Below are 57,671 nucleotides of genomic sequence, written 5' to 3'. Positions count from 1 at the left end.
ATTGAACCCTCGCCTTCATTCGAGAGAAGACCGCTTGCCCATGCCTAGTTCATCTCAACGCCGTCCTTTCCTGCGCCTGCTGCTGATCGGCCTGTGCGCCAGCCTGCTGAGCCCGCTGGCCAGCGCCGATCAGGCCAAGCGCCTGCGCATCGGCATCACCCTGCATCCTTATTACAGCTACGTGGCGAACATCGTCGGCGACAGGGCCGAGGTCGTGCCGCTGATTCCCGCCGGCTTCAACCCGCACGCCTACGAGCCGCGCGCCGAAGACATCAAGCGCATCAGCGGGCTGGATGTGATCGTGCTCAACGGGGTTGGCCATGACGACTTCGCCGACCGCATGATCGCCGCCAGCGAAACGCCGAACATCAAGACCATCGAAGCCAACGAAAACGTGCCGTTGCTGGCCGCCACCGGGGTTGCCGCGCGCGGTGCCGGCAAAGTGGTGAACCCGCACACGTTCCTGTCGATCAGCGCCTCGATTGCCCAGGTCAACAACATCGCCCGGGAGCTGGGCAAGCTCGACCCGGACAACGCCAAGACCTACACCCAGAACGCCCGTGCCTACGGCAAACGCCTGCGGCAGATGCGCGCCGACGCCCTGGCCAAGCTGACCCAGGCACCGAACGCCGAACTGCGAGTGGCCACAGTGCACGCCGCTTACGACTACCTGCTGCGCGAGTTCGGTCTGGAAGTCACCGCCGTGGTCGAGCCGGCCCACGGCATCGAGCCGAGCCCGAGCCAGTTGAAGAAAACCATCGATCAACTGCGGGAACTGGACGTGAAAGTGATCTTCTCCGAAATGGACTTCCCGTCCACTTACGTCGAAACCATCCAGCGTGAATCCGGTGTGAAGTTGTACCCGCTGTCGCACATTTCCTACGGCGAATACACCGCCGACAAGTACGAAAAGGAAATGACCGGCAACCTCAACACCGTGGTTCGAGCGATTCAGGAGTCCGGCGCATGACAGCTCAGGAAAACCTGTCGATAGCCAGCAGCGGCCCGACCCTGGATTTCGCTGACGTCAGCCTGACCCTCGGCCGCACGACCATTCTGGACAAGGTCACCTTCCAGGTGCAGCCCGGCAGCGTGCATGCGCTGGTCGGTCCCAACGGCGGCGGCAAGAGTTCGCTGATCAAGACCCTGCTCGGGCAGATGCCCCATCAGGGCCGGCTCAGCCTGCAATGGCCCGGCGAGCCCGGCACCATCGGTTACGTGCCGCAGGCGCTGGAGTTCGATCGCGGCCTGCCGATGACCGTCGACGATTTCATGGCTGCCATGTGCCAGCGCCGCCCGGCCTTTCTCGGCCTGAGCAAACGCTACGCCGGCGCTATCGGTGATGCGCTGGAGCGGGTCGGTATGCAGGACAAGCGCAAGCGCCGGATGGGTGCGCTGTCCGGTGGCGAACGCCAGCGGGTATTGCTCGCCCAGGGCCTGATTCCGGCGCCGCAACTGCTGGTGCTGGATGAACCGATGTCGGCCCTCGACGAAGCCGGAATCCAGGTGTTCGAGCGTTTGCTGGGTGACTGGCGCGCGGCGGGCATCACCGTGCTGTGGATCGAGCACGATCTGGAAGCGGTCGGGCGTCTGGCCAATCGCGTCACCGGCCTCAACCGCCGGGTGCTGTTCGACGCCTCGCCGCAACAGGCCCTGACCCCGGAACGTCTGCTGACCCTGTTCTCGACCCATCCACGGAGCGCTGCCTGATGAGTTACGAAGCCTTTCGTTTGATGGTGCAAGGCTGGGCTTCCTCCGGTTACCTGCCGGAAGCCCTGGCCTACGGGTTTGTGGTCAATGCGCTGCTCGCCGGTATGTTGATCGGCCCGGTGCTCGGCGGCCTCGGCACGCTGGTGGTGGTCAAGCGCTTCGCGTTTTTCTCCGAGGCGGTCGGCCACGCGGCACTGACCGGCGTGGCCATCGGCATTCTGCTCGGCGAGCCCTACACCGGGCCGTACGGCAGCCTGTTCGGCTACTGCCTGCTGTTCGGCATTCTGCTCAACTATCTGCGCAACCGTACCGGCCTGGCCCCGGACACGCTGATCGGCGTGTTCCTGTCGGTGTCCCTTGCGCTGGGTGCCAGCCTGCTGCTGATTCTGGCAGGCAAGATCAACGTGCACATTCTGGAAAACGTACTGTTCGGCTCGGTGCTGACGGTCAACGGGAACGATCTGCTGGTGCTGGCGATTGTCGGCTCACTGGTCATGGCGCTGGCACTGCCGCTGTACAACCGGATCATGCTCGCCAGCTTCAACCCGCAACTGGCGGCGGTACGCGGCGTCGCCGTGAAGACCCTGGATTACCTGTTCGTGATTCTGGTGACGCTGATTACGGTTGCAGCGGTGAAAGTCATCGGTGCGATTCTGGTCGGTGCGCTGCTGGTGATTCCGGCGGCGGCAGCGCGTCTGCTCAGCCAGTCGCTCAAGGGCTTTTTCTGGTGCTCTGTGCTGATCGCCACGGTCAGTACCCTGTGCGGGATTCTTGCGCCGATCGTGTTCGACCTGCCGATTCCGTCCGGCGCCGCGATCATTCTGGTCGCCGGTATCGCCTTCGCCCTCGCCGCGATTGCCCGGGGCGTCGTCCCCAGTCTGAAAGGGAACCTTGGATAAATGGCTTTTTCATTGCGACAACTGACCCTGGCCATCGCCCTCAGCGGCGCGGTTTCGAGCCCCCTGCTGGCTGCCGAGAAACCGTTGCGGGTGCTGGCCTCGCTGCCCATCACTTACGGTCTGGGCGAAGTCCTGCTCAAGGGCACCGGCATCAGCCTCGAGCGCGCGGCGCCGGCGAATCTGCCGGGCAGCCGTCAGACTGCCTACTTCACCGGTCGCGGCGCCCCGGCGCTGAGCAAACTGGCCTCCGGCGCCGATGCGGTGATCGGCGTGCGTTCGCTGTGGGCCGATGATCCGCTGTACCCGATCGCCCGTCGCAGCAACATCCGCATCGTCGAAGTCGACGCCGCCCGCCCAGTGGACGGCGCCCTGCCCGGCATTGCCGTGCAACCGGGGCTCAAGGTCGACGGCCTGAACAGTCAACCGTGGCTGGCGAGCAACAACATGGGGCGCATGGCCGATGTGATGGCGGCGGATCTGGTGCGCCTGGCACCGAAGGACAAACCGAAGATCGAAGCCAATCTGGCGGCGCTGAAGCAGCGCCTGCTGAAACTCAGTGCCGACAGCGAGGCGCGCCTGGCCAGTGCCGACAACCTGAGCGTCATGAGCCTGAGCGATCACTTCGGTTACCTGATCGGCAGCCTGAATCTGGAGTTGATCGGACAGGACGCGCGACCGGATGCCGAATGGACGCCGGAAGATCTGAAAAAACTGACCGCGACCCTGAAAGACAACGACGTAGCAGTGGTGCTGCACCATCGCCAGCCGTCGGATGCGGTGAAATCGGCGATTGCCGAATCGGGCAGTCATCTGCTGGTGTTGAGCACCGATGCGGCGGATCCGGTGGCAGAGCTGGAAGGCAATGTGGATGCGCTGCTCAAGGGCCTGAGCGGCGCGTAAGCCAGTCCTCTGGACATGAAAAAACCCGCTGACTGTTTCCAGTCCAGCGGGTTTCTTTTTGGCTGATGACTTACTGGGCAGCCGCTTGCGCTTCCATCTTCTGGCGCAGGCTCAGCGGGCGCATGTCGGTCCAGACCTCTTCGATGTAGGCCAGGCATTCCTTCTTCAGGCCGCTCTTGCCCACGGTGCGCCAGCCTTCCGGGATGGCCTTGTAGTCCGGCCAGATCGAGTACTGCTCTTCGTGGTTGACCACGACTTGAAAGAGGATATCCTCGCGGTCGAATACTGACGTCATGCTGTGTCTCCATCGCTGTAAGGGTGGGCTGCACGACGGGTGCAGCCGGGTATGTAGAAAGAACGTTCGACGCGGCGAAAAATTTACAGGGCGGCGGTCGCCGCGCTGAGTGCACGGCCGAAGATCTCGGCGACGCGGTCGATTTCCGCAGCGGTGATCACCAGCGGCGGCAGGAACCGCACCACTGCACCATGGCGCCCGCCCAGCTCCAGAATCAGCCCGCGCTTGAGGCATTCACGCTGAACCAGCGGCGCCAGACGCGCAAACGCCGGCGGATGGCCCAGTGCGTCCGGCGTGCCGTTCGGATCGACCAGTTCGACACCTAGCATCAGACCACGACCGCGAATGTCGCCCAGTTGCGGGAAATCGCGCTGCAGAATGCGCAGGTGCTCACTCAGGCGCTCGCCCATGGCGGCAGCGTGTTCGCAGACCTTGTGCTCGACCAGATAACGCATCACCGCGGAACCGGCAGCCATCGCCATCTGGTTGCCACGGAACGTACCGGCGTGGGCGCCCGGCTGCCAGGTGTCGAGCCATTCGCGATACACCACCACCGCCAGCGGCAAGCTGCCGCCGATGGCTTTGGACAGCACGACCACATCCGGAATGATGCCGGCGTGCTCGAAGGCAAACATCTTGCCGGTGCGGGCGAAACCGCTCTGGATTTCGTCGATGATCAGCGCCACGCCGGCCTTTTCGGTGATACGGCGCAGACCGCGCAGCCACTCGATGTCAGCCGGGATCACACCGCCCTCGCCCTGCACCGCTTCGACGATCACCGCTGCCGGCAATTGCACGCCAGCCTCTGGATCATTGAGCAGGTTTTCCAGGTAGCTCAGATTAGCCTTCACACCCGCCGCGCCACCGAGGCCGAACGGGCAACGGTAGTCGTACGGGAACGGCATGAATTGCACGCCACTGCTGAGCAGCGCACCCAGCGGCTTTTTCGGGCCCAGGCTGCCCATCAGGCTCAAGGCGCCCTGGCTCATGCCGTGGTAACCGCCGGAGAACGACAGCACGGTGCTGCGCCCGGTGGCGGTGCGCACCAGTTTCAACGCGGCTTCCACCGCGTCGGTGCCGGTCGGGCCGCAGAACTGGATTTTCGCTTCCTTGGCCAGTGCAGGTGGCAGCAGGCCGAACAGGTCCTGAACGAATTGATCCTTCACCGGCGTGGTCAGGTCCAGAGTGTGCAGCGGCAGTTCATCGGCCAGTACCTGCTGGATCGCCTGGATCACCACCGGATGGTTATGCCCCAGCGCCAGAGTGCCGGCACCGGCAAGGCAATCGATGAAAGTGCGGCCCTCGACGTCTTCGACGTAAAGACCTTTGGCGCGCTTCAACGCCAGCGGAATCCGCCGCGGGTAGCTGCGGGCATTGGATTCCTGCTGGCTCTGACGGGCCAGCAACGGTGACTCATTGAACTGATACAGCGTTTCCGCCGGCGCGGAGGCGATCCGGGCCGACGACTCTTCGATAAGGCTGGTGGCGACTGACATCTCTCGACCCCTCAATACGCTATGGATAGTGACCAAAACTGCATACCGGGCAGGTGCGCGTCCCGGTCGCGGGGCGCACATGCTGGTTTTCCTGTTCTGGAAACGCACCAGCGTGTCGAGGATTTACACCCTTGATCGACTGTCAGGCCGACAATGCCAGCGGCTTGTGCATCGGCAGGCTCAAAACGCCGTGATGCGTGAAGGCAGACGCCGCTTCGCGATACCCCAGACGCCGGCAGAACGCCTCGCCGGTTCGCGTGCTGACGAGCGTGACACAAGGACGGCCACGAATCCTCAGCCAACCCTCGAGATCGCCCATCAGCGCGCGACCCGCACCCCGGCGAAACCACTCCGGCTGCACGTGACAGAACGTGACCTCGCCATTGGCTGCGGCCATACCGACGCCGACCGGTTTATCGTGAAGAAGCGCGATATTCAGATAGAGATGCGGATCAGCGAGCCAGCCGCTGATATGTTCCGCCGATTGTCGGAGGACCCAGCGGTCGACCAGTTGTGGATCGTTGCGATGGTCGAGCGCGCAACCGATGCGGATCGAGCGTTCGAGGATCCGACTGATGATGCCGGCGTCGGCGGAGGTGGCGGGACAGATGTAGATGGGTGCTTCCATGGCGCTGTTTCCCTCAATCCATTGAGTCAAAGGCTGGGGCGACAATAACGTCGCGGCCGGCGGATGACTAATGGAGAGAGGTTACATTTGATGTGCCTGAGTAACTGTCAGACCGATTGCAGCGGCATGGTCAACTCGACCCGCAAACCGTCCGGGCGGCTATCGAAATGCAGGGTGCAGGCGCAACGCTGAACGATCGCCTGGACAATCGCCAACCCCAGTCCGCAGCCGGTGCTCTGGCCGTTGCGCCAGAAGCGCTGGGTCAGATGTTGCAGATCGTCCGGGGCAATGCCAGGCCCGTGATCGCGCACCACGAAACGCACGCGATTGGCGGTGGTTTCCAGGCTCAGCTCCACCGCCCCGTCGGTCGGTGTATGACGCAGGGCGTTGTCCAGCAGGTTGCGCAAGGCTGCGATCGACAGCACCGCCGGCATTTGCAGGGGCGCACCGGACAAGCGTTCTGGCAGGTGCAGCCTGATGCGCTGGCGCTGGTCGCTGGCCGAGTCCTGAATCGCCAGTTTCGCCACCTGCTCGGCACTGCATTGCACACCGTCGTCGAACGACAGACTGCCCTCGACCCGCGCCAGCAACAGCAATTGCTCAAGGGTCCGGTGCAGACGGTCGGCGCCCTCCTCGGCCCGGGCCAGGGACTGATCGCGAGCGCTGCCCTCGGTCATGCGCGCCACTTGCAGGTGGGTCTTGATTGCGGTCAGCGGGCTGCGCAGTTCATGGGCGGCATCGCCGGTCAGGCGACGTTCACGTTCGATGGTCTTGCCGATGCGCTGGAACAGCTGGTTCTGGGTTTCGAGCAGCGGTTTCAGTTCACTGGGGAATGACTGCAACTGCAACGGCTCAAGCGAGTCGGCGTTGCGGCGCATCAAGGCTTCACGCAAGCGATTGAGCGGCGCCAGGCCCTGGCCGATCCCCAGCCACAACAGGCACAGGCAGCCGAGCAACGCCACGCCCACCGGCACCGAGGCCGCCAGCAGGATCGACATGTTCAGGGCTTCGCGCTCGATCACCCGGTCGGCGGTGGTAATTCGCACATCGCCCCGAGCCAGGGTGAAGCTGCGCCAAGGCGCGCCATCGATCATCTGATCGTGGAAACCCATTTTCTGCGCTTCCAGTGCCTGTTCCGGATTATTGTGGCTGCGAGCGAGGATTTCTCCGCGCAGCGAGCTGACCTGACAGGCCATGCCGCCCGGAATGTTCAGTTGCTCGGCGCTGAAATGCGTACCCTCGCCTTTGCTCGGAATGGCCGGCAATTGTTCCAGCAAGCCGGCGACCATCCGCGCCGACGCCACCAGGCGCTGGTCGAGGGAAAACATCATCTGGTTGCGCAGGTCGCTGAGCATCCAGGCGGCCGCCAGGGCCCAGATCAGCGCGAACGCGGCGCCGAGGGTCAGGCTCAGGCGCAGGCGCAGACTCATCACTTGTCAGGTTCCCCGCCATCGGCCGGGCCCAGGCGATAGCCCAGACCCCGCACGGTTTCGACGATGCCTTTACCCAGTTTGCTGCGCAGGTGATGGATGTGCACGTTGAGCGCGTTGCTCTCCAGTTCATCGTTGAAACCGTAGACGCTGTCCTTCAACTGCTCGGTGGACAGCACCCGGCCACGGTTGTGCAGCAAGGCTTGCAGCAGGGATTGCTCGCGACGGGACAGGTCCACCGGGCGGCCCGCCAGCATGGTTTCGCGGCTGCTCGGGTCGTAGGTCAGCGCACCGTGTTCGATCAGGTTGACGCTGCGCCCGGCTACCCGACGCAGCAGGGTTTGCAGACGGGCGAACAACTCACGCAGGTCGAACGGCTTGAGCAGGTAGTCGTCGGCGCCGGATTGCAAGCCGTCGACCCGATCCGTGACCGAATCCCGTGCAGTCAGGATCAGCACCGGAATCTCCAGGCCTTGCTGACGCAGTTGTTGCAGCAACTTGAGACCATCTTCGTCCGGCAGCCCGAGATCGAGCACCATCACGTCAAATTCGGCAACCTTGAGAATCGCCCGCGCCTTGGAGGCCGTGTTGACGTGCTCGACCGTCAGGCCTTGCGCCGTCAGCCCGGCGACGATCCCGCTGGCGATCAACTCATCGTCTTCGCAAACCAGTACGTGCATGGTGAGTCCCGTAGAAAAGTGCTGATTAGGCCGCTGGCCGATTAAGCCGACATTATGCCCCGAACGCCACACCGACAAGGGCGTCGCGGTTAATCATCGGTTAATCGCCGCCCGCCACTGTGCCCCTCAATTGCACAGGGACAAGGCTCCTCCATGCGTCATTTTTTTCTGTTTTTTGCACTGTTGATTTCGAGTCTGGCCCAGGCAGGGAATGATCCCTTTGCGTCAAAACCGGAGTTTCTGCCGGTCGACAAGGCATTCGTGCTGACCTCGGAACGTCTGGATTCCGGTGAGACCCAACTGTTCTGGCAAATCGCCGACGGCTACTACCTGTATCAGAAGCGTCTGAAATTCGACGGGCTGGCGACGCAAAACGTCCCGGCCCTGCCCGAAGGCGAGTCCCACAGCGACGAGTATTTCGGCGAGCAACCGGTCTATCGTCAAGGCCTCGAGCTGAAAATCCCGGCAGCCGCCCAAGGCCAGATCAAGGTCAGTTATCAGGGCTGCGCCGACGCCGGTCTTTGCTATCCCCCGCAGACGCGAGTGATCGACCTCGGCGGCAAAGCCTCAGCAACGACAGATGAAGCACCGGATCAGGCACTGGCCAGCGGTCTGCAACAGCACTCGCTGGGCTGGAGTCTGCTGGTGTTCTTCGGTCTCGGTCTGCTGTTGGCGTTTGCGCCGTGCTCGCTGCCGATGCTGCCGATTCTGGCGGGCATGGTCGTGGGCAGCGGCGCCACGCCGCGTCGCGGTTTCGCGCTGGCCGGCAGCTATGTGGTATGCATGGCGCTGGTGTATGCGGCGATGGGCGTCATCGCCGCGCTGCTGGGGGCGAACCTGCAGGCGTGGTTGCAGAACCCGTGGCTGCTCGGGACGTTCGCGGCCGTGTTTGTGGTTCTGGCGCTGCCGATGTTCGGCTTCTTCGAGCTGCAATTGCCGGTGGCCCTGCGGGATCGACTGGAACACGCCTCGCGCAGTCAGCGCGGTGGCAGCCTGGTCGGCGCCGGCGTATTAGGCGCGCTGTCCGGTCTGCTGGTCGGCCCGTGCATGACCGCACCGCTGGCCGGCGCCCTGCTCTACATCGCGCAAAGCGGCAACGCACTGCACGGCGGCCTGATCCTGTTTGCCCTTGGCATCGGCATCGGCGTGCCGCTGCTGTTGCTGGTGACGGTCGGCAATCGCTTCCTGCCCAAGCCCGGCGCGTGGATGAATCTGCTCAAAGGCGTGTTCGGCTTCCTGTTCCTCGCCACCGCGCTGCTGATGCTGCGACCGGTGCTGGATCCGTCGCTGTGGCTGGGTCTGTGCGGCGCGCTGCTGTTGATCGCCGCTTACAGCGCATGGAAACAGTCCGAGGGCTTTGGTCGCGTAGCGCAATTGTTCGGTGCCGGTTCGCTGTTGCTGGGTCTGTGGGGCAGTCTGCTGGTGGTCGGTGCGGCGGGCGGCAGTGAAGACCCGTATCAGCCGCTGCAGGTATACAGCGCCGGCCGCGTCGGCACGGCGGCCCCGAACGGCCACGAAGGCTTCACGACGATCAAGGATCCCGCTGCCCTGCAACGCGAGCTCGACACCGCCAAAGCGCAGGGCCAGTGGGTGCTGCTCGACTACTACGCCGACTGGTGCGTGTCGTGCAAAGTCATGGAGAAACAGGTGTTCGGCCAGGCGCGGGTGATGCAGGCCCTGAGCGATGTGCGCTTGCTCCGACTCGACGTCACCGCCGACAATGCCGCCAGCCGCGAACTGCTCGGCCGTTATAAAGTGCCGGGGCCACCAAGTTTCGTGTGGATCGGCGCCGACGGCGAAGAGCGCCGCAGCCAGCGCATCACCGGCGAGGTCGATGCCGACACTTTCCTGCAACGCTGGACCACCACCCGAGACGCCCGTTAATGCTGACCTTCACCCTCGGCACCTTTGCCATCGCCCTCAACCATCTGCTGCTGATCAGCGCGCTGGCGCTGGCGACCTTCGTCGGCTGGCGGGTGGCCAAGCGCGGTGGTGACAACCCCGAGTCGGCGCTGTTCAGCCTGTTTCTGCTCGGCATGCTGGCGGCGCGCGTTGCATTTGTCGCTGTGTACTGGGGCCACTATCGCAACGATCTGTGGCAGATCATCGACCTGCGCGACGGCGGTTTTCTCGCCTGGCCGGGGGTGATCGTGCTGTTGCTGGCGGCACTGTATCGCGGCTGGCGCCGGCCGGGTTTGCGTCGACCGCTGGGCTTCGGCGTGGTCAGCGGTGTGGCGTTCTGGGTGCTGGCGACCCTGTCGCTGAACATCTACGAGCAAGGCACGCGCCTGCCGGACATCACCCTGCGCAACGCCGCCGGGGAAACCGTGAAACTCACCGACTATCAGGGCGGGCCGCTGGTGATCAACCTGTGGGCCACCTGGTGCCCGCCGTGCCGACGGGAAATGCCGGTGCTGGAAAACGCCCAGCAACAACGCCCGGACCTGACGTTCCTGTTCGTCAACCAGGCCGAAAGCATGCAAAGCGTTGCGACTTTTCTCGAAACCCAGGGCTTGAGCCTGAACAACGTGTTGTTCGACCGCAGCGGACGCCTCGGTCAGGCCGTGGGTTCCATGGCCCTGCCGACTACCCTGTTCTACAGCCCGGACGGTCGTCTGCTGGGCAGCCATCTGGGCGAGCTGTCGAACGCCAGCCTGGCCCGCGCCCTGGAAAACTTCGACACCCCGGCTTCCAGCCCGAATCCGGCCACCTCTTCTTCAAGGAAACTGCCATGCCCCGCCTCCGCCACCTGCTGACGCTGACCATGAGCGCAGCCCTGCTGCACTTGCCGTCGGTACAGGCCGCCGAAGAATTGCCTGAAGCGATCAAGAAGATTGAAGCCAAAGGCGCAAAAATCGTCGGCCAGTTCGACGCGCCGGACGGCTTGCGTGGTTACGCCGCGCAATACCAGAACCGTGGCATGGCGCTGTACCTGACGCCGGACGGCAAGCATGTGCTGCTGGGCAACCTGTACGACGCCGACGGCAACGACCTGAGCAGCGCGCCGCTGCAAAAACTGGTCTACGCGCCGATGGCCAAGGAAGTCTGGGCCAAGTTCGAGGCCAGCAACTGGATTCAGGACGGCAACAAGGATGCACCACGCACGGTGTACCTGTTCAGCGACCCGAACTGCCCGTACTGCAACATGTTCTGGGAACAGGCCCGTCCCTGGGTCAAGGCCGGCAAGGTGCAGCTGCGACACATCATGGTCGGCATCATCCGCGAAGACAGCCCGGCCAAAGCCGCCGCCCTGCTCGCCGCCAAGGATCCGAGCAAGGCCCTGGAAGATCACGAGAAAGCCGGCAAGGCCAGCACCCTCAAGGCCTTGAAGGACATTCCGGTCGCCGTGCAGACCAAACTCGCAGCGAACATGCAGCTGATGGAAGACCTGGACTTGCAGGCCACCCCGGCGATCTTCTACATGGACGACAAGGGCGAGCTGCAACAACAGCAAGGCGCGCCGACGCCGGACAAACTGGCGAAGATTCTCGGCCCGAAATAAAAAACGCCCACGCAATGCGTGGGCGTTTTCGTTACTTCAGCTCAGTCAGAAACTTCAGCAGCGTGTCGGTCACGAACGACGGATTCTCCAGATTGGAGATATGCCCCGCCTCCGGCACCAGCACACACGGACAGCCAATCAGCTCAGCCATTTCCCGTGCTTCCGACGGCGGGCGTGGCTTGTCCTGATCGCCGCAGACCACCAGCGTGGTGGCCGCATTCAGCTCGCCCAGACGCGGCAACAGGTCATCACGGCCAAAGGTGATGCGCCCCATCGGCACGATGCTGTCGCGCAGGCGTTCGGCGGAATAGCCGGCGAGTTTTGCGCGGAAGTCCTGATACAGCGCCGATGCTCGATCGATGCCCGGACGGAAGAAGATCGGCACCACGATATCCAGCAGTTGCTCGGAGATCCCGCCGCTTTCCTCGATCTGTTTGAACAGCGAGAAATAGTACTGGCGGGTCGGCTCCGGCTCGACGCCGACGTAAGTGTCCATCAGCACCAGACCGTTGAGCCGCTGCGGCGCCGACAACGCCAGACGCACGCCCCACATGCCGCCGACCGACAACCCGACCAGGGTCACCCGGTCGATGTCCAGATGATCGAGCAAGGCCAGTGCCTGACGGGCGATGTCGTCCAGCGAAGCGGTGCCTTCAGGCAAGCGACCGGATTCGCCGTGGCCCCACAGATCCAGTGCAATCACCCGATAGTGCGCCGACAACGCTGCGATTTGCGGGGCCCACATGGCCTGGTCCCACAGGTAACTGCCGGCCAACAGCACCGCCGGGCCCGTGCCTTGATCAATGTAGTGAAGCGCCTGTCCGTCAACCGTGAAAAAAGGCATGGATACCCCCCGTGGCAAAGAAACTGGAGCACGAAGACTGAGCGGGCGCGCCTCGGCCGTCAATGATATGAAAGGATTACAAAGCCCGATTTGCGACAACGGCCACAGCGAAACTCGTTTCGGTAGCCATTGCCGCGGGCTGTGCTTTACAGCCCCTCCAGCTCCGCCATCAGATCATTCAGTCGATCAACCTTCTCCTCGGTAATGTCACTGGCCGCCAGCCCTTCGATGTACCCGGCCAGTTCCTCCACCGTGCTGCACTCGAACATCGCTCGCAGCGGTACATCCCGCTGCAAGGCTTTTTGCACCCGCGAGGCAATCTGCGTGGCGAGCAGCGAATGGCCGCCGAGTTCGAAGAAGTTGTCGCGTACCCCGACTTTCTCGACCTTCAGCACCTCGGCCCAGATATCCGCCAGGGTCTGCTCCAGATCGCTGCGCGGCGTCAGGTAATCCTGGCTCTGCAACTGGCCGATCTCCAGTGCCGGCAAGGCCTTGCGATCAAGCTTGCCGTTGGCGTTGAGCGGCAACCGGTCGAGCCACAACCAGTGCAGCGGCACCATGTATTCCGGCAGTTCGGCGCGCAAGCGCTGCTTGATTCGCTCCAGACGTTCGCTTTGGTTCAGTGCAGAATCTGCGGCGACCAGGTAGCCAACCAGATGCTTGCCGTTGACGCCTTCCTGCACAGCGACCGCACCATCGCGGACTTCCGGTTGTTCGTGCAGACGCGCCTCGATTTCACCCAGCTCGATCCGGTAACCGCGAATCTTCACCTGATGGTCGACCCGGCCGACGTACTCCAGCACCCCGTCACTGCGACGGCGCGCCAGATCACCGGTGCGGTACAGACGCTCGCCCGGCGTACCGAACGGATTCGGCACAAACACCGGCGCGGTGCGCATCGGATCGCTGACATAACCGCGACCGACCCCGGTGCCCGCCACACACAACTCACCCACCGCACCCAGCGGCACCAGATCCAGCGCGCCATCGAGCAGGTACAACAAATTGTTGTCAGTCGGCGTACCGATCGGCAGGTAACTGCCGCGAGTCGAGGCCAGGTCGACGCGGAAGAACGCCACGTCATCCGAGCATTCCGCCGGGCCATAGGCGTTGACCAGACCGATCTGCGGATAACGCAGCAGCCACTGGTGCGCCAGTTCCGGCGGCATGGCTTCACCGGTCGGCAACATCCAGCGCAGGCCGTCGAGGCTCAGGTGATCCGAAGCGAGCATGCCCTGAATCAACGACGGCACGCTTTCCAGCACGGTGATGCCCTGCTGCTGCACATGCACCAGCAAGCCTTGCGGATCGTGGGCGATGGTGTTCGGCACGATGTCCACCCGCGCCCCGAACAGCGGCGCGGCGAGGAACTGCCAGACCGAAATGTCGAAGCTTTGCGAAGCGGTCTGGGCGATCACATCGGCGTCGCTCAGGTTCAGGTACGGCACCTTGCTCAACTGGTTGTTGAGCATGCCGCGCTGCTCGACCATCACGCCTTTCGGCAACCCGGTGGAGCCCGAGGTGTAGATCACGTAGGCCAGGTTGTCCGGCCCGCTGAAGATCCCCGGATTCGCCGACGAAACCGTGCCGGCCTGAACCTCTTCCCACACCAGCAAGCGTGGACGGTTAGCGCAGCTGAATTCATCCAGCAAGGTCGTCGCCTGTTCACGGCAAGCCTCGGTGCACACCAAAACCGGCGTGCGGCTGAGCTCGATGATGCGTTGCAGACGCTGGCTCGGCAGACCCGGATCCAGCGGCAGGTAACCGGCACCGGCCTTGAAGCTGCCGATGATCATGCCCAGCAGATCCAGATTACGCTCGCCCAGCAGCGCCACCGGTTGATCCCTCTGCACCCCGGCCGCGACCAGTGCATGGCCGAGACGGTTGGCGTTCTGGTTCAGTTGCTCGTAGCTCAACTGCTGATCAAGGCAACTGGCCACAATGCGTTGCGAATGTTGCGCGACCTGTGCTTCGAACAGCTCGACGTAGCTCTGCTCCAGCGGATAGTCGTGCTCACTCTGGTTGCAACCGTGGAGCAGGAAGTCCTGTTCCTCATGGCCCAGCAGCGGCAGGTCGGCCATGTTGCCATGGAAGCCATCGACCAGCGCCAGCAACAGACGCTTGAACTCAGCGAGCATGCGCTCGATGGTCGACTCGTCGAAGTAACGCTGGTCGTAGGACAGATGCAGGCCGAGGTCATCACCCGGATAGCAAACGGCGGTCAGCGGGAAGTTGGTGTGGGTACGGCCCGAGTCCGAGGTCGCGTTGAGGCTCTGCGCGCGGTCCAGCACCGAGACTTCTACCGGGGCGTTTTCGAACACGAAAAGGCTGTCGAACAGCGGCTGGCCTTTCGGCAGTTCGCTTTGTTCCTGGATGTTCACCAGTGGCAGGTATTCGTACTCGCGCAGTTGCATGTTGCTGTCGAGCAGAGCGCTCAACCACTGACGCACGCTGGCGCGCTGATCGTCCGCCGGGATCTGCACCCGCAGCGCGATGCTGTTGATGAACAGGCCGACGGTGCGTTGCATCTCCGGCATTTCCACCGGACGCCCGGCCACGGTCACGCCGAACAGCACGTCGCGATCACCGCTCAAGCGTCGCAATACCAGCGCCCACGCCGCCTGGGCGAAGGTGTTGATGGTCAGTTGATGGGCCTGGGCCAGTTCACGCAGACGGGCGCCGTCCTCGACATTCAGTCGGGTGTAGCGGTCGCCGACGATCATGCCGCCACTTTCACCGGCGTGTTCACGCAGAAACGGACGGTCGCTCGGGATCGGCGTGGTGCGCTCGAAACCTTGCAGGTTCCGCTGCCACCACTGACGCGCCTCGGCCAGGCTCTGGCGTTGCAGCCAGCCGATGTAATCGCGGTAGCGCGGCGGCACCGCCAATTGTGCTTCGCGACCTTCGCCCAGCGCGGTGTAGATTTCGAAGAAATCGTTCATCAGCAGCGAACGGCACCAGGCATCGATCAGGATGTGATGGTTGCTCATCATGAACCAGTAACGCGCCGCGCCGACCTTGATCAGGCGCAGGTGGAACGGTGCCTGATTGAGCAGATCGAACCCGGCTTCGCGTTCGGCCTTGAGCAGCGCTTGCAGTTTCGGCTCCTGCTCGGCGTCAGCGATGGCGCTCCAGTCCAGGTACTCGATCGGCGTGCGACCCGGGGTGTGGATCACTTGCAGCATGTCTTCGCCGACGTTCCAGCAAAACGACGCACGCAACGCTTCATGACGGGCGACCACCGCTTGCCACGCCTGGGCGAAACGCTCGGGGTCGAGTTCGCTGTTGATGCGGTAGCGATCCTGCATGTAGTACAGACCGGTGCCCGGCTCGAGCAAGGTGTGCAGCAGCATGCCTTCCTGCATCGGCGTCAGCGGGTACACGTCTTCAATGTGTGCCGCCGGCACCGGCAGTGCGTCGAGCTGGGCTTGGGTCAATTTTGCCAGCGGGAAGTCCGACGGCGTCAGGCCACCGGCCTCGTCCTGCAGGCAATGTTCGATCAGGCTCTGCAACTCGCCGACGTAGGCATCGGCCAGCTCGTTGATGGTCTGCGCGTCGTAGCGTTCGGCGCTGAAGGTCCAGCGCAGTAGCAGTTCCCCGCCGTACACCTGACTGTCGACGCTCAACTCGTTCGGCAGCGATGCGTGCGGATCGTGGGCGGCACCGACCGGCTCGTCGAGCGGACGAAACAGCGCATCGCTGCCGAAACTCTGGTCGAACTGGCCGAGGTAGTTAAACGTGATCGGCGCATTCGGCAACGCCGCCATGCTCTGACGGCTGGCATCATCGGCGAGATAACGCAGCACGCCATAGCCCAGACCTTTGTGCGGCACGGCGCGCAGCTGTTCCTTGATCGCCTTGATCGAAGCGCCCTGCCCGGCAGCCTCTTCGATGTTGTGCGGGGCCAGGCGCAGCGGATAGGCGCTGGTGAACCAGCCGACGGTGCGAGTCAGGTCGATCTCGTCGAACAGGGTTTCGCGGCCGTGGCCTTCCAGCTGAATCAGCGCCGACGGCTGACCGCTCCAGCGGCACAGCACACGGGCCAACGCGGTCAGCAACAGGTCATTGACCTGCGTGCGATAGGCGCTCGGTGCCTGTTGCAGCAGTTGCCTGGTGCGCTCGCCATCCAGACGCACGCTGACGGTTTGCGCATGCCGATTCTCGCGACCGCCCTCAGGGTGTTCGCACGGCAAATCGGCATTCGGACCAGCCAGTTGCGCTTGCCACCAGCTCAGTTCTTCACGCAGGGATTCGCTGCCGGCGTAAGCCTGCAAACGCGCCGCCCAGTCCTTGAAGGCGCTGGTTTTCGCCGGCAGTTTCACCGACTGATCGGCGTCGAGCTGGCGATACACGGCTTGCAGATCGTCGAGCAGAACGCGCCACGACACACCGTCGACCACCAGGTGATGGATCGCGATGAACAGCCGTTGCTGAGAGTCCGGCCCATCGACCAGCACGGCACGCAGCAACGGGCCCTGGGCAAGGTCGAGGCTGCGCTGAGCATCGGCGAACAGCTCGGTGCACTTGTCCATCGACGGCACGCGAACCTGCCACAGCACGGCGGCATCGGTGACCGGTTGATGGGTTGCCTGCCATGCGCCGTTGACCTCGCTGAAGCGCAGGCGCAAGGCGTCATGCTGCTCGATCACGGCCAGCAACGCCTGTTCCAGACGGTGCGGCTCCAGCGCAACAGTCGGCTCCAGCAGCAACGCCTGGTTCCAGTGCTGACGCTCGGGAATCTCGGTGTCGAAGAACCAGTGCTGGATCGGCGTCAGACTCGATTCGCCGGACACCAGACCTTGCTCGGCGGTGACGGTTTCAGTACGACTGGCGACAGCAGCCAGTGTCTGCACGGTCTGGTGCTGGAACAGATCGCGCGGGCTGAAGTGAATGCCTTGCTGGCGCGCACGGCTGACCACTTGAATCGACAGAATCGAGTCGCCGCCCAGTTCGAAGAAGTTGTCGTTGAGACCGACCTGCTCGACGTTGAGCACCTCGCACCAGATCTGCGCCAGGGTCTGCTCAAGCTCGTTGCTTGGCGCCACGTAATCCTGACGATTGAGCTCCGGATCCGGCGCCGGCAACGCGCGGCGATCGAGCTTGCCGTTGGCGGTCAGCGGCATGCTCTCCAGCAGAATCAGATGGGTCGGCACCATGTAGTCCGGCAGTTGCGTCTTCAGGTGCGCTTTCAGCGCGTCGCGCAGTTCGGCCTGCTCGGCTTCGCTTCGCGAAGCGACCTCGGTCACGAGATAGCCGACCAGTTGCTTGCTGCTCGGTGCATCCAGCGCCAGCACCACTGCTTCGCGGATCGAATCGTGATCGAGCAGGCGGGTTTCGATCTCGCCCAGTTCAATCCGGAAACCTCGGATTTTCACCTGATGGTCGATCCGCCCCAGATACTCCACCAAGCCATCGGCGCGCTGGCGCACCAGGTCGCCGGTGCGGTACATGCGCCCGCCATTGGCGGCAAACGGGTCGGCGACGAAACGTTCGGCAGTGATGCCCGCACGCTCGTGATACCCCAGCGCCAGACCGGCGCCACCGACGAACAGTTCACCGGTCGCGCCTTGCGGCACCAGCGCCAGATCGGCGTCGAGAATGTAGGCCACGCGATCACCGATCACGCTGCCGATCGGCACACTGCCGGCGCCCTCTTCCAGCACCTCGGGTGCAAGGCTGGCCAGCGGCATGACCACGGTTTCGGTCGGACCGTAGGCGTTGAAGAACAGGCTCGGTTTGAACGCCGCGCGAATTCGTTGCAGGTGTTCGCCGGTCAGCGCTTCGCCGCCGGTGATGACCATACGCACCGGCAGGATGTCGTATTGCGTCGCGAGGAACTGCGCCAACTGGCTGCCGTAACTCGGGGTGAAACCGAGAATATTGATCCGATGTTCGCGGATCAGGCCGCAGATTTCTTCCGCGTCCCACTGCCCCTGCGCACGCAGCACCACCTGCGCACCACTGAGCAGCGGCACCAGCAGACGTTCGGTGGCGGCGTCGAAGTTGATCGAATAGAAATGCAGTTCGCAGTCGTCCGGACGCATGCCGAAGCGTTCGATCACAGCCTGGCAATGCATGGCGATTTCACCGTGGGACACCACCACGCCTTTCGGCTTGCCAGTGGAACCCGAGGTGTAAATCAGGTACGCCTGATGCTGCGGCAGGCTGATAAAGGGCAGCTCGGTAGCCGGGTAATCGGCCAGCGCGGCGCTGTCATCTTCCAGGCACCAGCGCGCCACGTTCGACGGCAGTTCGCCGAGGGCCTTGAACATCGCCCGGTCGCTGAGCAGCAGGCCGACGCCGCTGTCTTCGATCATGTAATGCAGGCGGTCGAGCGGGTATTCCGGATCCAGCGGCACATAGGCGCCGCCGGCCTTGAGGATCGCCAGCAGGCCGACGACCATTTCCAGCGAACGCTCCAGCGCCAGACCGACCCGCACTTGCGGGCCGACACCGCGCTCACGCAGGGCCCAGGCCAGACGGTTGGCGCGGGCGTCGAGTTCGGCGTAGCTCAGGGTCTGCCCGGCGAAGGTCAGGGCTGGCGCATCTTTGCGCACCAGGGCCTGCTCGGCGAACAAGTGATGAATGCACTGATCGAGACGACGCTCGCCCGGCTCGACACCTAGGCTGTCGAGCAATTGCTGCTGCTCAGGCGCATCAAGCAGCGGCAATTCGCTGAGACGTTGCTGCGGGTTGGCGATCAACGCTTCCAGCAGATTGCGCCAATGTTTGGCCATGCGCGCGATGGTCGGCTCGTCGAACAAATCAGTGCTGTAAGTCAGGCAGCAACCGAGACGGTGGTCGAGGTCGGTGACTTCCAGGTTGAGGTCGAACTTGGTCGCCCGTGCATCGTTGGCCAGGTACTCGACGGTCATGCCGGCGAGCATGCGGCTCTGCTGGAATTCCCAGCGCTGTACGTTGCACATCACCTGGAACAGCGGGTTGTACGCCGCGCTGCGCGGTGGTTGCAGGGCTTCAACCAAATGATCGAACGGCAGATCCTGATGGGACTGCCCTTCGATCACGGTATGGCGCACCTGCTCGAACAATTCGCCGACCGACATCTGGCCGTCGAGCTGGCAACGCAGCACCTGGGTGTTGAGGAACGCCCCGATCAGCCCTTCGCTTTCCGGGCGGATACGGTTGGCCACCGGCGCGCCGATGCGCAGATCGGTCTGGCCGCTGTAGCGGTAAAGCAAGGTCGCGAGGGCGGCGGTCATGGTCATGAACAGGGTCAGACCGTTCTGCGCGTTGAACGCCCGAACCCGCGCGGCGAGATCGTCACTCAAGTCGAAACGGAACAACTCGCCCTGGTGACTTTGCACTGGCGGACGCGGACGGTCGCCCGGCAATTCCAGCAACGGGTGTTCACGGCCCAGTTGCGCAGTCCAGTAGTCGAGCTGGCGCTGACGCTCACCGGATTCCAGCCAGTGGCGCTGCCACACGCTGTAGTCGAGGTACTGCACCGGCAGTGGTTCAAGCGGCGATTCGCGGTCGTCGACGAACGCTTCGTACAGCGCGCTGAGTTCACGGGCGAAGATGTCCATCGCCCAGCCTTCGGTGACGATGTGGTGCAGGGTCAGGACGAAGTAATGCTCCTGCTCGGCGGTCTTGACCAGGCAGGCGCGCAGCAGCGGGCCGGTTTCCAGATCGAACGGCAGGTGCGCTTCGTCGTCGGCCAGTTGCTGGACTTTCTGCTCGCGCACATCGGCGGCGAGTGTCGAGAAATCCTTCCAGTCCATGCGCACGCCGGTCTCGGCATGCACCTGCTGACGGGCCACGCCGTCGACGCTCGGGAACGTGGTGCGCAGGGTTTCGTGACGCAGGATCAACGATTGCAGCGCCGCTTCGAAACGCCCGACATCCAGCACGCCACGCAGGCGCGCCATGCCGCCGACGTTGTACGCCGGGCTGTCCGGTTCCATCTGCCAGAGGAACCACATGCGCTGTTGCGAGTAGGACAGCGGCACCGGTTTGCTGCGATCAACCTTGTCGATCGGCGGCTGTTGGTTGGTGCGACCGCTGGCCTGGATCTGGCGGATCTGCTCGGCGAAATCACCGAGTTCGCTGTGCTCGAACAAGGCGCGCAGCGGCAGCTCGACGTCGCAGGCCTGGCGGGTGCGGGAGATGATTTGCGTGGCCAGCAGCGAGTGACCGCCGAGGGCGAAGAAGTCGTCGCGCAGGCCGATCTGTTTCAGGCCCAGCACTTCGCGCCAGATCGCAGCGATCTGCTGTTCCAGCTCGGTGACCGGCTCGACGTGTTCGCGCACCTGCCATTGCGGCTCGGGCAAGGCGCGGCGGTCGAGTTTGCCGCTCGGGCTCAGGGGCATTGCGTCGAGACGCATCAGTTGCGCCGGGACCATGTATTCCGGCAGCTCGGCGGCCAGTGCGGATTTCAGGCGAGCAGTTTGCGCGTCCTGATCTTCGCTGGCGTCGGTGGCGGTGAAATAGCCGATCAGTTGCGGGCCGGCGACGGTTTCACGCACCAGCACGGCAGCCTGCGCCACGCCGTCCTGAGCCAGCAGATGGGCTTCGATTTCTTCCGGCTCAACGCGGAAGCCGCGCAGTTTGACCTGCTGATCGAGACGGCCGAGGTATTCGATCACGCCATCGTGGGTCCAGCGCGCACGGTCACCGGTGCGGTACAGACGCGCGCCCTGCTCGCCCAGCGGATCGACCACGAAACGCTCGGCGGTCAGCGCAGGCCGACCGAGGTAACCCCGGGCCAGGCCGATGCCGCTGATGCACAGCTCACCCGGCACACCGGCCGGCACTGGATTCAGATCGCTGTCGAGCACGCGACAAACCACGTTACCCAGCGGACGGCCAATCGGCGAACGCTCGCCATCGGCCACGCTGCAATGCCAGTGAGTGACGTTGATCGCGGTTTCGGTCGGGCCATAACGGTTGTGCAGTTGCACCGCCGGCAGTTGCGCCAACACGCGGTTGCGCAGTTCCGCCGGCAGCGCTTCACCGCCGGAGAACACGCGACGCAGGCTGGTGCACTCGGCGCTCAACGGTTCGTCGATGAACAGCGAAAGCAGCGGCGGCACGAAGTGCAGCGTAGTCACGCCGTACTGCTGAACCAATTGCGCAATGCGATGCGGATCCCGGTGTTCACCGGGGCTGGCGATCAGCAGGCGCGCGCCAGTGATCAGCGGCCAGAAGCACTCCCACACCGACACGTCGAAACTGATCGGCGCCTTTTGCATCAGCACGTCGGTGTCGTTCAGGCGATAAGTGTTCTGCATCCATTGCAGACGCTCGGCCAGCGCCGCGTGAGTGTTGCCCACGCCCTTCGGCTGGCCGGTGGAGCCCGAGGTGTAAATCACGTAGGCGAGGTTGTCGCCGTGCAGGTGCAGGCCCGGTGCCTGACTCGGCCAGTTTTCCAGGTGCAGGGTGTCCATGGCGATCACGCTGACGCCTTCGCTTGCCGGCAAGCGGTCGAGCAATGCAGTCTGGGTCAGCAGCAGTTCAACGCCGCTGTCGCTGAGCATGTAGGCCAGGCGTTCAGCCGGGTATTCCGGGTCCAGCGGCACGTAGGCGCCACCGGCCTTGATGATCGCCAGCAGACCGATCAGCAGTTGCGGTGAACGCTCGGCAGCGATGGCCACGCAGACGTCCGGGCCGACGCCCTTGTCGCGCAGGTAATGGGCGAGACGGTTGGCCTGGGCGTGCAATTCTGCGAAGTCCAGGCTGCCGCCGTCCCACAGCAGCGCGGTGCGATCCGGATTTTGCCGGGCTTGTTCGTTGAGCAGTTCCGGCAGCCATTGTTGCGCCGGAGTGCACGGGGCGACGCTCCACGCAGTTTGCTGAGAGTGTTCGGCGGCGGTCAGCAGTTGCAGCTCGCCGATGGATTGTTGCGGACTTTCGCAGACAGCACGCAGCAGGTTGCTGAAATGCTCGGCGAGGCGCTCGATGGTCGCGGCGTCGAACAGCTCATCGGCGTAGTCAAAGGACAGCGTCAGGCGACCGTTGCGGTCTTCTTCACTGTGCAGTTGCAGATCGAACTTGGCCTCGCGGCTGTGCCACGGCAGTTCTTCGGCGAGCAGGCCCGGCAGGCGCTTGAGCGCACTCAGGTCACGTTGCTGGTGGTTGAACATCACCTGGAACAGACCCTGCTCGCGGGCCTGCGGGAAGGCTTCGAGCAGTTGTTCGAACGGCAGGTCCTGATTCGCCTGGGCACCGAGCGCAGCCTGACGGGTTTGCGCCAGCAGTTCGGTGAACGGCAGACGCGAATCGACGTCGGCACGCAGCACCTGGGTGTTGATGAAGAAGCCGATCAGGCCCTGGGTTTCCAGACGCGGACGGTTGGCGTTGGGTACGCCGATGCGGATGTCGCGTTGGCCGCTGTAGCGATGCAACAGGCTTTGGAAAGCCGAGAGCAGCAGCATGAACGGCGTGGATTGATAGGCCTGAGCGGTCTGGCGAATGGCGTCGCTGAGGCTGATCCCCAGGCGAACGCTATGACGCGCGGCGCTGTGCTTTTTCTTGGCCGAGCGCGGATGGTCGGTCGCCAGTTCCAGGGTCGGATGCTCCTCCCCCAACTGTGCTTTCCAGTACGCCAGTTGTCGCTCACCCTCGCCTTGCGCCAGCCATTGGCGCTGCCAGCTGCCGTAGTCGGCGTATTGGGTTGGCAGCGGCGCCAGTTCGGCACGCTGGCCTTGAGAAGCGGCGGCGTACAGACGCGAAAACTCGTCGATCAACACGTTCAGCGACCAGCCGTCGGCGATGATGTGGTGCAGCGTCACCAGCAACTGATGCTCTTCATCGTCGAGGCGAACCAACGTCACCCACAACAGCGGGCCTTTCTCCAGATCGAACCGGGTGCGGGCTTCGTCCTCGCGAATCTGTTGTGCGCGGGCTTCACGTTCGCTGGCCGGCAGGTCGCTTATGTCAATCAGTTGCAGGTTGAACTCGCCCGCCGCTTCGACCTGTTGCAGGGCCACGCCGTCGCGTTCAAAGAAGCGGGTGCGCAGGGATTCGTGGCGCTCGATCAGTTGCTGGAAGCTGGCGCGCAGGGCGTCCTCGTCCAGTTCGCCACGCAGGCGCAGGGCGCCGGGAATGTTGTAGGCGCTGCTGTGCGGATCGAGCTGCCAAGTGATCCACAGACGGTTTTGTGCCAGGGATTGCGGCAAGGCTTCGTTGCGCGACAACGCGGTGATTTCGCCTTGGGCGCTGCCGCCGTCCTGTTGCTGCTGCGCCACGGCGGCGGCGAACGCGGACAGGGTCGGGGCTTCGAACAGCAGGCGCAGATTCAGCTCCAGGCTCAGCTCTTCGCGGACCTTGGCGATCACCTGAGCGGCGGCGATCGAGTTGCCGCCGAGCAGGAAGAAATGATCGTCGCCATTGACCTGTTTGACGTTCAGTTGCTCGGCCCAAATCTTGCCGATCACGGTTTCCAGTTCGGAGGCGGACGCGGTCGACTCGCTGGTTTCAGCGGTGGCCGATGGGAATACCGCGTAGCTGTCGAGGCTGCCGTCGGCCAGGCGATTGCGGCAGGCCGAACGCTGCAACTTGCCGCTGGAAGTTTTCGGCAACGCGCCCGGGTTCAGAAGCACTACCATCCTAGGCGCTTCCTGATAGGCCTCGGCCACGGCCTGGCGGATGGCTTTGATCAGCGCTTCGGGCGGGAGGATTTTCTGCACGCTGCGGCTGATTTCCGCCGCGATGCCGATGCCCTCCTCGCCATTCTGATTGACCGCAAACGCCGCGACACGGCCCTTGCGCACCACCTCCACTTCGTTCTCGACCGTCTTTTCGAGGTCCTGCGGGTAGAGGTTGTGACCGCGCACGATCAGCATGTCTTTCAGGCGACCGGTGATGAACAGTTCACCGTCGCGAATGAAGCCCAGGTCACCGGTGCGCAGCCAGGTCTGGCCGGCGTGCTGGACGAAGGTCTTGGCAGTCGCCTCGGGATTGCGCCAGTAGCCGAGGGCGATGCTCGGGCCGGCAGCCCAGACTTCACCGACAGCGTTGTCGGCCAGTTCTTCAAGGGTGTTCGGCTCGACAATCAGCACCGCATGTTCCGGCTGGCTGATGCCGCAGCTCATTATCGGGCTGCCCTCGCCCGGCTCGGCACGGTTCTGCGCCAGGGCTTGATCGTCGACGCGAAGTGCAGGAATGCCTGTGCCGCGCGGTGTGCCGGCGACGAACAGGGTCGCTTCCGCCAGACCGTAGGACGCCATGAAGCTGTCTTCGCTGAAACCGCACGCGGTGAACTTCTCGGCGAAACGCTCGAGGGTGTCGAGCCGGATCGGCTCGGAGCCGGAATAGGCCACGCGCCAGCGGCTCAGGTCGAGGCGTTCCAGCGCCGATTCGCTGACCCGCTCGCTGCACAGTCGATAAGCAAAGTCAGGCCCGCCGCTGATGGTGCCGCCGTATTGGCTGATCGCTTCGAGCCAGCGCAACGGCCGTCCGAGGAAGTACGCCGGCGACATCAGGATGCACGGCACGCCACTGAAGATCGGTTGCAGCAGACCGCCGATCAGGCCCATGTCGTGGTACAGCGGCAGCCAGCTGACGATCACGTCGTCCGGGTTCACGTCGATGCCGAAACCGTGGCGAATCAGCAGCTCGTTGGCCACCAGATTGCCGTGGCTGACCTGCACGCCCTTGGGCAGCGCGGTGGAACCGGAGGTGTATTGCAGGAAGGCGATGTGGTCTTGCGGTAAGGCCGGTTCGACCCAACACTCGGCCAGCGCATTGTCGAGGGTATCGACGCACAGTAGCGGCGGCGCGCCTTCGATTTGCTGCAGGGCGTCGCGCAGGTCGGCGCTGGTCAGCAGCAAGCGCGGCTCGGCGTCAGCAATGATCGACAGCAGGCGTTCCTGATGGTGACGCTTGGCCGATTCCGGCGGATAAGCCGGCACCGCGATCACGCCCGCGTACAGGCAACCGAAGAACGCCGCGACGTAATCCGGACCGCTCGGAAACAGCAACACCGCGCGATCACCGAATCCGGCCTCGGCCTGCAACGCCGCAGCGATAGTGCGCGCGCGCTGATCGAGTTCGCGATAACTGAGCACCACAGCCTGCTCCTCGGTTTCGGCGAGAAAGCGCAGGGCCAGCCGATCCGGCGTCAGGGCCGCGCGGCGCTGGAGGGCTTGGACCAGGGTGCTGGGGAGTTCGAACGCGTCGGTCATGAGGTTTCCTGCCTGAAATCGGCTTGCTGGTGGAATCGGGTTGGCTGCGGCATGCCTGTGCAAGGCATGCGGGACACGGTCTTCGCCGACCGTGCAAGGCATTGGAATGCGGTAGGTCCGGGGCTGCGTACCCGGATCCATTCACCAATGAGAACGGATGACGTCTTGAAATAATTAGTCGGCAGGCTGGATCGCCAACGGGGCTGGGCGCTTGGGCGAGTGCGGCGGCGTGTGGCAGTTCTCAGTTCGCACTGTTATGGATCATTAGTTCTCTTTCTCAATTGACAATCATTATCATTCAACATAATTTGTCGCTCGATGTGTAGGACGACCCCGCCCCCAGGCGTCCCACTAACCTATTGGCAGCAAGGTGATTTCCATGACGGAACAAGTATCCACAAGCAGGTGCGATTCACCGCTACTTCAGGCATTCGTCGACAATCGACTGATTCTGGTCAAGATTGCAGCCCGCATCACCGGCTGCCGGTCACGCGCCGAAGACGTGGTGCAGGATGCGTTCTTCCGACTGCAATCGGCACCGCCGATCACGTCGTCGATCAAGGCCCAGCTGAGTTATCTGTTCCAGATCGTGCGTAACCTGGCGATCGATCACTACCGCAAACAGGCGCTGGAGCAAAAGTACGCCGGCCCCGAGGAGGAAGGGTTGAACGTGGTCATTCAGGGCGCTTCGCCGGAAACCTCGCACATCAACTTCTCAACTCTGGAACACATCGCCGATGCGCTGACCGAGCTGCCGGTCCGCACTCGCTATGCGTTCGAGATGTACCGCCTGCACGGCGTGCCGCAGAAGGACATCGCCAAGGAACTCGGCGTTTCGCCGACCTTGGTCAACTTCATGATTCGCGACGCGCTGGTGCACTGCCGCAAGGTGTCGAGCAGTCGCGCCGATGCAGTGACCGCAAACCGTCGCTGACAAAAATCGGCCGCAAAAAAAGATCGCAGCCTTCGTCGAAGGGCTGCGATCTTTTTTGTTGTCAGCGAAATGTCACACCAGCGTGCACCGGTCGAAGAACCGCTCGCGCCCAAGGATCATCAGCGCCGCACGCTTGTGCGGGAAGTCGAATTCCTTCTCGCAGTGGAAGCACTGGTTGTGCATGTGGCCGATCATCCTCGCGTTGTCGGCACGGGGTTCGGCGACTACCCGCTGCGTGCGCGGATCATCCAGAAACAGGTAGTGCACCAGCGCCGACAGCCAACTCGCCACCTTGTGCGGGCCGCGATGATTTTCTTCCCCGACCAGCATGTGAATGCCGCGATCGTAATTGTCGGCATCGTAGAACGGTGCGATGCGATCTTCCTTGGCCCAGTAGGCTTCGAAATAGGCAAACGGCTGATCATCGAAACAACCGATCAGGGTCAGCGTGTGCGGATCGGCGTCGAGCTTGCTCAGGTACTCGCGATGCTGTTCGAGGCTGCCCTCTTCCTGCCAGAAACTGGCGACTCGCGGGCTGTTCTGCCAGCGATTGAAACGCGCCAGATCCTGCTCGATCTCCACCGTTCGCAGGGAAATCCAGGCACCGAGGCGCGCATCGAAGCGCCGATAAACCTCACCACGCGGTTTCACCGGTCGTAGCGGATGACGCTTGCCGTTGCTGATGACCATCTGCTGCGGATAGCTGCCGGTCAGCGAGGTGCCGAGCCACGGTTGCGGCAGTTGCCAGAACAGCGTGCGCTCGCAGCGATATTCGCCCGCCACTTCAGTGCTCACCAGCAAGCCGCTGAGCAAGGCTTCGGTCGGCGCCTGGTCCAGTTGCCAGATTAATTGCTGACGCGCCGGCTCCCGGGCAAACAGCCAATAACAGGCTGCCCACAGCGCCTGGCCTGGCGGCAGCGCGTAGCGTTCATCGATCTGGATCGGCCCCTGACCTTCACGATCGAGGCGCAGGCGAATCAGCGGTTGCCCGTCCAGGCTCAGGCTCAGACGGCTTTCGGTGGCATCGGCTACCAGTTGGCTGCCCGAAGGCAGGGCCAGGGCAGTCAGGTCATTCAGATTGGACATGGGTCGGGCTCACGATAATCGTCGACAGTTCAACGATGGGACGTGAGCCGGGGCGGGAAATTTAGGCCGTTCGGCCAAAACCGCCGGTCATTGATGCGCTACCGGCACCACCGCAATCTTGTACGGATCGAAGATCTTCAGCATCTGCCCGTTGTCGCGCAGCCCTTGCAGCAGCTTGCCGAACGCTTCGCCGGTGATCGGCGCCTTCGGACTGAGAATCGCGTAGTGGTGGTAGATCTGGTCGATGCGCTGGGACACCAGTAACTCGTCGCGCACCTTTTCGTTGCGCAGCAAGTAATCGAACAGATACGAGCGAGTCACCAACGCAATGTCCGCGCGCCCGCGCAAGACCATCAGCAGATTGCTGTCGTGGGAATAGGTCAGCGTGGCGCTGTAGGTTTCGGCGAGGTATTTGGGATCGGCGTTGAAATTGGCGAATTCGTAGTGATAACCGCTGTACAGCGCCAGCCGTTTGCCCTTGAGATCGGCGAAGTAATTCTGCTGGCGTCCGGGTTTGTTCTGCGCGACGAAAATCTCGGCGTCCTCAAGACCCATGTCGACGGTGGTGTGGGGGATGTCTTTCCAGCCCCACTCCGGGTTTTCGAAGATCGCCATGTCCGTACGGCCATCCTTGAAATCACCGAACCGGCGAGGAATCGAGGTGGGTACCAATTCAAAACGATAGTCGCTCTGGGCGCTGTTCAAAGCCGCGACCAGTTCCGGCAGCAGGCCGGTGTCGGCGCCGTTTTCCGGGCGAATGGTGTAGGGCGGAAAATGCGCCGCGCCCACCCGAACCACTTGCGCCGCCGGAGCGGGCAATACCCATAATGCAGCCAGCGCTGCGAGCATCAGCCCGGCGGCCATCCGAATTGGCGAAGACTTCAAAACACCCCACTCCCCGAAAAAGTACCGATCATGCATTCAAGCTAGGCGGTTTCGCCAAGTTAGCCAGTTTCCCGGCCCGATAGAAAGCGCCTAGCGCTCTTCGAGCACCAGAATCAGCGCCTCTTCGGCCAGTTGATCCAGGCTCAGACTGCCGCCGGCACGGAACCAGGTGGTGGTCCAGGACAGCGCGCCCGTGAGAAAACGTCGGGTAATGAACACATCGCCACGGATGAACCCCGCCTCCTTGGCCTCACCCAGCACTTGCAGCCAGAGGTCTTCATAAATGTCTCGCAGCGCCAGCACTTTGGCCTGGCCGTCTTCGGACAGCGAGCGCCATTCATACACCAGCACCGCCATCGCCTCGCCGCTGCCGCCCATGATCGACTGCAATTCGCAGCGGATCAGCGCCAGCACCCGCTCACGCACATCGGCGGCATCGGCAAGGGCTGCGCGCATCAGTGCGGTGTTGTAGCGGATGGTTTCCTCCATCACTGCCCGCAGGATTTCATCCTTGCTCTTGAAGTGATGAAAGATGCTGCCGGACTGAATCCCCACGGCACCGGCCAGATCGCGCACCGTGGTGCGCTCGTAGCCCTTGTTGCGGAACAGGTGGGCCGCCACTTGCAGCAGTTTGCCACGAGCGCTGTCCGGATCGGTCAGCTGGCCGGCATCGACCAGTTCACGCATGACCCTCAGGGCTTTTTGCTCATCCACCCATTGTCTCCTACAGTCGATCATTCAAGTGTGCCGTACGCCGCAGAAACGGCGGGGTTGCGCGGGCAATTTAAGCCGCCACCCGCGACCAAGCAAGCGCTTGGGCAGAAGAAAATTCCAGGTGTTTACAAACCAAGCGCTTGCTTGGTAGCCTCGATGCACTTCTGTCACAGGTTGCTGAGTCGGAGATCAAAATGCCCACCACGGTTCGCATCGGATGCGCCAGCGCATTCTGGGGAGACACCTCGACCGCCGCCGCGCAGCTTGTGGCCGCAGGACAGCTGGATTATCTGGTCTTCGACTACCTGGCCGAAATCACAATGTCGATCATGGCCGGCGCGCGCATGAAGGACCCGCAGGCGGGATTTGCCGGGGATTTCATCGAAGTCCTCACGCCCCTGCTGCCGCAACTGGCCGAACAGAACATTCGCGTCATCAGCAATGCCGGCGGGGTCAACCCAAAGGCCTGCGCCGCCGCGCTGCAAGCGGCCTGCGACAAGGCTGGCGTAGCACTGAAAATTGCAGTGCTGTCGGGCGATGACCTGCAACCCCAGTTCAAACACCTCGCCTCCCAAGGCATTACGGAAATGTTCAGCGGCGCCCCGCTGCCGCCGATGTGCGTGTCGACCAACGCTTACCTCGGCGCGCCGGGCATCGTCGAAGCCCTGCGCCTGGGTGCCGACATCGTGATCACCGGCCGGGTGGTCGACAGCGCGGTGGTCAGCGCCGCGCTGGTGCACGAATTCGGCTGGTCGTGGCATGACTACGACAAACTCGCGCAAGCCGCCCTGGCCGGGCACATCATCGAATGTGGCGCGCAGTGCACCGGCGGCAACTTCACCGACTGGCGCGACGTGCCGGACTACGAACACATCGGTTTCCCGATCGTCGAAGTCAACGCCGACGGCCAGTTCATCGTCAGCAAACCCGAAGGCTCCGGCGGGCTGGTCACGCCGCTGACTGTCGGCGAGCAGATGCTCTACGAAATCGGTGATCCGCAGGCTTATCTGTTGCCCGATGTGGTCTGCGATTTCAGCCAGGTCAAACTTCAGCAACAAGGCAAAAACGCCGTCCGGGTCCACGGCGCCAAAGGCCTGCCGCCCAGCGACCAATACAAGGTCAGCGCCACGTATCCGGATGGTTTCCGCTGCACCGCCAGTTGCCTGATCGCCGGCATCGATGCCGTGGAAAAAGCCCGGCGCGTCAGTCGGGCGATCCTCGACAAGACTTCGGAAATGCTCGAACAAAAAGGCTTGGGACCGTACACCGAAACCGATGTCGAACTGCTCGGCAGCGAAGCCACCTACGGCCCTCACGGCCAGCGCCGGGACAGCCGCGAAGTGGTGATCAAACTCGCCGTGCGCCACCCGAACAAACAGGCGCTGATCTTGTTCTCCCGCGAGATAGCCCAGGCCGCCACCGGCATGGCGCCGGGCCTGACCGGCATCGTCGGCGGGCGGCCGACGGTGTATCCGCTGATCCGGCTGTTCTCGTTCCTGATCGACAAAAGCGCCTGCACCTTGCAGATCGACATCGCCGGCGAATCTCACCCGTTCACCCTGCCCGCCCCCGCCACCCTCGACAGTCAGGATCTGCCCCTGCCCCACGAAACGCCTAAACCCCAGGGCCGCGCCGACGCGAGTGTGCCGCTGGTGAAACTGGCCGTGGCGCGTTCCGGCGACAAGGGCAATCACAGCAACATCGGCGTCCTGCCGCGTCGTCCGGAATACCTACCGTGGATCGTCGAAGCGCTGACCCCGGCGGTGGTCGTCGATTGGATGAACCATGTCCTCGACCCGATTCACGGCCGGGTCGAACGCTGGTATCTGCCCGGCACCCACAGCCTCAACTTCCTGCTGGAAAACGCCCTTGGTGGCGGCGGCGTGGCGAGCCTGCGCATCGACCCGCAAGGCAAGGCTTTCGCCCAGCAATTACTGGAAATCCAGATCCCGGTGCCGCAAAGCATCGCCGAACAGTTCGACTAGAGGATTGGCAGCATGGCGTTCGAATCGATTTTCAGGGCTGATCTGTTCAGCGGTCAGACCGTCATCGTCACCGGGGGCGGCAGTGGCATCGGGCGTTGCACCGCCCATGAACTGGCGGCGCTGGGGGCCAACGTGGTGCTGGTCGGGCGCAAACCGGAAAAGCTGCAAACCGTCGCCGCCGAAATTGCCGAGGACGGCGGTCGGGCGCACTGGCAGGCCTGCGATATCCGTGACGAAGAAGCGGTGAAGGCGCTGGTCAGCGAACTGATCCGTGAACACGGGCCGATCCACGGACTGGTCAACAATGCCGGCGGGCAGTACCCGTCGCCCCTGGCCTCGATCAATCAGAAAGGCTTCGAAACCGTACTGCGCACCAATCTGGTCGGCGGCTTCCTGATGGCCCGGGAAGTGTTCAATCAATCGATGAGCAAACACGGCGGCAACATCGTCAACATGCTCGCCGACATGTGGGGCGGCATGCCCGGCATGGGCCACTCCGGCGCCGCACGGTCGGGCATGGACAACTTCACCAAAACAGCGGCATTCGAATGGGGTTATGCCGGGGTTCGGGTGAATGCGGTGGCGCCGGGCTGGATCGCGTCCAGCGGCATGGACACCTATGAAGGTGCGTTCAAAGCCGTGATCCCGACCCTGCGCGAACACGTGCCGCTCAAGCGTATCGGCACCGAATCAGAGGTCAGCGCGGCGATCGTGTTTCTGCTCAGCCCGGCTGCCGCGTTCATCAGCGGCAGCACCTTGCGCATCGACGGCGCGGCCAGCCTGGGCAACCGCGCATGGCCGTTGCACAAGGCGACCCACAGCGAATCCTTCAACGGTTTTCACCGGGCCTACATGCCAGACGTTTTGAAGGACAAGGAGTAAGCCATGCCGCAGATCCAGTCCCAACTCGACCCGCACAGCGAAGCCTTCGCCCGCAATCGCGCAGCGATGCTCGCCGCCATCGAGCAAGTCCAGCAGCTGGAACAGAACCTGCTGCACAAGGCCGCCGAAGCCAAACCCAAATTCGACAAACGCGGACAATTGTTGCCCCGTGAACGTCTGAATCTGTTGCTCGACCCCGGCGCGCCATTCCTCGAACTGGCGAGCCTGGCCGGCTACAAGCTCCACGACGACAAGGACGGCAGCTCGGCCGGTGGCGGCTTGATCGCCGGCATTGGCTATGTGTCCGGCGTGCGCGCCTTGATCGTGGCGAACAACAGCGCGATCAAGGGCGGGACGATTTCCCCGTCGGGCCTGAAAAAATCCCTGCGCCTGCAACAGATCGCCCAGGAAAACAAACTGCCGGTCATCACTCTCGCCGAAAGCGGTGGCGCCAACCTCAATTACGCGGCGGAGATTTTCGTCGAAGGCGCGCGCAGTTTTGCCAATCAGGCGCGGATGTCAGCCATGGGTTTGCCGCAGATCACCGTAGTGCACGGCTCGGCTACGGCTGGCGGAGCGTATCAGCCGGGGCTGTCGGATTACGTGGTGGTGGTGCGCGGCAAGGCCAAGCTGTTTCTTGCCGGCCCGCCGTTGCTTAAAGCAGCGACCGGTGAAGTCGCCACCGACGAAGAACTGGGCGGTGCCGAGATGCACGCGCAAGTCGCCGGCACCGCGGAATACCTGGCCGAAAACGATGCCGACGGCGTGCGTCAGGTACGGGAAATCGTCAGCCTGCTGAACTGGAACGAGCAACTGCCGTGGCTGCCCGAACCACAATTCAAGGAGCCGCTGTACCCCATCGACGAACTCCTCGGGCTGATCCCGGACGACCCGAAAAAACCCTACGACGTGCGCGAAATCATTGCGCGGATCGCCGATGAATCACGCTTCCTGGAATTCAAAGGCGAGTTCGATCAGCAGACCGTTTGTGGCCACCTGAAAATTCAGGGCCGCGCCTGCGGTTTCATCGGCAACAACGGCCCGATCACGCCCAACGGCGCGAGCAAGGCGGCGCAGTTCATTCAACTGTGCGACCAGAGCCAGACGCCGCTGCTGTTTTTCCACAACACCACCGGGTTCATGGTCGGCACCGAATCGGAACAGCACGGCGTGATCAAGCATGGCTCGAAATTGATCCAGGCCGTGGCCAATGCGCGGGTGCCGAAACTGACGATAGTGGTCGGCGGCTCCTACGGCGCGGGCAACTACGCGATGTGCGGACGCGGGCTTGATCCGCGTTTCATCTTCGCCTGGCCCAACAGCCGCACCGCCGTGATGGGTGGCGCCCAGGCCGGCAAGGTGTTGCGCATCGTCACCGAAGCCAAACAGCTCAAGGACGGCCTGGTGCCCGACCCGAAAATGCTCGACATGCTGGAGCAGGTCACCGCGCAGAAACTCGACAGCCAGTCCACCGCCCTCTACGGCAGCGCCAACCTGTGGGATGACGGGCTGATCGATCCGCGCGACACCCGCACCCTGCTCGGCTACCTGCTGGACATCTGCCACGAAGCCGACGTACGCAGGCTGCAACCCATCAGCTTCGGCGTCAGCCGGTTCTGATCGCCTCGGATCAAAGGAGAACAACAACAATGATCTTCACCCCGGAACACGAAGCTCTGCGCCGCACCGTCCGCCAGTTCGTCGAGCACGAGATCAACCCCCATGTCGATGAATGGGAAAAGGCCGGGCGCTTTCCGATCCACGAGATTTTCCGCAAGGCCGGCGACCTCGGTCTGCTGGGGATTTCCAAGCCGGAAAAATTCGGCGGCATGGGTCTGGATTACAGCTATTCGATCGTCGCGGCCGAAGAGTTCGGCACCATCCACTGCGGCGGCATTCCGATGTCGATCGGCGTGCAGACCGACATGTGCACTCCGGCCCTCGCCCGCTTCGGTTCCGATGAGTTGCGCGAAGAGTTTCTGCGCCCAGCCATCACTGGCGAGCAGGTCGGCTGCATCGGTGTCTCGGAAGTCGGCGCCGGCTCCGATGTCGCCGGGCTCAAGACCACCGCGCGCAAGGATGGCGACGACTATGTGATCAACGGCAGCAAGATGTGGATCACCAACTCGCCGAGCGCCGACTTCATCTGCCTGCTGGCCAACACCTCGGACGACAAGCCGCACATCAACAAATCGCTGATCATGGTGCCGATGAACACGCCGGGTATCAGCCTCAGTTCGCACCTGGACAAGCTCGGCATGCGCAGCTCGGAAACCGCCCAGGTGTTTTTCGACAACGTGCGCGTGCCCCAGCGCAATCGCATCGGCCATGAGGGCGCCGGGTTCATGATGCAGATGCTGCAGTTCCAGGAGGAACGCCTGTTCGGTGCGGCCAACATGATCAAGGGCCTGGAATACTGCGTCGACAGCACCATCGAGTACTGCAAGGAGCGCAAGACCTTCGGCAACGCGCTGATCGACAATCAGGTGATTCACTTCCGCCTCGCCGAGTTGCAGACCGAAATCGAATGCCTGCGGGCGCTGGTCTATCAGGCCACCGAGCAATACGTCAAAGGCCAGGACGTCACCCGACTGGCGTCGATGGCCAAGCTCAAGGCCGGACGTCTCGGTCGGGAAGTCAGCGACAGTTGCCTGCAATACTGGGGCGGCATGGGCTTCATGTGGGACAACCCGGTGGCCCGCGCCTACCGCGACGTGCGGCTGGTATCGATTGGCGGCGGCGCCGATGAAATCATGCTGGGGATCATCTGCAAACTGATGGGCATTCTGCCGGGGAAAAAGAAATGAGCGCCCTGCCCGATTGCCAGACGCTGCTGCTGGAACGGCACAACGGCGTGTTGCACATCACCCTCAATCGCCCGGAAAGCCGCAACGCCATGAGCCTGCAAATGGTCGCCGAGTTGCGCGCCGTGCTGGCCAGCGTGCGCGATGATCGCAGCGTTCGCGCACTGGTGCTCAGCGGTGCCGGCGGGCATTTCTGTGCCGGCGGCGACATCAAGGACATGGCCAACGCCCGCGCCCAGGGCAGCGATGCCTATCGCGAATTGAACCGAGCGTTCGGGTTGTTGCTGGAAGAAGCGCAGCACACGCCGCAAGTGCTGATCACGGTGTTGCAGGGCGCGGTGCTCGGGGGCGGCTTCGGGCTGGCCTGTGTCAGCGATATCGCCATCGCCGATCATCAGGCGCAATTCGGTTTGCCGGAGACCAGTCTCGGCCTGCTACCGGCGCAGATCGCGCCGTTTGTGGTGCAGCGCATCGGCCTGACCGAGACCCGACGCCTGGCCCTGACCGCCGCCCGTTTCGACGGCCATCAGGCCCGGCGTCTGGGGCTGGTGCATTTTGTCGAGCAGGATCCACAGGCGCTCGCCGAGCGACTGGATGAAGTGCTCGACCATGTCCTCTGCTGCGCCCCCGAAGCGAATGCCGTGACGAAAAAACTGCTGCTGGCCAGCGCCGGCCAGCCGTCGAGTGAACTGCTGGACGAAGCCGCGCAGTGGTTCAGCGAAGCGGTGACCGGTGCCGAAGGCATCGAAGGCACGATGGCGTTTGTGCAAAAGCGCAAACCGAGGTGGGCCCCTTAGAAGCATCGCGGGCAAGCCCGCTCCCACAGTTTTTGTGAGCACCACTGAATCCTGTGGGAGCGGGCTTGCCCGCGATGAGGCCCTTCAATCCACCGCCAACATTCAGGAAAAACCACCATGCCCGTCATCCATAAAATCCTGATCGCCAACCGCGGTGAAATCGCCTGCCGCATCCAGCGCACCGCCCAGGCCCTCGGTTATCGCACCGTCGCCGTTTTCAGCGATGCCGACGCTGACGCACTGCATGTCGAAATGGCGGACGAGGCCGTGAACATCGGTCCGGCACCCGTGCAACAGTCCTACCTGAACATCCCGGCCATTCTCGACGCCGCCCGCCGCAGCGGCGCCGACGCCATCCATCCGGGCTACGGTTTTCTCTCGGAAAATGCCGAATTCGCCCGCGCCTGCAAACAGGCCGGCCTGACCTTCATCGGCCCCAGCGTCGAAGCCATCGAACTGATGGGCAGCAAACGCCAATCGAAAATCGCCATGCTCGCCGCCGGTGTGCCATGTATCGCCGGCTATCAAGGTGCCGAGCAGGACGACGCAACCCTGACACGCGAAGCTGAACGCATCGGTTATCCATTGATGATCAAGGCCAGCGCCGGCGGTGGCGGACGCGGCATGCGGCTGGTGCACAGCGCCGAAGAATTGCCGGCGCAATTGCGCACGGCGCGCTCCGAAGCCTTGAACGGATTCGGCAGCGATGAACTGATCCTCGAACAGGCGCTGATCGAGCCGCGCCATGTCGAAGTTCAGCTGTTCGGCGATCACCACGGCCAGCTGATCTACCTCGGTGAGCGCGACTGTTCGATTCAGCGCCGCCATCAGAAAGTCATTGAAGAAGCGCCCTGCCCGGTGATGACCGAAGAACTGCGCCAGGCGATGGGCGAAGCGGCACTCAAGGCCGGGCGTGCGGTGAACTATGTCGGTGCCGGCACTGTAGAATTCCTGCTCGACACTGATGGCCGGTTCTACTTTCTGGAGATGAACACCAGGTTGCAGGTCGAACACCCGGTGACTGAACTGATTACCGGGCTGGACCTGGTGGCATGGCAACTGTCGGTCGCCGAAGGTCAGCCGCTGCCGCTGACCCAGGCACAGGTGAAACTCGATGGCCACGCGATGGAAGTGCGCCTCTACGCCGAAGATCCGACCCAGGGTTTTCTTCCACAGACCGGGCGTGTCGAAGCCTGGGCGCCGGCACTGGATCGCGGTTCACGGATTGATCACGGGCTGATCGAAGGGCAGTCGATCTCACCGTTCTACGACCCGATGCTCGGCAAACTGATTGCTCATGGCGCAACCCGTGAAGAGGCCCGGCGCAAACTGCTGTGCGCAGTTCAGGACAGCGTGTTGCTTGGCGTGCAAAGCAATCAGCGGTTGCTCGCCAGCCTGTTGCAGCATCCGCAATTCATCAGCGGCGAGTTCGGTACTGGCTTCATCCCTCAACATTTCGCCGATCACGATTGCCTGCACGCCTATTCGCCCAGTAACGAAGAGCTGGCCATCGCGGCGCTGCTGTTTTACCGATCCGCCGCACAGCAACACCGCGCCACGTTGTCCGGATGGCGCAACAACGCCGGTGCGCCGTTGCTCTATCGCATCGGTCTCGACGCCCGCGACTGGAACGTGCAACTGCGCGCCAGCCCGGACAACGCTTTCGAAGTTCAGGTTGTGGAGCGCGTTATCGAACTCAAACTGATCGAGCACACCGCCGGGGCCGTGACGCTGGAGGTCGATGGCCTGCGCCAGCGCCGCGCTTATCGCCTGTGCGACGAGCAGCTCTGGCTGTTCACCCATCCCGGCAGCCTGCACCTGGTGGATCGAACTCATGCGGTGATCGACAGTCAGACCAGCGTCAGTTCCGGCACGTTGAAAGCCCCGATGGATGGCGCCATCATCGATGTGCTCGTCAGCGAAGGCAGCCCGGTCAGCAAGGGCCAGTTGCTGGTGGTGCTGGAGGCGATGAAAATGGAGCACCCGCTCAAGGCCGGCATCGACGGCGTGCTCAAGCGGGTGCAGGTCAAGGTCGGCGATCAGGTGAAAAATCGTCAGGTTCTGTTGCAGGTCGAGTAGTCGCCGCGCGCATTCGCAAGGTTTGACTACGCTCTGAATAATCAGGACGCGGAAATCAGGAACCCTGCGATGCCCCATTGGCTGGTCATAGATCTGGAAGCCACCACCGATGAGGGTGGCTGGCCGGTTACGGAAATGGAGATCATCGAGATCGGCGCGACCCTGGTGGATCGCGCGGGTCGCGAGCAGGATCACTTTCAGCGCTTCGTCAAACCGACGCGGCGCCCCTTGTTGACGCCGTTTTGCCGCGAACTCACGCACATCACCCAGGCCAACATCGACGCGGCGCAGCCGTTGAGTGAAGTGTGGCCGGCGTTCGAACGCTGGCTCGGTCAGCACCAGACACGCCTTGAAGGCTGGGCCAGCTGGGGCGATTACGATCGCAAGCAGTTGCTTCAGGAATGGCAGCGACTGCAACTCGACAGCGCCCTGAGCCGGGTGCCGCACATGAATCTGAAACAGCGCTTTGCCAAGGCCCGACGCCTCGAACGGCCGCTGGGCCTCAATGGCGCGTTGCAACTGGCGGGCATGCAGTTCACCGGCCAGCAGCATCGAGCGCTGGAGGATGCGCGCAATACCGCCCGATTATTGCCGTTGGTGCTGCCGCTCTAGCGCAGGTGACGGCGCCAGAAGCCTTGTGCATACTGGCCGCCCCTTTTTGACCCTTTTAAGCCCTTTTCGAGAGGAATCGCCCATGTTTAAAGTCAACGAGTACTTCGACGGCACCGTCAAGTCGATCGCTTTTGGCACTGCTGAAGGCCCTGCGACCATCGGCGTCATGGCCCCGGGCGAATACGAATTCGGCACCAGCCAGCGTGAAATCATGCACGTGGTTTCGGGCGCACTGACCGTCAAACTGCCGGACAGCAGCGACTGGGAAACTTTCGCTGCCGGTAGCCAGTTCAACGTGCCAGCCAACAGCAAGTTCCAGCTGAAAGTCGCCGTCGACACCGCCTACCTGTGCGAATACCGCGGCTGAAACCCCGGTTTCCTGCGGTCATGAAAAATGCCCGTGTCCAAGGACACGGGCATTTTTCGTTTCAGGAGCGGTTATTCGAGGATTTCCACCGGCATGCCGATTTCAAGCCGGCCATTGCTGTCATTGACCAGGTTCTGGCCAAACATCGCGCCGTCGGCCTGGGCGCGGGTCTTCTGTAAGGTTGCCAGCGGCTCGCGGTCAGCGCTGCGCTCACCGGTCTGCGGATCGATCGTGGTGAGAATGCACCGCGAGCAGGACTTGACCACGCGGAACTCGACATCGCCGATCCGAATCCGCTTCCAGCCATCCTCGGCGTAAGCATCACTGCCTTCGATCACCAGATTCGGCCGGAACCGCAGCATTTCCAGAGGGCGCCCGACTTCCTGCGACAGGTGTTGCAGTGATGCCTCACCAATCAGCAACAGTGGAAAGCCGTCGGCGAACGCCACTTGATCGTCGTCGTTGCCGTACCCGGCCTGAGTCGTACGAGCGCGTTCAAGCGGCACTTGCACCAGGCGCGTCGGTTTGCCGATGAAATCGCTGACCCAACGGGCCGCCTCCTCACCGGCATCCGGTACGCGCAAGGTATCGCGCCAGATGGTTACGCCACGCAGGTCGTCGTCACCGCCAGGCAAGGCGACATCGATTGCCGAATGCCCCGGCGCGCTGAGCGTCAGGCCGCCAGTGGCATTCCATAGCGCCGAGAGCTGGCTCATTTTCGCTTCGGCACGCTGGGTCAGGAACCGTCCGCTGGCCTCGTCCACCAGCATCCAGCGTCGGTCGCCCTCAAGCCCCAGTTTGTCCAGGCCAATCCCTTGCAGGACCTCGCCCTTGGCGGATTTCAACGGGTAACGATAAAGCGCGCTCAGACGCAGCATGGCCAGCTCCCTGGTGGGTCAAAAACGCCACCCTATACGAGCTTTGTCAGCGAATCAAAGGCTGACGCGAGGTCAGCCTCGACAGGTTGATCAGGCCGGTACTTCGTCGAGCATCAAACGCTGGCGCACCACGTCGACCAATTTGTCCGGCTGGAACTTGGAGAGGAAATTGTCGCACCCGACCTTCTTCACCATCGAATCGTTGAAGCTGCCAGACAGCGAAGTGTGCAGCACCACATACAGGCCACGCAGGCGCGGGTCGTTGCGGATTTCGGTGGTCAGGCGATAGCCGTCCATCTCCGGCATTTCGGCGTCGGTGAACACCATCAGCAGTTTGTCGGTCATGTTCACCCCGGTGTCCGCCCAGGCCTTGAGCATGTTCAGGGCTTTCAGGCCGTCGCTGGCGATGTGCATCTTCACGCCCAACTGGCCGAGGGTGTCGCGCAATTGCGAGAGCGCCACGTTGGAGTCGTCCACCAGCAACACTTCGCGGCCACGGGCGCGTTCCAGCACCGGATCGTCCAGTTTGTCGCGGGAGACCTTGGCGTTGTACGGCACGATTTCGGCGAGGACTTTCTCGACGTCGATGATTTCCACCAGTTGATCGTCGACCTTACTGATGGCTGTCAGGTAATGCTGGCGACCGGCACTGGTCGGTGGCGGCAGAATGGCTTCCCAGTTCATGTTGACGATGCGATCCACGCCACCGACGAGGAACGCCTGCACCGAACGATTGTACTCGGTGACGATGATCGTGCTGTTCGGGCCCGGCACCAGCGGGCGCATGCCGATCGCCTGGGACAGGTCGATCACTGGCAGCGTCTGGCCACGCAGGTTGACCACACCGCAGACAAACGGGTGACGCTGGGGCATCAGGGTCAGCTTCGGCAGTTGCAGGACTTCCTGAACCTTGAACACGTTGATCGCGAACAATTGGCGTCCGGCCAGTCGAAACATGAGAATTTCCAGGCGATTCTCACCCACCAGTTGCGTGCGTTGGTCTACCGTGTCGAGAATGCCGGCCATCAATGACTCCTGGGCTTGTTCTGATGAATTCACTATTGGGGGTTATCGGCTGAATCTGACGGATCTTGATCCCGTCACAAATCACCCACAAAATGCCACGAGCAGGCATTGATGTCACATTAACATCATGCTTTACTGGCCCGGTGAAATCATCTGCTACATTCTCTTCGGCGCGACCCCGATTTGCGCCACAGGTTCCCGTGCCTAAGGGAATCCCCTAGTGACAATCAGGCCCAACCTGATGTTCGCGATATCCAATAGCCATTAATGTGACGCCATTCTCATTGCATGAACGGAGTCAGGCTATTGTGTGCGATCGCAGTTCAGTGGAAACACATCCTCTTGAAACCCCGGGTCTGTGCCAATGCACACCGGGGCGCGGTCTCGCGACGGTTCACGATCGTCGACACACACGGCATTCCCTCATCAGACATGAAGTGGTGGAGATAAGCATGCCGAACGACCGTAGTGACTGGGCGCAGCGGTTCCCCGAATTTCTGGTCGAGGCTGAAACGCTCCTGGCCAAGTCTGAAGAATGCCTCAGTCACTTGCAGCTGATCAGCAATGACAGGGACGCGATTGACTGCATGCTCAGTACTCTCCTCAAATTGGCAAACAAGGCCGATGCCCTGGCACTTGAGGCGATATCCGAATTTTCCCTGCACCTGCATGGCCTGCTCACCCAGGTTCAGGATCATGTGGATCTGCATGCGCAGGCCCTGGAAGCACTGAAAGACTGCTTCACCCTGATGGCCTGGCAACTGGAACTGGTTGACCCGAGTACCGGCCAATTAGGCTTGGATGAAAGCGAGCAGGCGTCGCTGATCGAAGCCTTTGCCTGCCAGGTCGGCCAGACCCACTTTCAATTGCCGCACACTGGCAAGTCCCTGACCCTCGTAGCCTGGTCGGAACGGCAAGCGTAATCGGGCACGCCTTGGGCCGTTTGAGCCGGTCAGCTTTCGCAGTCGAATGTCGCTAATGAATAGTTCATGCCTGCCTGCGACACCCCCCAATAAATAATTACGCTCACTGAATGCAGACTACCCTCTGCTGATATCAGGGTTTTCCTGTGTAAAAGAAAACTTGCGACCGCATCGATAATTATCGGATCAGGTATTTCAACTTTCCATTATGGAACCTTCGTCCAACATGGCCTGTTTCCTGACTCTTTGGACATATAGGCCAAACGCGACCAACGGTATGTTAAGTGGTATTATGCCGCCCGTTAGTTGTTTCAGTTAATGGCTTGTGACTTCGATGATCGGTCACCACCGAACTTGGCGCTCAATTATCGATCACTGAACCATTTTGAAATCAACAACCTGAATGACAGTTTTCCAGACAGAGACCGCCAGCCTTTCTGACCGGTCTGCCCGCAGCGAACATCCATTGGCTCCATCCGCTATGTACGCCAGCCTCAAGTCAATCACCACATGGCCTCCCTCCCGAGAAAATGCCCGCAGGTTCACACTTCTGCTGTGTACAGGCTCGGCTCTGGGCAGTCTGTTGACCTATGGATTGTCAGCGCAGCTGCCGCTCGGCCTGCTGCTGATCAATGTGGCGGCTGCGGGCTGCGTCTGGACACAACATCGCCTGTCGCGCAAATCCATCAAGTTCCAGCCTCAGGAACTGGCCGACCGTTTGCTGGAAGTCCAGGAAAACGAGCGCCATCGCCTGAGCCGTGAACTGCATGACGATATCGGCCAGTTGCTGACGGCCGCCAAACTGCAAAGCGAATGGCTCAAGCGTCGCTTGCCCGCGGACATGCAGGAACACTGTTCGGTACTTTGCGAGACGCTGGAAGAAACCCTCAATAAAGTGCGCGACGTTTCGGCCATTCTCAACCCGCGGCAATTGACCAGCCTTGGTCTGGAAGCGAGCCTGCGTGCACACCTGCTCAAGGTACTGACCAATACTTCGGTGCACTGGAGTCTGGACTGCCAGCAGCGCCTGAATGGAATCCCCGAAGAAATGGCCGTCGCCGCCTTTCGCATCACTCAGGAAGCGGTGACCAACATCCTTCGCCACGCGCAGGCCAAAAACCTGTTGATCCGCGTGCAACGTTTACCGCAGGGCCTGACCCTGCTGATCAGCGATGATGGACTGGGCTTTTCCCCGGCGGCGAATCCGGGTCGCGAAGGACAGCGAGGCATGGCCGGAATGGCCGAACGGATCGAGCAACTGGGCGGCACACTGAGCGTGACCAGCGAGCCGGGCAAAGGCACTCAAATCGAAGCACTATTCCCCTGGGCGCCCCGTGCACTCGAGCGGGCCAGTACGAATAAGGTTATGCGTTGACTTGTAACTTACTTCTGGTGGATGACCACTCGCTGATCAGGGCCGGCGTGCGCGCCCTGGTGCTGGATATTCCCGGTTATGCGGTCATCGGCGAGGCCAATGACGGCTCGCAGCTGCTCGAAATGGTCGAGCTGCTGTCTCCCGATATAGTGTTGCTGGACATTTCCATGAAAGAAACCGGCGGTCTGGAAGCCCTGCAGCGACTCAGACGCGTACGCCCGCACGCCAAAGTGCTGATTCTGTCGATGCACACCGACCCCGCGCTGATCATGCAGGCGCTGGAGTCCGGCGCTCACGGCTACCTGCTCAAGGACACCACGGCCACCGAGCTCGAACATGCACTCGAAGCGCTGCGCAACAACGAGCGCTACTTGAGCCCAGCCATCGCCCATACCGTGATCAACCAGGCGCTGACCCGTAACCTGAAGCAGCAACCGGAAGTCGCCGAGTCGCACAACCTGACAGCACGCCAACTGGAAATCCTGCGCCTCATCGTGCGCGGCAAGTCCACGCGGGAAATCGCCAACGGCCTGGGCTTGAGCATCAAGACGGTCGAAACCCACCGTTCGCAGATCATGAAACGCCTGCAGATCTACGATGTGGCGGGTCTGGTGCTGTTTGCCGTGCGCGAACAGATCATCAGTCTGGATGACTGATCCGGTGTGTTGCGCCCAATAGCGGCGAGTCGTTGGGCAAATGCACGCGCAACGCCCCCGGACGCGCTGCAAACCGCAGACTGTCGCCTTGCAGTGGCTCACCGTCGAGATTGATGCAAAGCCCTTCAGCGACCTTGATTTCAACCCACGGCAACCGGGTACGCACGAACATGTTGTCGATGCCGAACCCGTCACTGAGCAGATTTTTCAGCGTGCCGACCAGTTCCTGTGGCGCCGGCAGGATGCTGATATCCAGAAGACCGTCGTCCACCAGCGCTTCCGGGCACAACACATGTCCGCCACCGGCCTGCCGGCCATTGCCGATCCCCAGCGCCAGAAGCTCGCCACGCCAGTGAAAATCCGGCCCCTGCAATTCACCATAAGCAGCATGCAGCTCACTGAACCGCGATAAACCGGTGAACAGATAGGCCGCACCGCCCAGCACTTTCTTCAGATCTTCCGACGTGTTGGCTGTTACTTGGCTGCCGAATCCGCCGGTGGCCATGTTCAGGAAGATCTGCCCGCCGACTTCACCCAGATCAATGTCATGGGCGGGCGCCTCAAGCAATTCGAGCGCTTCGGCCGGCTCCAGCGGAATAGCCGCCGCGCGGGAAAAGTCGTTGGCTGTTCCCAGCGGCAACAGCACCAGACTGGCCTTGCCCGGTTGCTTCGCCAGCGCTTCGGCGATGTCGCGCAGAGTGCCATCCCCACCACCGGCGATGATCTGACGGTATCCCGCCGCCAGTGCCTCCGCCACCAGCCGCTGGGCATCACCGGCCTCCCAGGTCAGGCGCACAGCCAGTTTCCAACCCTGCTTTCGCTTGTTCTCGACAGCGGCACGAACCGCCTCGTTGAGTGCCTGCTTGCCATGCAGAATCAACAGTGCCTTACGTTCACTCATTGCGGTTACTCCCGGAATTGAATCAGTACGAAACATCTTGACCCTCAACGCGGGTAAAAAAGTCGCACACGTTCTGATTAATTCCTGAAGCTCCTTCTGCCTGTCCTACATGCCTGTAATTTTTCGTACAGAACGTAAGGAATCGGCTCAATTGACCAAGCCCGCTCATTGGTACAACGTGTCGCAGCGTCAGCAATCTTCAATTCAATTACACAAGGATGTGCATGTAATGAGTGCATACAGTTTCAGGACTTTCGATAATTTGCATTCCGGCATTTGCCGACAGAACCCCATCGCATCAGGCGGTTTTTTCCATGCAAAGCCATGAAGCAAGATTATCCGTGAGTCCGGTTGCCTCTCTCTCCGAAAGTCGCGCCAGCCTTAAAGACGAATTCAAATGCAGCGCCAGAAATATTGGAGAAAACGATATGGAACCGCGTGTCACCGAGCTGGAAACTCACCTCAAGTACATTCGACGCGATATGGACGAAGTCAGAGGAGACGTCAAAGCCATCAAACATCGTCTTGCCTACTCGGCAGGTGCGACAGCGATGGTGCTCGGACTGCTGGGCTGGATTGCCAACAGCCGGTTCGATCAACTCGTCACACTGCTCAGCCGTTGACCCGCTGAAAGGCAGGAATCGTTTAGCGACGGTGCCTGCCTTTCAAATGCCTGCAATCAGCCGAGGAGCTCGCTGAGTGGAATGAATAGCACCTGGTCTCCCTTGACCAATACTCGCCCTTCCCGGACTTCCACCAGCCCCTCAGCCCAGGCAGCGCTGCGCAAAACACCCGAACTCTGGTTACGGTAGATAATCGCTTGTCCCTGCTCCAGGCGCCCACGCAGAAATTCACGGCGGTTACCGGCCTGAGGCCAGACAAATCCTGCAGGAACTGAAAACTTCAGCGGCTCGACATCCTGCACGCCTTGGAGACGCAACAGATAAGGTCGGGTCAACAAAGCAAAAGTCACCAGTGTCGAGGCAGGATTTCCCGGCAATCCAATCACCGGAACTCCACGAAAATGCCCGACCGTCAGCGGCTTGCCGGGTTTGATTGCCAGTTTCCAGAGTGTCAGCTCGCCTTCTTCCCTCAAAGCGATTCCGAGGAAATCCGCTTCCCCGACCGACACGCCACCTGTCGACAGAATCAGGTCTACGTCCTGCAACTCCCCAAGTCGCGCCCGAGTGGTGGACAGGTCATCAGGCAGAATGCCGGCATCCACCACTTCACATCCGAGGCGCTGCAACCAGCTGCACAACAACACCCGGTTGCTGTTGTAGATCTGTCCCGGCCCGAGTGGCGTGCCCGGCTCAACCAGCTCGTCCCCCGTGGACAGCACTGCCACACGAACCCGACGAACCACCTCGAGCCCAGCGCATCCCAGCGACGCAGCCAGCCCTTGCTCGATCGGACCCAGCCGGGTTCCGGCAGGCAAGACCAACTCACCGACAGTCGTTTCCTGGCCTTGTGGACGAATGTTCTGCCCGGACACCATCGTCTCGGTGAAACTCACGCGCTCGTCGGCATGAATCTCGACGTTTTCCTGCATCTCGACACAGTCTGCACCGGCTGGCACCGGCGCGCCGGTAAAGATCCGGGCACAGGTGCGTGGTTTCAAGGGTTCCGGTGCCTGTCCGGCGAAGACTTTCTGGCTGACCGGCAACGGCTCGCCGGTCCAGTCGGCCAGATTCAAGGCATAACCGTCCATGGCGCTGTTCGGCCATGGCGGCAGATCCAGCGTCGAAACCAGATCCTGCGCCAGCACCCGCCCCTGAACCTGCGCTAGAGGCAAAAACTCACTCTCGACAATCCGCGAGCCCTCGGCCATTTCCAGCAACCGCGTCAATGCTGCTTCGACAGGCATCAGGCTGCCAGTCTTGCCCGGCTTACCCACGGGATTCACAAGGCGCCGCCTGTTTCAAATGAGTGACGAAATTGCACGGGCGGTGGCGTGAGTCCAGTTGCTCGGCGAGGATGCCATCCCAACCGGTGCGCACTGCGTTGGTCGAGCCAGGCAGGCAGCAGACCAGCGTGCCATTGGCCAGTCCCGCCAAAGCCCGGGATTGCACGGTTGAGGTGCCGATGTCAGGCACCGAGATCTGGCGAAACAGCTCACCAAAACCGTCGACCTGTTTGTCCAGCAGGCAAGCGACCGCTTCCGGGGTGCTGTCGCGACCGGTAAAACCGGTTCCGCCGGTAATCAGCACCACTTGCACGACGTCTTCGGCAATCCAGTGAGCGACTTGCGCACGAATCTTGTACAGGTCATCTTTGAGCAGCACCCGCTGCGCCAGATGGTGGCCCGCGGCTGTCAGCCGGTCGACGAAGACCTGGCCGGAGGTGTCGGTTTCCAGGGTGCGGGTGTCGCTGACCGTCAACACCGCGATATTGAGCGGCACGAAAGGTACATCAGCCTTGGCTTTCATAGGCTCGTCCAGTTGTATGAGAAACAGCCTGGTGTTATATCACAGCGCCCCCTTTTTTCGCCGCCCCTGCGGAGAGCTGCCATGACTTCGAACACGCCATTACCCCCCTGCTCCATTCTGTTGCTGGCCGGTGGACGCGGACAACGAATGGGTGGCCAGGACAAGGGACTTGTGGAATGGCACGGTGAACCACTGATCGTACATCTGCATCGCAAGGTTCGGCCGTTGACGGATGACCTGATCATCTCCTGCAACCGCAATCGTGAACGCTATGCGCCGTTCGCCGACCGATTGGTTAGCGATGACGAGGAGGACTTTCCCGGACCATTGGCCGGTATTCGTGCCGGCTTGAAAGCCGCGCGCCACACCCATCTGCTGGTACTGCCCTGCGATGTCCCGCGCATCGACCTTGCGCTGCTGCACAACATGCGGGAGGCGGCCGGTCTGAATTCTGAAAAACCTTTAATGTTGCGACATGACGATCACTGGGAACCACTGCTTTGCGTGATCCCGGTGGCACTCCTGCCGGCATTCGAAAATGCCTGGAACGCAGGAGAGCGCAGCCCCGGCCGGGTGATGCGCAATCTTGATGCCCAGGCCCTGGTTTGCCCTGACAACGATCCACGCCTGGCCAATCTCAACACCCCTGAACTGTTGAGTTCGCACAACACTGTGTCAGACTGACAGCATTCAAGGAACTTGCACGCCTTGTATACGTCTCAAGCTCAGTAACCAAAAGAATTTCCCTTCGGAGACACACTCATGACTCAACGGACCCTCGCCACTTTCATGCTCGCACTGGGCCTCGCCACTCTCGCCGGTTGCGCTTCGCCAACAGTGATCACCTTGAATGACGGTCGCGAAATCCAGGCTGTCGACGCCCCCAAGTATGATGAAGATTCGGGCTTCTACGAGTTCGAACAACTGGACGGCAAGCACACCCGCATCAACAAGGATCAGATCCGCACTGTCAAAGAGCTGTAAGTCTTCAGTTCGACAGCGGATACAGAAAAGCCCGCAATATGCGGGCTTTTTCGTGTCTGGCAGAAAAGGGTCGATACCCGGATCACCAGTCCAGCGTGATCCGGCTCTCAAATTCGCGCACCTGCCCCGTGACCGGGTCGATGAATCGCAACCCCTGCGCCAGGAGCTTGAGCGGATTGGCGTAATCATCTTCAACGTCTTTGAGCACTTCAGGGTAAAACGGATCATTGCAGATGCTCGCCCCCAGCGCCGTCATGTGCACACGTAACTGATGCTTCTTTCCGGTCACCGGATACAGGCCGTAACGCCAGAGTTCGCCGTTCTTTTCACGAACCTCCACCGCCGTTTCGGTGTTGCTTACACCCGGCCCCTCCTGCATGCGGAAAAACGGTTCACCGTCGACCATGCGACTCTTGTGTACCAACGGAAAATCCAGCCCAGGCAGCGCAGCCGCAATGGCTTCATAGCGTTTTTCGATCTGCCGTGTCGGAAACAGTGACTGATACGCCGACCGCGTCTGTGGGTTGGCAGAGAAAATCACCAATCCGGCCGTGTGCCGATCAATTCGGTGCAGCGGCACCAGATGGGGATTGTCCAGGCGCCGGATCAATCGGCGAAGCAGCGTCTGCTCGACATATTCGCCCGCCGGGGTCACCGGAAGGAAATGCGGCTTGTCGGCCACCACCAGATGGTCGTCCGCATACAGGATCGACTCGACCACCGGGATCGGCTTTTCATCCGGCACTTCACGAAAATAATGAATGCGCAGCCCTTCCTTGTAGGGCAAGTCCAGCGCAATCGGCTGACCCTGGCCATCGAGCACCCGGCCACGGGCGATTCGATCCAGCCATTGATCACGCCCGATGGCACTGAAATGCTCACACAGGCAGTCGAGCACTGTCTGCCAGCTACCGGGGGGCAGATACAGCGTGCTGGCCTGATTCTGTGCTGCGGAAAATGTGGGTGCGTTGGACATGCGGAGAACTCGAAGCTACAAAGCAGAGTGGCATTATCCAACACCGGGCGCAGCAGACCTAGTGCAGAATCAGGCGGGGATCGATTTGAGCGCCGCCGCTTCGGTGAACTCCTTGAGCCAGCGCAACACATCCACGGCGTCCCAACGGCCCGGATCGTACAAGGCGTACAAAAGCCCCTGATATCCGACTACATCCAGTTGTTTGTGATAACCGGCACGCTGGAACAAGGCCTCGATCTCGGCAAAGCAGGTGTTGAAATGCAGCTTGTTGAAGGGAGTCTTGCCTTCCGTGACCAGACCGTCCAGACGCAATTCGTGGACGGCCTCGCGCACCACGTCAACCGACATCCCGTTCACGCTGCTTTTCAACTGTTCGACATTGACCACGACTGCTCCCTCTGACATCCGGCTTGCCCTGACGAATGCCCGGAAACGACATGGCAGGCCAACTCAATTACTGTATGCGCATACAGTAACCGAATAACCCGAAAAGTGCCAAGCCGTGATTGAACGAAGGTGACGAGCGCCATCAACGCAGAAGAGAAAAGACCATTAACGCAGGAATGCCACCACCTGATCGGCGTTGAACGGCCACCCCAATTCCGCGCCGGTATCGACCCTGCGCAAGACCGGGATCCGCAGGCTGTAGGCCTCGAACCACGATTCGTCGTCAGCAATATCCACCAGTTCCACCAGCAGACCATGCTCGACAAAAGGCATCAGTTCGGCCTCCGCGACCTCACACAAATGGCACCCCAGGGTGCCGAACAACTGGCATTCAGGAAGCATGTGCGCTCAACCCCAAAAATCGAGTGATCATTCTAGGCTTGCCCGCAAAGCCCGTCGACCCACCCTCCGGGTTCGATCCCGCCCCTCGTAAAACCCTGATGTAAATCAGCCCACAAAATCGCCATTTACGCGATGCTCCGGTGTTTTTTACCTCTACGCTTGAAGAGCCTGACCTGTCCCGGAGTGTCTTGTGTTTGCCAATCTGCTGATCATTCTGGCGTCGTCCCTGGTGATGATTGCCCTGTTCCGACGCCTGCGCCTGCCGCCTGTGCTGGGTTACCTGTGCGTGGGCTTGATGGTCGGGCCGAAGGCATTCGACTGGATCAATGAAAGCGAACATCTGCCGGATCTTGCCGAACTGGGCGTGGTGTTTCTGCTGTTTTCCCTGGGGCTGGAGTTCTCCCTGTCGAAAATGATTGCCCTGCGCCAGGTGGTTTTCCGTCTGGGCAGCCAGCAAGTGCTGATCACCACACTCCTGCTGGGAGGCGTGCTGATGTTGCTGGGCATGCCCGCCACACCAGCCTTGCTGCTGGGCGCCGGCCTCTCGCTATCATCCACGGCGATTGTGACCAAGGAGCTGGGCAGTCTCGGCGAAATCTTCAGCAGCCACGGCCAGAACGCGGTAGGCGTCCTGTTGTTCCAGGACGTGGTGGCCGTGTTGCTGTTGACGCTGGTGCCGGTATTTGCCGGGAGCAGTGATCAGGCCTGGTACTGGGCGCTGCCCCTGACCTTGTTGAAGACCGTATTGCTGTTCTTCGGTTTGTTGCTGGCCAGCCGCTGGCTGCTGCCCCGCCTGTTCCAGGAAGTCGCGGCGTCGCGCTCGGCGGAGCTGTTCGTGCTGCTGGCCCTGGTGATTGTGTTGCTGACGGCCTGGCTGACCCACCTGCTGGGCCTGTCTCCGGCCCTCGGCGCGTTCCTCGCGGGCATGCTGCTGGGCGAAAGCCATTACCGGCATCAGATCGAGGCCGATATCCGGCCGTTTCGCGACATTCTGCTGGGACTGTTTTTCGTCAGCATCGGCATGCTGATCGACCTGCAGCTGTTCGCCAGCCACAGCCTGCTGATTATCGGCATGACTCTGGGATTGCTGGTTATCAAAGGTCTGGTGGTGGCGCTGTTGGTGAAATGGCGCGGCAGCGACAGTGAAACGGCCTGGCGCAGCGGCCTCGCCCTCGCCCAGGGCGGTGAGTTCTGCTTCGCCCTGATGGCGCAGATGCAGCAGACCCGGCTGCTCCCAGCCGAACTCGGTGCTCTGCTGCTCGCCGCCACCTTCTGCTCGATGCTGCTGACGCCCCTGCTGTTACGCGCCGCTCCGCGCATCGCCGCCGCCCTGCACCGCAAACCCAATCAGGAAGCACAGATCGAGGAAATCAGTGCCCTCAATGCCGGGTTCGACGGGCATGTGGTGATCTGTGGTTACGGCCGCGTCGGCCAGTCGATCGGACGCTTCATGCGCAATGCCGGGCAATCCTACGTCGCGCTGGACAACGATCCGGTGCGAATTCAGGAAGCCGCCACCGCCGAGCGCGACGTCCACTACGGCGATTCAACCCGCGGCGATCTGCTGACCGCCGTCGGTTTGCTGCGCGCCAGGTTGCTGGTGATTGCTGTGGATCAAGCCGACGTGGCCCTGCGTGTTCTCAAGGAGGCTCGACGTCTCAACCCGACAGTGCCGATCCTGGTGCGCACCCGGGACGACAGCCAGTCGGCCGAGCTGAAAGCAGCCGGCGCCAGCGAAGTGGTGCCGGAACTGCTGGAGTCGAGCCTGATGCTCGGTTCCCATGCCCTGATCCTGCTGGGGTTTCCCGCGCACCGGGTGCAGGAGAAAGTCGATCAGGTGCGCATCGATCGTTATCGCCTGCTTCACGGCTTTTACCCCGGAGCCGACGATGAGGAAACCTAGTCCTGGCTCACCGCGCCGATCTTGTGCAGCGACAGGTCGGCGCCGTAGTACTCCTGTTCCTGGCTCAGGCGCAGACCATGCAGCGCCTTGATCGAACCGTAGACGGCGAAACCGCCGATCAGCGCCACCGCCACACCGAGGGCGGTGCCGATCAACTGGCTGATCAGGCTGACGCCGCCGAGTCCGCCCAACGTGGTCGAGCCGAAGATCCCGCAGGCAATGCCGCCCCACACGCCACACAGACCGTGCAACGGCCAGACACCCAGCACGTCATCGATGCGCCATTTGACCTGCGCCGCCGTAAAGCACCAGACAAACAGGGCGCCGGCAATCGCGCCGGTCACCAGCGCGCCGACCGGGTGCATCAGGTCGGAACCGGCACACACCGCCACCAGCCCGGCCAACGGGCCGTTGTGCAGGAAGCCCGGATCGTTGCGCCCGACGATCAACGCCGCCACCGTGCCGCCGACCATAGCCATCAGCGAGTTGACCGCCACCAGTCCGCTGACCCCTTGCAAGGTTTGCGCGCTCATCACGTTGAAGCCAAACCAGCCGACGATCAGGATCCACGACCCCAAGGCCAGAAACGGAATGCTCGACGGCGCGAACGCCACCAGCTTGCCATCGCGATAGCGTCCGGTGCGCGGGCCGAGCAGCAACACCGCCGCCAGCGCCAGCCAGCCGCCCATGGCATGCACCACCACCGAACCCGCAAAATCATGGAAAGGGGCGCCGAACTGTGCGGTCAGCCAGGCTTGCAGACCGTAGTTGCCGTTCCAGATCATCCCTTCGAAAAACGGGTAGATGAACGCCACGATCAGCGCCGTGGCGCACAACTGCGGCACAAAACGCGCCCGCTCGGCGATGCCGCCGGAGATGATCGCCGGGATCGCCGCCGCAAAGGTCAGCAGGAAGAAAAACTTCACCAGTCCATACCCATGATCGGCACTGAGCACCGCCGCCGGATGCAGGAAGGTCACCCCGTACGAAAGCCAATAGCCTATAAAGAAATAAGCCAGCGTCGACACCGCAAAGTCGCTGAGAATCTTCGACAGTGCGTTGACCTGGTTTTTCTGGCGAACCGTTCCGACCTCCAGAAATGCGAACCCGGCGTGCATGGCCAGCACCATGACCGCACCGATCAGAATGAACAACGTGTTGGAACTGTGAACCAGCGTGTCCACAGCGCTTTGCAGATTTTCCATGAGGAGGCAGACCCAAGGCTGAAAAAGGCACCAAAGCGGTTCATGCGCACATTTCATGCACCAAGTTGCGACTGCGCGATCACTGATCCGGTAGTCCGGTGAACCGCTTTGGCGCACAAGGTCGATGGGCTGACATGAACCCTCATCATCCGGGCCTTGCTCTGCCCGGTTTCGCGCCCGGCAACAGCGCACTGCCACCGGTCGACGCACCACGACACAGCAAAAGCTATACCAAGCACTTGTACTGAACCTTCACTCTTGGCTCATACTCGAACGCTTCAGAACACCGCTTCAGAACGCCACTTACGGAGATCCCCCATGGCCAGCATCAAGGCAAAGACTGCTCAAGAAATCCTGATGAACGACTTCCAGACTCTGGTCAGCGACACTGAACGCTTGCTGGAACACACCGCCACGCTGGCCGGTGATCAGGCTGACGAGCTGCGCGAACAGATCCACGAAAGCCTGCTGCGCGCACGGGAAACCCTGAAGCTGACCGAAGACACTCTGCGCGAGCGCGGTCAGGCGGCGGTCACCGCCACCGAGGAATATGTATCGGCCAACCCATGGCAATCGGTGGGTATCGCCGCCGGCGTCGGCTTCCTGATCGGCCTGCTGGCCACGCGGCGCTGATCATGTCGATCGGTGAATCCGGCCCGAACTCGGGCACCGCCTCCTCCACGCGTCGTCTGGGTGCTGCCGTTCTCGGCCTGCTGCACAGCCACGTCGAACTGTTCGGCATCGAACTGCAGGAACAGAAAGCACGCACAGTCAGCCTGTTGCTGTTCGCCGGCCTGGCGCTGGTGTTTGCGCTGCTGTTGCTGGTCGGCCTGTCGACCCTCGTACTGATCGTGTTCTGGGACACCTATCGCCTCGCCGCAATCATTGGTCTGTGCGTGTTTTACACCCTGGCGGCAATCTTTTGCGCGCTGCGTCTGAAGGCCGCAATCTTCGATGAATCCTCGCCCTTCCACGGCACGCTGGAAGAACTGGCCAATGACCGGGAGCGCCTGCTGCCATGAGCCTGCCTGAACTTCCGCACAACAGCTCACGCCGGGAAATGCGCAAGGCACTGATCCGTTTGCGCATGGAAATGCATCGTCAGGAAATCCGCCACGAAACCGGCCAGGTCCTGCAACCTCTGCAACGCATGCGTGGCATGACGCAAAACCTGCAAGGCGGTTTCGGCATCAAGCACGCGCCGTTGTGGGGCATGGCGGCTGTGACGCTACTGGGTTTCATCACAGGTAAAGGGGCCAAGAGCGGTGGCGTCGGCGGTTTGACCCGACTGATCCGCCTGGGCAGCAGCCTCGCTCCGCTGATCAAGCTGGTCATGCAGAGTTCGAGCAAGCGCTGATCCCCTCACATCTGGCTGCATTCTTGCAATACCGGCGGGATTGAATCTCTTATCCGGAGGTTCAATCCCGCTTGCCTATCCGGCCGGCAGAATTCAACCAGAACAAGAACGACAAGGAGGCCCCGTGATCGACGGGCAACCGCTCGCCTGCTTTCAACCGTTCATCGATACCGCCACCGGACGCATTGCAGGGGTCGAGGCACTGGGTCGACTGCGCCAGGCCGATGGCCAACTGGCGTCGGTCGGACCGCTGTTCGCCGACCCGCGCACGCCTGCCATCGCACTGCGCCGAATGGACCGGCAAATCCGCGACAACGCGCTGAGCCGACTGCACGAAGCGCCGCCGGACTGGTTTCTCAGCCTGAACATGTCACCGCGCTGGATCAGTCGCTTGCGGGCCGACCAGGCACTGCCGAGCCTGAAACAGCTCGCCCGGCATGGTATCGACCCGCAACGGATTGTTTTCGAGATCACCGAACTCGGCGGTAACAGTCAGCGCCTGAGCGAAGTCGTGGCGCGCTATCGCGATGCCGGCGCCCGGATTGCCATCGACGATTTCGGCGCCGGTTATTCGCAGCTCGATCGCGTGCTGGCGCTGCAACCGGACATTCTCAAACTCGACATGCGCCTGTTCCAGGCTGCGGCACTTGGCGGGCCGAGCAGTGATGTGGTCAAGGCCCTCGCGCAAATGGCCGAAAAAACCGGCTGCTGGATCATTGCCGAAGGCGTAGAAACTGCGGCGCAACTCAATTTCGCTCTGGAGTGCGGTTCGCGTTACGTGCAGGGTTTTCTGTTCGCCCGGGCGCAGGAGGCGTTTTTCGGTGCGGATGACTTCGTCGAGTGCTTTGCCGAGCTGCGCCAGTCTTACGTGCGCCAGAAACTGGCCGAACGCAGCAAGCTGATGTTCATGCGCCAGCAACTCAGCGAACTCATGACCATCCTGCAAACCTGGGCCCAGGCCCGGGCCCCGCTCAGTGCCCTGCCGCAGCTCGACGCCTTTCCCTGGCTGCTGCGCTTTTATCAGTGCGACCGTCACGGCACCCAACTGACGCCGAATCTGGAATGGCGACAAAGCGGCTGGGTAGCCGACAACCGCTACCTGGGCCACAACTGGTCGTGGCGCCCTTACTTCTATCACCTGCTGGCCGAGGGCTGGGAGGAACGGCGCCTGACCCTTTCCAACACCTATCGCGATGCCACCAGCAACCAGTATTGCCTGACTGCCGGGCAGTTCTTCGATAACGGCGAGCGCCTGCTGCTGATCGACATCGATGCCGCGGGGCTGTAGTTGCGCTTGCAGATGCCAGCCTGAACCGGGAAGCTAGGGAATCAGTCACCAGACGGAGAGAATCAGCCTTGGATTGGCATACCCTGCTCAACCGCGAACGTCTCGGCAAACCGTTGCACAGCCCGCAGGAACTTGGCCGCAGCCCGTTCCATAAAGACCATGACCGCATCATTTTCTCCGGCGCCTTCCGCCGCCTGGGGCGCAAGACCCAGGTGCATCCGGTGTCGAGCAACGATCACATTCACACGCGCCTGACCCACTCGCTGGAAGTCAGTTGCGTCGGCCGTTCGCTGGGCATGCGTGTCGGCGAAACCCTGCGCCGCGCTCTACCCGAATGGTGCGAGCCGAGCGATCTGGGCATGGTGGTTCAATCGGCCTGCCTGGCGCACGACATCGGCAACCCGCCGTTCGGCCATTCCGGGGAGGACGCGATCCGTCACTGGTTCCAGCAGGCTGCGGGGCGCGGGTGGCTGGATGCGATGAGTGACGCCGAACGCGGTGACTTCCTGAACTTTGAAGGCAATGCGCAGGGCTTCCGGGTGCTCACGCAACTGGAGTATCACCAGTTCGACGGCGGCACCCGACTGACCTACGCCACCCTCGGCACCTATCTGAAGTACCCGTGGACGGCCCGTCACGCCGACTCCCTCGGTTACAAGAAGCACAAGTTCGGCTGCTACCAGAGCGAGCTGCCGTTGCTGGAGCAGATCGCCCATAAGCTGGGTCTGCCGCAGCTGGAAGAGCAGCGTTGGGCGCGCCATCCGCTGGTGTATCTGATGGAGGCCGCAGACGACATCTGCTACGCCCTGATCGATCTGGAAGACGGCCTGGAAATGGAGCTGCTGGAGTACGCCGAAGTCGAGTCGCTGCTGCTCGGTCTGGTCGGCGATGATCTGCCGGAAACCTATCGCCAGCTCGGCCCGCAGGATTCGCGCCGGCGCAAACTGGCGATCTTGCGCGGCAAAGCCATCGAGCACCTGACCAACGCCGCCGCCCGGGCCTTCGTCGAACAACAGGACGCATTGCTGGCCGGTACGCTGTCGGGGGATCTGGTGGAACACATGCACGGCCCGGCCAAGCGTTGCGTGTTGAACGCCAAGGACATCGCCCGCAAGAAAATCTTCCAGGACAAGCGCAAGACCCTCCACGAAATCGGCGCCTATACGACCCTGGAGATTTTGCTCAACGCCTTCTGTGGTGCCGCCCTGGAACAGCACAATGGCCGCACGCCATCGTTCAAGAGCCGCCGGATTCTCGATTTGCTGGGCAACAACGCGCCGGACCCGCACGGTCCTCTGCACGCGTCGTTCCTGCGCATGATCGACTTCATCGCCGGCATGACCGACAGCTACGCCAGTGACATGGCGCTGGAAATGACCGGGCGCTCCAGCCCTTGACGCCTGCCGCCCGACCGATCTGCAAGGGGATCGGTCGGGCGTGGTGAGGCGCAAGCGAAACTACAAACCCTTCTTCTGGTACTTGTTCAGGAAGCTCAAAGTCAAAAGCAGCAACACTCAATTCAGCCTCATCCCTTTAAATCTCGCCGGCATCTATAAACTTATTCAAGAACAAACTTTGAACATCTCACGTCCCTACCTACGTCAAACCCAGTTAACACGTAGTCTGATTCCTCTATATTTGTAGGATTTCTCCTAGATTGCCACTACCCCCCCGTCAGTTCATGCGAGCGTTCATTCATCTGAGCTAAGGTTCGCCCTTTATTTGCGCTCGTATGGGATTTGATTATGAACTCCGTTTTTATTGTCGACGATCACCCGGTCATCCGCCTTGCCGTTCGAATGCTGCTGGAACATGAAGGTTATAAAGTCGTTGGAGAAACCGATAACGGTGTCGATGCCATGCAGATGGTTCGCGAATGCATGCCCGACCTGATCATTCTCGACATCAGCATTCCCAAGCTCGATGGCCTGGAAGTCCTGGCCCGCTTCAACGCCATGAGTTCGCCCTTCAAGACGCTGGTATTGACTGCGCAATGCCCGACCCTGTTCGGCATTCGTTGCATGCAGTCAGGTGCATCGGGTTATGTCTGCAAACAGGAAGACCTGAGCGAACTGGTCAGTGCGATCAAGGCTGTCCTTTCCGGCTACAACTATTTTCCCAGCCAGGCCTTGAACCCTGTTCGTCACGATGACGTGCGTTATGCAGAACTGGAACTCTTCAAATCCGTCAATGACCGGGAACTTATGGTCTTGCAACTCTTTGCCCAGGGCCGCACGAACAAGGAAATTGCAAAAGGCATGTTTCTCAGTAACAAAACTGTAAGCACTTATAAAAAACGACTGATGC

49 protein-coding genes (2 of these 49 cut by a window edge) are annotated in these 57,671 nt (G+C 61.9%); 30 read left to right on the top strand and 19 right to left on the bottom strand.

Annotated features, from left to right (window positions below):
• The 5 genes in view from QRN46_RS12825 to QRN46_RS12805 are tightly spaced (at most 35 nt apart) and all read left to right on the top strand, a layout consistent with a single transcriptional unit that may run on beyond the window.
• On the top strand, positions 1-5 hold the 3' portion of the coding sequence (locus QRN46_RS12825) for a DUF6162 family protein (protein WP_011335241.1). 562 nt of this gene lie to the left of the window's left edge; only the last 5 of its 567 coding nucleotides appear in the window; its start codon lies beyond the left edge, outside the window; the stop codon is at positions 3-5.
• Positions 6-40: 35 nt separating this feature from the next.
• Entirely contained in the window at positions 41-970 is a 930-nt protein-coding gene (locus QRN46_RS12820) for a metal ABC transporter substrate-binding protein (protein ID WP_011335242.1), read from the top strand.
• Positions 967-1,710: a metal ABC transporter ATP-binding protein gene (locus QRN46_RS12815; RefSeq protein WP_064378562.1), complete on the top strand. Its 744-nt coding sequence runs from the start codon at positions 967-969 to the stop codon at positions 1,708-1,710. Before QRN46_RS12820 ends, QRN46_RS12815 begins: the two co-directional genes overlap by 4 nt.
• Complete coding sequence (locus QRN46_RS12810) at positions 1,710-2,609, top strand: metal ABC transporter permease (protein WP_011335244.1); 900 nt, start codon at positions 1,710-1,712, stop codon at positions 2,607-2,609. The genes QRN46_RS12815 and QRN46_RS12810 overlap by 1 nt, the downstream gene beginning before the upstream one ends.
• On the top strand, positions 2,610-3,509 hold the full coding sequence (locus tag QRN46_RS12805; protein WP_285355002.1) for a metal ABC transporter substrate-binding protein: 900 nt from the start codon (positions 2,610-2,612) through the stop codon (positions 3,507-3,509).
• Positions 3,510-3,579: 70 nt separating this feature from the next.
• Here QRN46_RS12805 and QRN46_RS12800 read toward each other — a convergent pair whose 3' ends face one another.
• The 5 genes from QRN46_RS12800 to QRN46_RS12780 form a co-directional block, all read right to left on the bottom strand.
• Positions 3,580-3,804: an MbtH family protein gene (locus QRN46_RS12800; protein ID WP_011335246.1), complete on the bottom strand. Its 225-nt coding sequence runs from the start codon at positions 3,802-3,804 to the stop codon at positions 3,580-3,582.
• 83 nt (positions 3,805-3,887) lie between these two features.
• Positions 3,888-5,300 carry an aspartate aminotransferase family protein gene (locus tag QRN46_RS12795; RefSeq protein WP_285355000.1) on the bottom strand — a complete coding sequence of 471 codons (1,413 nt, stop codon included), beginning with the start codon at positions 5,298-5,300 and terminating at the stop codon, positions 3,888-3,890.
• 142 nt (positions 5,301-5,442) lie between these two features.
• Positions 5,443-5,928: a GNAT family N-acetyltransferase gene (locus tag QRN46_RS12790; protein WP_285354998.1), complete on the bottom strand. Its 486-nt coding sequence runs from the start codon at positions 5,926-5,928 to the stop codon at positions 5,443-5,445.
• A 107-nt stretch (positions 5,929-6,035) separates the two neighbouring features.
• Positions 6,036-7,358, bottom strand: coding sequence for an ATP-binding protein (locus tag QRN46_RS12785; protein ID WP_201815692.1), 1,323 nt, complete (start codon positions 7,356-7,358; stop codon positions 6,036-6,038).
• Complete coding sequence (locus QRN46_RS12780) at positions 7,358-8,038, bottom strand: response regulator (RefSeq protein WP_201815693.1); 681 nt, start codon at positions 8,036-8,038, stop codon at positions 7,358-7,360. Before QRN46_RS12780 ends, QRN46_RS12785 begins: the two co-directional genes overlap by 1 nt.
• 153 nt (positions 8,039-8,191) lie before the next feature.
• Between QRN46_RS12780 and dsbD the strand changes: the two genes are divergently transcribed.
• Genes dsbD through dsbG form a run of 3 tightly spaced genes read left to right on the top strand, consistent with a single transcriptional unit; the run spans position 8,192 to position 11,540 of the window.
• The gene (gene dsbD / locus QRN46_RS12775) at positions 8,192-9,922 is read left to right on the top strand and encodes a protein-disulfide reductase DsbD (RefSeq protein ID WP_201815694.1); all 1,731 of its coding nucleotides are present in this window, start codon (positions 8,192-8,194) and stop codon (positions 9,920-9,922) included.
• Positions 9,922-10,794 (top strand): TlpA disulfide reductase family protein, encoded by an 873-nt coding sequence (locus QRN46_RS12770; protein ID WP_201815695.1) that lies wholly within the window; start codon positions 9,922-9,924, stop codon positions 10,792-10,794. Before dsbD ends, QRN46_RS12770 begins: the two co-directional genes overlap by 1 nt.
• Positions 10,770-11,540 (top strand): thiol:disulfide interchange protein DsbG, encoded by a 771-nt coding sequence (gene dsbG / locus QRN46_RS12765; protein WP_085655122.1) that lies wholly within the window; start codon positions 10,770-10,772, stop codon positions 11,538-11,540. Before QRN46_RS12770 ends, dsbG begins: the two co-directional genes overlap by 25 nt.
• Positions 11,541-11,571: 31 nt before the next feature.
• Here the strand turns inward: dsbG and QRN46_RS12760 are convergent, their stop codons facing one another.
• Both QRN46_RS12760 and QRN46_RS12755 read right to left on the bottom strand, forming a co-directional pair.
• Positions 11,572-12,384 carry an alpha/beta fold hydrolase gene (locus QRN46_RS12760; protein ID WP_201815697.1) on the bottom strand — a complete coding sequence of 271 codons (813 nt, stop codon included), beginning with the start codon at positions 12,382-12,384 and terminating at the stop codon, positions 11,572-11,574.
• A gap of 146 nt (positions 12,385-12,530) precedes the next feature.
• The gene (locus tag QRN46_RS12755; RefSeq protein WP_285354990.1) at positions 12,531-25,529 is read right to left on the bottom strand and encodes a non-ribosomal peptide synthetase; all 12,999 of its coding nucleotides are present in this window, start codon (positions 25,527-25,529) and stop codon (positions 12,531-12,533) included.
• Between the two features lie 379 nt (positions 25,530-25,908).
• Here QRN46_RS12755 and QRN46_RS12750 point away from each other — a divergent pair, with 379 nt between their 5' ends.
• Positions 25,909-26,463: an RNA polymerase factor sigma-70 gene (locus tag QRN46_RS12750; RefSeq protein WP_011335256.1), complete on the top strand. Its 555-nt coding sequence runs from the start codon at positions 25,909-25,911 to the stop codon at positions 26,461-26,463.
• Positions 26,464-26,535: 72 nt separating this feature from the next.
• Here the strand turns inward: QRN46_RS12750 and QRN46_RS12745 are convergent, their stop codons facing one another.
• From QRN46_RS12745 to QRN46_RS12735, 3 genes are all read right to left on the bottom strand, one after another.
• A complete protein-coding gene (locus QRN46_RS12745; RefSeq protein ID WP_285354987.1) occupies positions 26,536-27,549 on the bottom strand; it encodes a GNAT family N-acetyltransferase in 1,014 nt (337 codons plus the stop codon).
• 87 nt (positions 27,550-27,636) lie between these two features.
• Positions 27,637-28,434, bottom strand: coding sequence for a substrate-binding periplasmic protein (locus tag QRN46_RS12740; protein ID WP_285354985.1), 798 nt, complete (start codon positions 28,432-28,434; stop codon positions 27,637-27,639).
• A 90-nt stretch (positions 28,435-28,524) separates the two neighbouring features.
• Positions 28,525-29,148, bottom strand: coding sequence for a TetR/AcrR family transcriptional regulator (locus QRN46_RS12735; RefSeq protein WP_007955773.1), 624 nt, complete (start codon positions 29,146-29,148; stop codon positions 28,525-28,527).
• Positions 29,149-29,342: 194 nt separating this feature from the next.
• On the opposite strand from QRN46_RS12735, the gene QRN46_RS12730 reads away from it, so the two are divergent.
• The 8 genes from QRN46_RS12730 to ppnP all read left to right on the top strand — a co-directional run bounded on the left by QRN46_RS12730 (position 29,343) and on the right by ppnP (position 38,674).
• Positions 29,343-31,133, top strand: coding sequence for an acyclic terpene utilization AtuA family protein (locus tag QRN46_RS12730; RefSeq protein ID WP_285354983.1), 1,791 nt, complete (start codon positions 29,343-29,345; stop codon positions 31,131-31,133).
• A gap of 12 nt (positions 31,134-31,145) precedes the next feature.
• Positions 31,146-32,015 (top strand): SDR family oxidoreductase, encoded by an 870-nt coding sequence (locus tag QRN46_RS12725; RefSeq protein WP_011335261.1) that lies wholly within the window; start codon positions 31,146-31,148, stop codon positions 32,013-32,015.
• 3 nt (positions 32,016-32,018) lie between these two features.
• Positions 32,019-33,635, top strand: a complete 1,617-nt coding sequence (atuC, locus tag QRN46_RS12720) for a geranyl-CoA carboxylase subunit beta (RefSeq protein WP_285354981.1) — start codon at positions 32,019-32,021, stop codon at positions 33,633-33,635.
• A gap of 29 nt (positions 33,636-33,664) precedes the next feature.
• Positions 33,665-34,822, top strand: coding sequence for a citronellyl-CoA dehydrogenase (gene atuD / locus QRN46_RS12715; RefSeq protein WP_007908685.1), 1,158 nt, complete (start codon positions 33,665-33,667; stop codon positions 34,820-34,822).
• Entirely contained in the window at positions 34,819-35,616 is a 798-nt protein-coding gene (locus QRN46_RS12710; protein WP_011335263.1) for an enoyl-CoA hydratase/isomerase family protein, read from the top strand. Before atuD ends, QRN46_RS12710 begins: the two co-directional genes overlap by 4 nt.
• Before the next feature lie 117 nt (positions 35,617-35,733).
• Entirely contained in the window at positions 35,734-37,695 is a 1,962-nt protein-coding gene (locus QRN46_RS12705; protein ID WP_011335264.1) for an acetyl/propionyl/methylcrotonyl-CoA carboxylase subunit alpha, read from the top strand.
• A 69-nt stretch (positions 37,696-37,764) separates the two neighbouring features.
• A complete protein-coding gene (locus QRN46_RS12700; protein WP_011335265.1) occupies positions 37,765-38,307 on the top strand; it encodes a 3'-5' exonuclease in 543 nt (180 codons plus the stop codon).
• Positions 38,308-38,389: 82 nt separating this feature from the next.
• A complete protein-coding gene (gene ppnP, locus QRN46_RS12695) occupies positions 38,390-38,674 on the top strand; it encodes a pyrimidine/purine nucleoside phosphorylase (RefSeq protein ID WP_007940055.1) in 285 nt (94 codons plus the stop codon).
• Between the two features lie 71 nt (positions 38,675-38,745).
• Here the strand turns inward: ppnP and QRN46_RS12690 are convergent, their stop codons facing one another.
• Entirely contained in the window at positions 38,746-39,552 is an 807-nt protein-coding gene (locus tag QRN46_RS12690; RefSeq protein WP_011335267.1) for an MOSC domain-containing protein, read from the bottom strand.
• Between the two features lie 90 nt (positions 39,553-39,642).
• Positions 39,643-40,578: a chemotaxis protein CheV gene (locus QRN46_RS12685; RefSeq protein ID WP_003226705.1), complete on the bottom strand. Its 936-nt coding sequence runs from the start codon at positions 40,576-40,578 to the stop codon at positions 39,643-39,645.
• 452 nt (positions 40,579-41,030) lie between these two features.
• Here QRN46_RS12685 and QRN46_RS12680 point away from each other — a divergent pair, with 452 nt between their 5' ends.
• The 3 genes from QRN46_RS12680 (at position 41,031) to QRN46_RS12670 (ending at position 43,532) form a co-directional block, all read left to right on the top strand.
• A complete protein-coding gene (locus QRN46_RS12680; protein ID WP_011335268.1) occupies positions 41,031-41,501 on the top strand; it encodes a hypothetical protein in 471 nt (156 codons plus the stop codon).
• 481 nt (positions 41,502-41,982) lie between these two features.
• Positions 41,983-42,876, top strand: coding sequence for a sensor histidine kinase (locus tag QRN46_RS12675; protein ID WP_041475383.1), 894 nt, complete (start codon positions 41,983-41,985; stop codon positions 42,874-42,876).
• Positions 42,873-43,532 (top strand): response regulator, encoded by a 660-nt coding sequence (locus QRN46_RS12670; protein ID WP_007955750.1) that lies wholly within the window; start codon positions 42,873-42,875, stop codon positions 43,530-43,532. Before QRN46_RS12675 ends, QRN46_RS12670 begins: the two co-directional genes overlap by 4 nt.
• On the opposite strand, the gene yegS is transcribed toward QRN46_RS12670, so the two are convergent.
• Positions 43,516-44,433 (bottom strand): lipid kinase YegS, encoded by a 918-nt coding sequence (yegS, locus tag QRN46_RS12665; RefSeq protein WP_285354966.1) that lies wholly within the window; start codon positions 44,431-44,433, stop codon positions 43,516-43,518. The genes QRN46_RS12670 and yegS overlap by 17 nt on opposite strands.
• A 314-nt stretch (positions 44,434-44,747) precedes the next feature.
• On the opposite strand from yegS, the gene QRN46_RS12660 reads away from it, so the two are divergent.
• Complete coding sequence (locus QRN46_RS12660; protein WP_285354964.1) at positions 44,748-45,056, top strand: hypothetical protein; 309 nt, start codon at positions 44,748-44,750, stop codon at positions 45,054-45,056.
• A gap of 56 nt (positions 45,057-45,112) precedes the next feature.
• Here the strand turns inward: QRN46_RS12660 and QRN46_RS12655 are convergent, their stop codons facing one another.
• Together QRN46_RS12655 and moaB are read right to left on the bottom strand one after the other, a co-directional pair.
• Entirely contained in the window at positions 45,113-46,339 is a 1,227-nt protein-coding gene (locus QRN46_RS12655; protein WP_041475386.1) for a molybdopterin molybdotransferase MoeA, read from the bottom strand.
• Positions 46,323-46,862, bottom strand: coding sequence for a molybdenum cofactor biosynthesis protein B (gene moaB / locus QRN46_RS12650; RefSeq protein WP_221616056.1), 540 nt, complete (start codon positions 46,860-46,862; stop codon positions 46,323-46,325). The genes QRN46_RS12655 and moaB overlap by 17 nt, the downstream gene beginning before the upstream one ends.
• An 81-nt stretch (positions 46,863-46,943) precedes the next feature.
• On the opposite strand from moaB, the gene mobA reads away from it, so the two are divergent.
• On the top strand, positions 46,944-47,546 hold the full coding sequence (gene mobA, locus QRN46_RS12645; RefSeq protein WP_011335274.1) for a molybdenum cofactor guanylyltransferase MobA: 603 nt from the start codon (positions 46,944-46,946) through the stop codon (positions 47,544-47,546).
• A 78-nt stretch (positions 47,547-47,624) separates the two neighbouring features.
• Positions 47,625-47,846, top strand: a complete 222-nt coding sequence (locus QRN46_RS12640; RefSeq protein ID WP_007955739.1) for a YgdI/YgdR family lipoprotein — start codon at positions 47,625-47,627, stop codon at positions 47,844-47,846.
• Between the two features lie 82 nt (positions 47,847-47,928).
• Here QRN46_RS12640 and QRN46_RS12635 read toward each other — a convergent pair whose 3' ends face one another.
• The 3 genes from QRN46_RS12635 to QRN46_RS12625 form a co-directional block, all read right to left on the bottom strand.
• Positions 47,929-48,822: a pseudouridine synthase gene (locus QRN46_RS12635; protein WP_011335275.1), complete on the bottom strand. Its 894-nt coding sequence runs from the start codon at positions 48,820-48,822 to the stop codon at positions 47,929-47,931.
• 69 nt (positions 48,823-48,891) lie between these two features.
• Positions 48,892-49,209, bottom strand: coding sequence for a hypothetical protein (locus tag QRN46_RS12630; protein ID WP_007955735.1), 318 nt, complete (start codon positions 49,207-49,209; stop codon positions 48,892-48,894).
• 165 nt (positions 49,210-49,374) lie between these two features.
• Positions 49,375-49,611 (bottom strand): glutaredoxin family protein, encoded by a 237-nt coding sequence (locus QRN46_RS12625; RefSeq protein WP_011335277.1) that lies wholly within the window; start codon positions 49,609-49,611, stop codon positions 49,375-49,377.
• A 190-nt stretch (positions 49,612-49,801) separates the two neighbouring features.
• On the opposite strand from QRN46_RS12625, the gene QRN46_RS12620 reads away from it, so the two are divergent.
• Positions 49,802-51,514 carry a cation:proton antiporter gene (locus tag QRN46_RS12620; protein ID WP_221616054.1) on the top strand — a complete coding sequence of 571 codons (1,713 nt, stop codon included), beginning with the start codon at positions 49,802-49,804 and terminating at the stop codon, positions 51,512-51,514.
• On the opposite strand, the gene QRN46_RS12615 is transcribed toward QRN46_RS12620, so the two are convergent.
• The gene (locus tag QRN46_RS12615; protein WP_285354958.1) at positions 51,511-52,719 is read right to left on the bottom strand and encodes an ammonium transporter; all 1,209 of its coding nucleotides are present in this window, start codon (positions 52,717-52,719) and stop codon (positions 51,511-51,513) included. The two genes, QRN46_RS12620 and QRN46_RS12615, sit on opposite strands and share 4 nt — an antisense overlap.
• A gap of 318 nt (positions 52,720-53,037) precedes the next feature.
• On the opposite strand from QRN46_RS12615, the gene QRN46_RS12610 reads away from it, so the two are divergent.
• The 6 genes from QRN46_RS12610 to QRN46_RS12585 all read left to right on the top strand — a co-directional run.
• Entirely contained in the window at positions 53,038-53,352 is a 315-nt protein-coding gene (locus QRN46_RS12610) for an ElaB/YgaM/YqjD family protein (RefSeq protein ID WP_007955729.1), read from the top strand.
• A 2-nt stretch (positions 53,353-53,354) separates the two neighbouring features.
• Positions 53,355-53,741 (top strand): phage holin family protein, encoded by a 387-nt coding sequence (locus QRN46_RS12605; protein ID WP_011335280.1) that lies wholly within the window; start codon positions 53,355-53,357, stop codon positions 53,739-53,741.
• Entirely contained in the window at positions 53,738-54,076 is a 339-nt protein-coding gene (locus QRN46_RS12600) for a hypothetical protein (RefSeq protein WP_011335281.1), read from the top strand. Before QRN46_RS12605 ends, QRN46_RS12600 begins: the two co-directional genes overlap by 4 nt.
• Before the next feature lie 124 nt (positions 54,077-54,200).
• Positions 54,201-55,364, top strand: coding sequence for an EAL domain-containing protein (locus QRN46_RS12595; protein WP_011335282.1), 1,164 nt, complete (start codon positions 54,201-54,203; stop codon positions 55,362-55,364).
• 68 nt (positions 55,365-55,432) lie between these two features.
• Positions 55,433-56,761, top strand: a complete 1,329-nt coding sequence (locus QRN46_RS12590) for a deoxyguanosinetriphosphate triphosphohydrolase (RefSeq protein ID WP_011335283.1) — start codon at positions 55,433-55,435, stop codon at positions 56,759-56,761.
• 348 nt (positions 56,762-57,109) lie between these two features.
• Positions 57,110-57,671 carry the 5' portion of a response regulator transcription factor gene (locus QRN46_RS12585; RefSeq protein WP_011335284.1) on the top strand. 65 nt of this gene lie beyond the right edge of the window, so the window shows 562 of its 627 coding nt (coding positions 1-562); its start codon is at positions 57,110-57,112; its stop codon lies beyond the right edge, outside the window.

The sequence above is a fragment of the Pseudomonas sp. lyk4-R2A-10 genome, from assembly GCF_030209075.1.
GTDB lineage: Bacteria > Pseudomonadota > Gammaproteobacteria > Pseudomonadales > Pseudomonadaceae > Aquipseudomonas > Aquipseudomonas glycinae.
Note: the sequence above shows the minus strand (reverse complement) of the source record. Positions and strands in the feature narration are given on the sequence as shown.

What these genes read in the sequence shown, in the direction of transcription:
- QRN46_RS12805 (WP_285355002.1), top strand. Translation starts at nt 2,610, where the DNA reads ATGGCTTTTTCATTGCGACAACTGACCCTGGCCATCGCCCTCAGCGGC.
- QRN46_RS12745 (WP_285354987.1), bottom strand. Translation starts at nt 27,549, where the DNA reads ATGTCCAATCTGAATGACCTGACTGCCCTGGCCCTGCCTTCGGGCAGC.
- QRN46_RS12815 (WP_064378562.1), top strand. Translation starts at nt 967, where the DNA reads ATGACAGCTCAGGAAAACCTGTCGATAGCCAGCAGCGGCCCGACCCTG.
- QRN46_RS12785 (WP_201815692.1), bottom strand. Translation starts at nt 7,358, where the DNA reads ATGAGTCTGCGCCTGCGCCTGAGCCTGACCCTCGGCGCCGCGTTCGCG.
- QRN46_RS12750 (WP_011335256.1), top strand. Translation starts at nt 25,909, where the DNA reads ATGACGGAACAAGTATCCACAAGCAGGTGCGATTCACCGCTACTTCAG.
- mobA (WP_011335274.1), top strand. Translation starts at nt 46,944, where the DNA reads ATGACTTCGAACACGCCATTACCCCCCTGCTCCATTCTGTTGCTGGCC.
- QRN46_RS12790 (WP_285354998.1), bottom strand. Translation starts at nt 5,928, where the DNA reads ATGGAAGCACCCATCTACATCTGTCCCGCCACCTCCGCCGACGCCGGC.
- ppnP (WP_007940055.1), top strand. Translation starts at nt 38,390, where the DNA reads ATGTTTAAAGTCAACGAGTACTTCGACGGCACCGTCAAGTCGATCGCT.
- QRN46_RS12685 (WP_003226705.1), bottom strand. Translation starts at nt 40,578, where the DNA reads ATGGCCGGCATTCTCGACACGGTAGACCAACGCACGCAACTGGTGGGT.
- QRN46_RS12820 (WP_011335242.1), top strand. Translation starts at nt 41, where the DNA reads ATGCCTAGTTCATCTCAACGCCGTCCTTTCCTGCGCCTGCTGCTGATC.
- atuC (WP_285354981.1), top strand. Translation starts at nt 32,019, where the DNA reads ATGCCGCAGATCCAGTCCCAACTCGACCCGCACAGCGAAGCCTTCGCC.
- moaB (WP_221616056.1), bottom strand. Translation starts at nt 46,862, where the DNA reads ATGAAAGCCAAGGCTGATGTACCTTTCGTGCCGCTCAATATCGCGGTG.
- QRN46_RS12690 (WP_011335267.1), bottom strand. Translation starts at nt 39,552, where the DNA reads ATGCTGCGTCTGAGCGCGCTTTATCGTTACCCGTTGAAATCCGCCAAG.
- QRN46_RS12760 (WP_201815697.1), bottom strand. Translation starts at nt 12,384, where the DNA reads ATGCCTTTTTTCACGGTTGACGGACAGGCGCTTCACTACATTGATCAA.
- QRN46_RS12680 (WP_011335268.1), top strand. Translation starts at nt 41,031, where the DNA reads ATGCCGAACGACCGTAGTGACTGGGCGCAGCGGTTCCCCGAATTTCTG.
- QRN46_RS12770 (WP_201815695.1), top strand. Translation starts at nt 9,922, where the DNA reads ATGCTGACCTTCACCCTCGGCACCTTTGCCATCGCCCTCAACCATCTG.
- QRN46_RS12800 (WP_011335246.1), bottom strand. Translation starts at nt 3,804, where the DNA reads ATGACGTCAGTATTCGACCGCGAGGATATCCTCTTTCAAGTCGTGGTC.
- QRN46_RS12625 (WP_011335277.1), bottom strand. Translation starts at nt 49,611, where the DNA reads ATGCTTCCTGAATGCCAGTTGTTCGGCACCCTGGGGTGCCATTTGTGT.
- QRN46_RS12725 (WP_011335261.1), top strand. Translation starts at nt 31,146, where the DNA reads ATGGCGTTCGAATCGATTTTCAGGGCTGATCTGTTCAGCGGTCAGACC.
- QRN46_RS12635 (WP_011335275.1), bottom strand. Translation starts at nt 48,822, where the DNA reads ATGTCCAACGCACCCACATTTTCCGCAGCACAGAATCAGGCCAGCACG.
- QRN46_RS12700 (WP_011335265.1), top strand. Translation starts at nt 37,765, where the DNA reads ATGCCCCATTGGCTGGTCATAGATCTGGAAGCCACCACCGATGAGGGT.
- QRN46_RS12675 (WP_041475383.1), top strand. Translation starts at nt 41,983, where the DNA reads ATGTACGCCAGCCTCAAGTCAATCACCACATGGCCTCCCTCCCGAGAA.
- QRN46_RS12605 (WP_011335280.1), top strand. Translation starts at nt 53,355, where the DNA reads ATGTCGATCGGTGAATCCGGCCCGAACTCGGGCACCGCCTCCTCCACG.
- dsbG (WP_085655122.1), top strand. Translation starts at nt 10,770, where the DNA reads ATGCCCCGCCTCCGCCACCTGCTGACGCTGACCATGAGCGCAGCCCTG.
- QRN46_RS12795 (WP_285355000.1), bottom strand. Translation starts at nt 5,300, where the DNA reads ATGTCAGTCGCCACCAGCCTTATCGAAGAGTCGTCGGCCCGGATCGCC.
- dsbD (WP_201815694.1), top strand. Translation starts at nt 8,192, where the DNA reads ATGCGTCATTTTTTTCTGTTTTTTGCACTGTTGATTTCGAGTCTGGCC.
- QRN46_RS12780 (WP_201815693.1), bottom strand. Translation starts at nt 8,038, where the DNA reads ATGCACGTACTGGTTTGCGAAGACGATGAGTTGATCGCCAGCGGGATC.
- QRN46_RS12640 (WP_007955739.1), top strand. Translation starts at nt 47,625, where the DNA reads ATGACTCAACGGACCCTCGCCACTTTCATGCTCGCACTGGGCCTCGCC.
- QRN46_RS12660 (WP_285354964.1), top strand. Translation starts at nt 44,748, where the DNA reads ATGCAAAGCCATGAAGCAAGATTATCCGTGAGTCCGGTTGCCTCTCTC.
- QRN46_RS12730 (WP_285354983.1), top strand. Translation starts at nt 29,343, where the DNA reads ATGCCCACCACGGTTCGCATCGGATGCGCCAGCGCATTCTGGGGAGAC.
- QRN46_RS12610 (WP_007955729.1), top strand. Translation starts at nt 53,038, where the DNA reads ATGGCCAGCATCAAGGCAAAGACTGCTCAAGAAATCCTGATGAACGAC.
- QRN46_RS12710 (WP_011335263.1), top strand. Translation starts at nt 34,819, where the DNA reads ATGAGCGCCCTGCCCGATTGCCAGACGCTGCTGCTGGAACGGCACAAC.
- atuD (WP_007908685.1), top strand. Translation starts at nt 33,665, where the DNA reads ATGATCTTCACCCCGGAACACGAAGCTCTGCGCCGCACCGTCCGCCAG.
- QRN46_RS12705 (WP_011335264.1), top strand. Translation starts at nt 35,734, where the DNA reads ATGCCCGTCATCCATAAAATCCTGATCGCCAACCGCGGTGAAATCGCC.
- QRN46_RS12810 (WP_011335244.1), top strand. Translation starts at nt 1,710, where the DNA reads ATGAGTTACGAAGCCTTTCGTTTGATGGTGCAAGGCTGGGCTTCCTCC.
- QRN46_RS12615 (WP_285354958.1), bottom strand. Translation starts at nt 52,719, where the DNA reads ATGGAAAATCTGCAAAGCGCTGTGGACACGCTGGTTCACAGTTCCAAC.
- QRN46_RS12600 (WP_011335281.1), top strand. Translation starts at nt 53,738, where the DNA reads ATGAGCCTGCCTGAACTTCCGCACAACAGCTCACGCCGGGAAATGCGC.
- yegS (WP_285354966.1), bottom strand. Translation starts at nt 44,433, where the DNA reads ATGAGTGAACGTAAGGCACTGTTGATTCTGCATGGCAAGCAGGCACTC.
- QRN46_RS12755 (WP_285354990.1), bottom strand. Translation starts at nt 25,529, where the DNA reads ATGACCGACGCGTTCGAACTCCCCAGCACCCTGGTCCAAGCCCTCCAG.